Here is a 56,855-nt window from a genome sequence, read left to right as displayed (position 1 = left end):
TTTACTTCGCCGCCGCGCTCACGATGATTGATCTCAACCCTCATGCCCGTGACATCGGAAAGCAGCTTTTCCAATGCTTTCGTGTCCGCGTCCTTTTCCATGGGAGCGGCCTTGCCGGGCTTCACCTCGCCGCCACGGGCTTCGGCCTGTGCCAGCGCCTCGACCTGGCGCACGGACAGTCCTTCCTTGACGATACGCTCGGCAAGCCCGGTCGGATTTTCCATGGTGATCAGGCTGCGCGCATGGCCGGCCGACAGCGCCCCATCGACAATGAAATCCTGTACCGGTTGCGGCAGCTTGAGCAGTCGCAGCGTGTTGGCGACATGGCTGCGGCTTTTGCCGATGACCTGCGCCAGATCGTTCTGCGTATATTCGTGATTATCGATAAGCTGTTGATATCCAAGCGCTTCTTCGACCGCATTCAGGTCCGCGCGCTGCACATTTTCAATGATCGCAATCTCTAGCGCAACGCGATCGTCGACATCGCGCACGATGACGGGGATCGTATCGACACCGGCACGCTGCGATGCGCGCCAGCGGCGCTCACCCGCGATAAGCTCGAAATGATCGGGCTGTCCCGGCGCCGGGCGGACGACGATCGGCTGCACGACGCCATGTTCCTTGATCGACTGCGCCAGATCTTCCAGTTCCGCTTCCTGAAACATGCGGCGCGGGTTGCGCGGATTGCGCGTGACGAACTCGATCGGAATATTCCGTTCGATGGGAACAGGAGCCTTGCGCTCTTCGGCAGGACGATCGATTTCACCGATCAGGGCGGCCAATCCACGGCCAAGGCGCTTTTTTGAGGGATCGTCGTTCATCGTTCCGCTTGTTCCCGAATTGTTACGTCATCGAATCGATTATTCTGCCGGCTCACGCCGCCTTCAGGTGCCGCTCGCGCTGGATCACTTCCGATGCGAGTTGCAGATAGGCCTGACTCCCGGCGCATTTCAGGTCGTAGAGGATGGCCGGCTTTCCATGAGAAGGCGCTTCCGAGACCCGCACATTGCGCGGAATAACGGTACGATAGACCTTTTCGCCCATAAAAGCGCGCACATCGTCCACAACCTGGGATGCCAGATTATTACGGCTATCGAACATGGTCAGCACGATGCCCTGAATGCTCAGTTCCGCATTGATGGTGGAACGCACCTGGTCCACCGTCTGCAAAAGCTGGCTCAGCCCCTCAAGGGCGAAAAACTCGCATTGCAGCGGCACCAGAACGGAGTCGGCAGCAGCCATCGCATTGAGCGTCAACAGGTTCAAAGATGGCGGGCAGTCTACCAATATATAGGAAAACTGGTCGGCAACGCTGGAATCGAAGCGTAAGGCATCGCGCAGACGGCGCGTACGATCTGCCGATTGGGCGATTTCCATCTCGATCCCCAGAAGGTCGAGGGTCGAGGGCACGATATGAAGATTGGGGACATCGGTCTGCATGGCTGCCTGCGGCACGGATGCCGCCTGCGTCAGCACGTCGTAAGACGACAAGGGCCGGTTACGTCGGTCGATGCCGAGACCCGTGCTGGCATTGCCCTGTGGATCGAGATCGACAATCAACACGGTTTCGCCGATAGCGGCCAATGCAGTTGCCAGATTGATGGCCGTGGTCGTCTTGCCGACACCACCCTTCTGGTTTGCAATGGTTATGATCCTGGACATTTTGTTCATCACCGCCGCCTTGCTGCTGTCTGCCCGCCAAAATCCGGCATTCAATCGGCTTTGCGCCGCAGATTGCTGATTTCAAGTATGACCGAGGCCTGATCGATAGCACTTTGATGTTGTACCAGATCGAAATCCCAACCGACACGGCTTTCATCGATTTCGCGCTGATAATCCCGACCTTTTTGAAACAAGGCCCTCGCACCCTGGGTGAGCCAGGGTTCGGCAAGATCGAAAAGATCGCCGAGCGACGCCAGCGCACGCGCCGTAACCACATGCGGCGTCTCGATTTTCTTCCACATGGTCTCGATGCGCGCGGAATGGACCCGCGCCGGAACCCGCAAATGCCCGGCTGCGGTGCGCAGGAAAGCCGCTTTCTTGCCCGCGCTTTCAATCAGATCGATGGAGCCGCCCGGTTGCTCGGCCAGAAAACAGGCCGTCACGATACCCGGAAAGCCGCCACCGGAGCCAATATCCAGCCACTTCGTGGCCTCGCTTGCAAGCGGGAATATCTGGGCGCTGTCCAAAATGTGACGCGTCCAGACTTCATTCAGTGTCGACGGTGAAGCGAGATTGATCGCCTTCGACCATTTGCGGAACAGTTCCTCGAATGCGATCAGGCGTTCGGCTGTTTCACGTGAAACAGACGGGACGATCGCTTTCAGACTGTCAAAGCGTTTTTCGGGACTCACGCAGCACCCTTCCCTTCCGTGAGTTCCGATGCCGTCCGGTGGCGATAGCCAATTTTCCTGATCTGGGCGATCAAAAGCGCCAGCGCGGCCGGTGTCATACCGTCCACCCGCTGCGCCTCGGCTATGGTTTCCGGCTTGCGCTGCTTCAGCTTGTGCTTCAACTCGTTGGAAAGACCGGAAATGCCATCGATGTCCAATCCCCCCGGGATGAGCAGTTGCTCTTCTCGCTCCATCACCGCGATATCGCTCTTCTGCCGCTCCATATAGACCGCATATTGCGCTTCGATCTCCAGCGCTTCTCGCGTCACCGGCTCGATACTATCCAGTTCCGGCCAGATCGCCTTGAGACGGTTGAGATCGATCTCGGGATAAGACAACAGATCGTAAGCCGATCGGCGGACGCCATCCTGATTGAGGCGAAGATCGTGGTTTTTGGCCAGATTTGGTGTAATCGACAGAGATTGCGCAAGTGCTCGCGCATGATCAAGTGCGGCCTCTCGCTCCTCGAAGCGTTCCTTGCGCCCGCGCCCCAATATGCCAAGCCTGTCCGCCAGCGGCGTAAGACGCTGATCGGCATTATCGGCGCGCAACGACAGGCGGAACTCCGCGCGGGATGTAAACATGCGATATGGCTCGCTGACCCCGCGAGACGTCAGGTCGTCCACCATGACGCCAATATAGGCTTCCGTGCGCTGGATAACGACCGGCTCGTCACCGCCCGCGCGACGGGCGGCATTGATCCCGGCAATCAGTCCCTGCGCGGCCGCTTCTTCATACCCGGTAGTGCCATTGATCTGGCCGGCAAGAAACAGCCCGGAAACCTTGCGTGTTTCCAGACTGCGCTTCAATTCGCGCGGATCGATGAAATCATATTCTATCGCATAACCAGGCTGCAGCATCACCGCCTTTTCCAGACCCGGAATGGTTTTCAATATATCGAGCTGTACGTCTTCCGGCAGCGATGTCGAAATACCGTTCGGATAAACGGTGTCGTCGTCCAGCCCCTCCGGCTCCAGAAATATCTGATGTCCATCACGGTCACCAAACTTGACGATTTTATCTTCGACAGATGGGCAATAACGCGGGCCTATCCCCTCGATCGACCCGGAATACATCGCGGAACGATGCAGATTGGCACGGATAATGTCGTGCGTCTCCGGCGTCGTGCGGGTAATTCCGCAGTCGATTTGCGGCGTCGTGATCCGATCCGTCATCAGCGAAAACGGCACGGGCTCCGCGTCGGCGGACTGCATGTCGAGGCTTTGCCAGTCGATTGTGCGCCCGTCCAGCCGCGGGGGTGTACCGGTTTTCAACCGTCCAAGCGCGAAACCGAACGATGTCAAACGCTCGGAAAGCCCAAGCGCCGGTTTTTCACCCATACGACCAGCCGGAATCTTCTTTTCGCCAATATGGATAAGGCCGTTGAGGAAAGTCCCGGTGGTCAGTACCACAGCACCGCATTTCAAGGCGCGCCCATCGGAGAGAACGACACCGGTAATGCGACCGCTCTCTTCAATAATATCGAAAGCGCCGCCTTCGACCACGGACAGATTATCCTGCGCCGCGATCATTTTCTGCATGGCGAGCCGATAAAGCTTGCGGTCAGCCTGGGTACGCGGGCCGCGCACCGCCGGGCCTTTGCGTCGGTTCAAGAGGCGAAACTGAATTCCAGCCTCATCGGCAACCCGACCCATAAGCCCGTCGAGCGCATCGATCTCCCGAACAAGATGGCCCTTGCCGAGACCGCCAATCGCCGGATTGCAGGACATGACACCAATCGTATCGAACCGGTGTGTTACAAGCGCGGTTCTCGCACCTGCGCGAGCCGAAGCGGAAGCCGCCTCGCATCCGGCGTGGCCGCCGCCGATCACAATGACATCAAAGACTGTGGCTTCGGTCGAACTCATTTGGTTCATCCTGACGCAACTCGAATCCGTTTCTGAAAGGAGTTTCTTTGACACGAATGGCGCTAAAACAAAAGGCCAATTTGAGTGGCTGGTACGATTAAAACTGCACACAGTCGACTCACGAAACCGGATGCGAGTCAATTGCGCCTGCGAGATTCCACAGATGTTTCACGTGAAACATCCACTCAGCGTGACCGCTTCAATGTTTCACGTGAATCACTTCCCAATGCAGAATTGGGAGAAAATAACGTCGAGAATTTCCTCCACATCCACATCGCCGGTGATCCTCCCAAGATACTGCGATGCAAGCCGCATATTCTCGGCGCGCAATTCAAGCGGCAGATGTTCCCCCGCCAATGCCTTGTCCAACTCCATAATGGTAGAGCGCAAAAGACCGATATGGCGCTGGCGGGTTGGAACAGCATCTTCGATCTGACCGATCTCCGCTTCAGCAAAAGCCTGAAGTGCATGCAACAGTTCATCCAGTCCCTGTCCGGTCCTGGTCGAGATCCGATAGTCCCACTCCCCGACCGATGCAGGATCGAGATCGGTTTTCGTACCGATCCGCCAAAGGTTCGATGGCTGTTTATCCAGTGCTATATCCACCGGATCATTCATATCTTGCAGCAACAGGACCAGATCGGCATCGGCCATGCGGGCACGTGCCCGCTCTATGCCGATTTTCTCCACACTGCTGGTCGTCTCGCGCAGACCTGCCGTATCCGTGACATAAACCGGGATACCGCCAAGGTCGAGCTTCACCTCAAGAAGATCGCGTGTGGTTCCGGCTTCCTCGGAAATAATAGCCACTTCGCGACCGGCGAGGAAATTAAGCAAGCTCGACTTTCCGGCGTTTGGCGCGCCGACAATGACCACATGCAAACCGTCACGCAACATCGAGGCGCGTTTTCCGCTCGCAATATGGCTTTCTATTTGACGCTTGAGGGTTCGAAGCGACTGCCAGACCTGTTCCGATACGGAACCCGGAACGTCACTCTCATCGGCAAAGTCCAGTTCCGCCTCGATGAAGGCGCGAGCGCGAAGAAGCTGCTGACGCCATTCCGTATAAAGCGCGCGCTGGCTTCCCGATGCGACCTGTAGCGCAAGGCGCCTCTGGCCTTCCGTCTCGGCAGCGATCAAATCGGCAAGACCTTCCGCAATGGTGAGATCCATCTTGCCGTTCGAAAAGGCCCGCCGCGTGAACTCTCCCGCTTCGGCGATACGGCAACCCGATAGTTCGCCGAGTTCCGACAAAAGCTTTTCCACCACCGCCTTGCCGCCATGAAGGTGAAATTCAGCGCAATCCTCCCCCGTAAAGCTGTTGGGACCGGAAAAAAACAACACAAGGCCGCGATCGATCGCATCGCCATTTCGGCTGCGGAATATCCTATAGACCGCATAGCGCGGTTCTGTAACGAAACCAATCATCGTTTCGAGGGCGAATCGAACTTTCGGGCCGGAAATGCGCACCACGGCAACCCCCGAGGGGAGACGCCCGCTCGACAGGGCAAATATCGTATCTTGCTGGAAAGCGATCTCGCTCATTCGGTTTCCTGACCTATATATCTCGAATATGCCCGAAGAATTGCCTGATGAAGCATGAATCGCGCCGAGCTTTCGAATTCGACTTATGGAACAGCATCTATGTCAGTCCGAATTCAAACGTCAAATTCTATCCGCGAGGAAATGAAACCCCATGAGTGCCCTGGACCGTAATCGCCTTGCCGGAGAATCGAGCGCCTATCTGCGCCAGCACGCCGATAATCCCGTCCATTGGCAACCCTGGGGCAAGGAGGCGCTGGATGCCGCCGCGGAACTCAATCGCCCTGTCCTGCTCTCCGTCGGTTATGCGGCCTGCCACTGGTGTCATGTCATGGCGCATGAGTCATTCGAAGACGCGGAAGTGGCGGAGATCATGAACAGGCTCTTCGTCAATGTGAAGGTAGACCGCGAGGAGCGGCCCGATATCGACCAGATCTATATGGCATCGCTTTCGGCGATGGGGCAGCAGGGCGGCTGGCCGCTGACGATGTTCCTGCGGCCCGACGGAAAGCCTTTCTGGGGCGGCACCTATTTTCCGCGCCATAGCCGCTACAACATGCCGGGTTTTGTCGACATATTGCAGGCTGTGAACAATCTCTGGCACAAGGATAAAGAAAAAATTAACCATAATGCCGAGGCTGTGTTCAACCATCTGGAAGGCAGGCTGGCAGCGCAGAATAGGGCAGTCCAGAACGAACCGGACCGCTTCGACCAGATCGCCGCGCGCATCGGCAGCCTTGTCGATCCGGTGCGCGGCGGTATCGAAGGCGCGCCGAAATTCCCGAATGTGCCATTCATGGATACCCTGTGGCTGTCCTGGCTTTATGGCCGCAACGAGGCCCACCGCGACAGTTTCCTGCTATCCCTGAAGGCCATGTTGCAAGGTGGGATCTACGATCACCTCGGCGGCGGTTTATGCCGCTATTCGACCGATGCCGACTGGCTGGTGCCGCATTTTGAAAAAATGCTCTACGACAATGCGCAATTCATCCGCCACGCCAATTACGCCTTTGCCGAAACGGGAAACGAATTGTTCCGTATCCGAATCGAAGAGACGGTCGACTGGCTGGTGCGTGAAATGCAGCTTCCTGACGGAAGCTTCGCCTCCAGCCTGGATGCCGACAGCGAAGGCGAGGAAGGTCGCTTCTATGTCTGGAACGAGGATGAGATCGACACGGAGCTGGGCCCGGACAGCGCGGCGTTCAAGGACTATTACGGTGTCACGGCAGGCGGAAACTGGGAAGGCAGGAACATCCTCAATCGCCTTCACGCAATCGATGACGACCCGGCTCCACCCCCACGGATCGCAGCTGCAAGGCAGAAACTTCTGTCACGGCGCGAGATGCGAATCCGGCCCGGACGGGATGAAAAGGCGCTGACCGACTGGAACGGCCTCGCCATTCGCGCGCTTGCCGAAGCGGGCCGGAGCTTCGACCGCAAGGACTGGGTCGATCTTGCAAAGAATGCCTACCGCTCGATCATGAAGAGTTTCCGCGATGGCCGCATGGCTCATTCCCGGATGGAAAATTCGCTGCTCTACCCTGCCCTTTCCACCGATTATGCCGCGATGATCAATGCCGCCATAGCGCTTTACGAGGCAACGGGAGACCGTAGCTTCATCGATGATGCATGGATGTTCAAGCTGGCGCTCGATAATGACAACCGGGACGCTACCGGTAATTATCGGCTTTCAGCACTTGGCGCCGACGATGTCATCCTGCACGCTTATGGGGATTATGACGAAGCGATACCGAGCGCAACCAGCCAGATCGTCGAAGCGCTGACTCGTCTGTTTCTCGCAACCGGCGATATCGAGCTTCATCGAAGCAATGAAGAACTCATCGAACAGGCACTCGGCAGGGCGCTTGTCCAGCAATATGGCCAGATCGGCATATTGAACGCTGCGCGGTTCGCAGCCGAACCGCTTTCACTTGTTGTGGCGGACAAAGAGGCGGGCGACCTCGTTTCGATCGCGAATCGAAATCCCGATCCGCGGCGGGTGGACAAGTTCGTGCGGTTCGAACATGGAAAAGCGGTGGAATTGCCAGCCGGCGGGAGGGCGGAGCCGGAAAGCCCCTCTGCCTGGTTCTGCAAGGGCCATGTCTGCCTGCCGCCTGTCGAAAATGCCGAAGCCTTGCAATTGCTGCTCGGCATGACATCGTGAAACGAAAACGCCGCGACCGTTTCCGGCGCGGCGTTCTCGTTTATCGGTATAAACCGATAGGCATTTAGGTATTCATCGAATCGAAGAATTCGCCATTGCTTTTGGTCTGCTTGAGCTTGTCGATGAGGAATTCGATCGCATCGGTCGTGCCCATCGGCGCTAGAATACGGCGCAGGACGAAAATCTTCTGCAAATCGGCGCGTGGAACGAGCAGGTCTTCCTTGCGCGTACCGGACTTGAGAATGTCCATGGCCGGGAAGATGCGCTTGTCGGCGACCTTGCGGTCGAGCACGATTTCCGAGTTGCCGGTACCCTTGAATTCCTCGAAGATCACTTCGTCCATGCGGCTGCCGGTATCGATCAGCGCGGTGGCGATGATGGTGAGCGAACCGCCCTCTTCGATATTGCGCGCAGCACCGAAGAAACGCTTCGGGCGCTGCAATGCATTGGCGTCCACACCGCCGGTCAGAACCTTGCCGGATGACGGCACGACGGTGTTGTAGGCGCGGCCGAGACGGGTAATCGAGTCGAGCAGGATGACGACATCGCGGCCATGTTCAACCAGGCGCTTGGCCTTCTCGATCACCATTTCGGCGACCTGTACGTGACGCGCTGCGGGCTCGTCGAAGGTGGAGGAAATCACTTCACCCTTAACCGAACGCTGCATGTCGGTCACTTCTTCCGGACGTTCGTCGATCAGAAGGACGATCAGATAGCATTCGGGATGGTTTGCGGTGATCGAATGGGCAATGTTCTGCAACAGAACCGTCTTGCCGGTACGCGGCGGCGCGACGATCAGGCCGCGCTGGCCCTTGCCGAGCGGCGCCACCAGATCGATGACGCGCGGCGACAGATCCTTGGAGGTCGGAACTTCCAGTTCCATCTTGAAGCGCTCATTCGGATAGAGCGGCGTCAGATTGTCGAAATGAACCTTGTGACGGATCTTTTCGGGATCTTCGAAATTGATCGAATTGACCTTGAGCAGCGCGAAATAACGCTCGCCTTCCTTGGGGCCGCGGATCGGGCCTTCCACCGTGTCGCCGGTCTTGAGCGAAAAGCGGCGCAGTTGCGAGGGAGAAATATAGATATCGTCGGGGCCAGGCAGGTAATTTGCATCGGCCGAACGCAGGAACCCGAAGCCGTCCTGCAACACTTCAACGACGCCTTCGCCGATAATCTCGACATCCTGCGCAGCCAGCTTCTTGAGAATCGCGAACATAAGTTCCTGCTTGCGCATGGCGCTCGCATTTTCGACCTCAAGCGTTTCGGCGAAAGCCAGCAGCTCCACCGGGGTCTTGTTTTTCAGTTCTTGTAGTTTCATTTCCTGCATGGATGAGGAACTCTTTTTAAATATAAAGGGAAAATGCAGTTGTTCGGAAAGGTGGTCACCTGGATCGTGACCGGCATCGAAGGCCTGCTGTCAAGAAGGGAAGAGGCTTACTACATAGCGATTTGCAGCATGTAGAGCAAGTCTCATCTGGGGTCGGCGCCTGATTTCTGCAACAGAAAAATGGCGGAAACCCGGCGGATATGCTTCTTTTTCGGGCGTTGAAAGCGGCTTCATCCCGTTGAAACCGCTTTCAGGGGCCGGTAGGCCACCCTGTCCAGCCAATCCGGCGGCGAATCAGAACGGCTTCACGATCACCAGTATGACGATCAGGATCATCAGCACGGTCGGCACTTCATTGACGATGCGCCAGTGCCTGGCCGAGCGCATATTGCGGTCTTCGGCAAAAAGCCGCGTCGATTTCGACAGATAGCCATGCAGGCCGGACATCAGCACGACGAGCAGAAGCTTCGCGTGCAGCCAGCCGCCCTGAAAACCGTAGATTTCCCATGCCATCCACAGCCCGGCGATCCAGGTGACGATCATGGCCGGGTTGATGATGAAGCGCAAAAGGCGCTTTTCCATCACCTTGAAGGTTTCCGATGTCTCGGAGCCGGGCTTCGCGGCCGAGTGATAGACGAAAAGACGCGGCAGATAGAGCATTCCCGCCATCCAGGCGATTACGGCAATCACATGCAGCGACTTGACCCAGAGATAGGCATCGGCCGGATTCACGTGAAACAATGCCCACACGCCGAGCGCGACCGCAAGGAGAGCGACGATGGTTCGGATCGCAACCGCCGATCCGCGATTTTCCGGCGCCGTCTGGCTCATGACTGTCCTCCACGAATCCTGTCGATCATGCGCTGAACATTCTCTATCGGAGCTTGCGGCGTAATGCCATGGCCGAGATTGAAGATCAGCGGACCCTTTCCAAGCCGTTCGAGAATGGCGTCCACCCCTTCATCGAGGGCATTTCCGCCGGCGACGACGCGCAGCGGATCGAGATTGCCCTGAATGGCGCCATCTTCCTGAAGGGCGGCGGCAAAGGACAGCGGCACGGACCAGTCGAGGCCCAGCGCATCGACCCCGGTCTTTTCGCGATAGCCAGCATAAAGCATCCCCGCCCCTTTCGGGAAACCGATGATACGGGCTTCGGGATAGACCGCCCTCACCTTTTGCACGATGCGGGCAACGGGCTGGATGCAGAAACGTTCGAAGCAGTCCTCGTCGAGAACGCCCGACCAGGAATCGAAAATCTGGACCGCATCGGCACCGGCATCGAGCTGTTCGATGAGATATTCCGCCGAAACATCCGCCAGATCGTTCAAAAGCTTTTCGAACGCTTCCGGGAAGCGATAGGCGAAAAGACGGGCGGGCGCCTGATCCGGCGTGCCGTGGCCGGCGATCATATAGGTCGCGACGGTCCAGGGCGCGCCGCAGAAGCCGAGCAGCGTGGTTTCGTCGGGCAGTTGCTCGCGCACCAGCCGGACCGTCTCGTAGACCGGTTCCAGCCTTTTGGCGACACCTTCGGTTTCAAGCCAGAAAATCTCGTCCGCATCTATCGGCGTCATCAAAGGCCCTCTCCCTTCTTCAAAGCGAAGGTCGCGTCCAAGGGCGTGAGGGACGACAAGAATATCCGAAAACAGGATGGCTGCGTCAAAGCCAAAACGGCGGATCGGCTGAAGCGTCACTTCGACAGCCAGATCGGGCGAATAGCAGAGGTCGAGAAAGCTCCCGGCCTTTTTGCGTACTTCCCGATATTCGGGAAGGTAGCGTCCGGCCTGGCGCATCATCCAGACGGGCGGTGGAAAGACCGCTTCACCGTCGATCACTTTCAAGACTTTGCGCTTCATGTCTTTTCCATTCCGCCCTGTTTGTTGCCTTAACCGGTTCTGGCCTGAAACTTATCCAGTACGGTTCTCATAAAGAAGGGATGATTCAGGAATCTTTTGATTCTTAGAGTCTGTTGGAATCGGGGATTAAGCTCTGTCCTGTCTTTCCCCACAGTTCCCACGCAGCCACACCATCCTGTGCGATCGTTCACCGATAATCTGACCAAAAACAATGAAAACACAATTCCCTCTTTTAATATAAGAGGTTACGAATTGCCGCACTTCATGCATGTTTGTGGAAAAGCTGGGAATTATCGCGAGCTTGTCCGTTTTCATGAGTCTTGTCCACAGCTGTTGAGGACGTATTCGCACATCTTCGCCCACTGTGGATGACTTGCCAATTTTCCCACGGCCTGCCATGGCTTGTGGAAGAAGTTCGGCCTTTACGCACAGCCGTCAACAGGAGGGCAACAAAACTGTGACCAGAGTGCTTTCCTACTTTCATCTTCATCTGATTTCTGATGCGACGGGAGAGACTCTCCTGGCGGCGGGGCGCGCCGCGGCGGCGCAATATGCCAATGCGCGGGCCATCGAGCACATCTATCCGCTCATCCGTACCGAAAAGCAGTTGCGTAAGGTGCTTGAGGGCATCGATGCCGAGCCGGGCATCGTCCTTTATACGATCGTGGACCAGAAACTGGCGGCGATTGTCGATGAAAGCTGTGCCGAAATGGGTGTTCCGAGCGTTTCCGTGCTGGAGCCGGTGCTCAATACTTTCCAGTCCTATCTCGGCGCTCCCGCCCACCGCCGCGCCAGCGCGCAGCATGTGCTCAACGCCGATTATTTCCGGCGCATCGATGCGCTCAATTTCACCATGGAGCACGATGACGGGCAATTGCCCTATGACATAGAGGAAGCCGACGTCATTCTGGTCGGCATTTCGCGGACCTCCAAGACGCCGACGAGCATTTATCTGGCCAATCGCGGTGTGAAGGCCGCCAATGTTCCCATCGTGCTCGGGATTCCGCTGCCGGAAATCCTGTTCACGGCGCAGCGCCCGCTGATCGTCGGGCTGGTGGCGACCGCCGAGCGTATTTCGCAGATTCGCCAGAACCGGCCGCTCGGCAATGTGCCCTCGCTCGATACGGGACTTTACACGGACCGCATTTCCATTTCGGAAGAGCTGGCCTATGCGCGCAATATATGCAATCGGCACGGCTGGCCGATCATCGATGTGTCGCGCCGGTCGATCGAGGAAACTGCGGCCGCCATCATGGCGTTGCTCCGTGGACATAGCGAAAAGAGATAAACAAGGATTCCAGTCATGACGGACAAGCTCGTTCTCGCTTCGAAAAGCCCTTTCCGTTCGGCTTTGCTGAAAAACGCGGGCATCGGGTTTTCCACGGCCAGCGCGGAGATAGACGAACGCGCCGTGGAAGCCCCGCTTTATGAAACGGGCGCGACGCCGGAAGATGTCGCGCAGGTGCTGGCCGAAGCCAAGGCAATCGACGTCAGCGAAAGGAATCCCGGTGCGGTGGTGATCGGCTGCGACCAGACCCTGTCGCTCGGCGACGAGATTTTCCACAAGCCCGCCGACATGGAAGCGGCGCGCCGCCAGCTCCTGAAATTTTCCGGCAAGACCCATCAGTTGAACAGCGCCGTCGTGCTGGTCAGGGATGGCGTGCCCCTCTGGCGTCACGTTTCGATCGCCCGCATGACCATGCGCGATCTCGATCCGGGCTTTGTCGGGCGTTATCTCGGCCGCGTCGGCGACGCGGCCCTTTCCAGCGTCGGCGCCTATCAGGTCGAGGGGCCGGGCATCCAGCTTTTCGAAAAGATCGATGGCGATTATTTTACGATTGTCGGCCTGCCGCTCCTGCCGCTTCTGGCCGAACTGCGAAAGGAAAAACTGATCGATGGCTGACAGGAGCACGAAGACGAAAGCTTTCGTCACCGGCTTTCCCATCAAACATTCGCGCTCGCCGCTGATCCACGGCTTCTGGCTCGATGAGCTTGGCATCGACGGTTCGTACGAAGCAATGGAAGTGAAGCCGGAGGCGTTCGGCGCCTTCATCGCATCGCTGGCGGCAAACGGCTTTGCGGGCGGCAATGTCACCCTTCCCCACAAGGAAGCGGCTTTTACCGCGGCGGAAAGCCTCGACGAAGCCGCGAAAATCATCGGCGCGGTCAATACGCTCTGGTTCGAAAACGGCAGGCTTCACGGCGGCAATACGGATGCTTACGGTTTTGTCGCCAATCTCGATGTATCGGCTCCAGGCTGGGACAATGGCGACAGCGCCCTTGTTCTGGGCGCGGGTGGCGCAAGCCGCGCCATCGTGCACGCGCTTCTCTCGCGCGGTTTTGGTCGCGTTGCCGTCGTCAACCGCACGCTGAGCCGCGCCGAAGACCTCGTCGCCCATTTCGGGCCGCGTGTTACGGCCCATGGCTGGGACGCGGCGCAGAAGCTCGTTTCCGATGCGGCGCTGATCGTCAACACGACCTCGCTCGGCATGAGTGGCCATATAAGCGATCTTGGGGGAGAGGACGCGTTTCCGCTCGATCTCGGCCGGGCCTCAAAGGGCGCGGTCGCGACGGATATTGTCTATGTGCCGCTGGAAACGCCGTTTTTGAAAAAGGCCGGTGAAGCGGGGCTGGCGACAGTGGACGGACTCGGTATGTTATTGCATCAGGCCGTTCCCGGCTTCGAACGCTGGTTCGGCAAAAGGCCGCAAGTGACGAACGCCCTGCGTGAGCATATTCTGGCGGACATGGCGAAGGCTGGCGCTCTGGTATCTGAATCGAAAAGCGCCAGGCCGTAGTGAAAATGGCGACTTCTGGAACAGATACCATGATCGTACTCGGACTAACCGGCTCCATCGGGATGGGAAAAACCACGGCGGCAACCATGTTCGCCGAAGCCGGCGTGCCGGTTTATAGCGCCGACGATGCCGTTCACGCGCTTTATTCGGGCCGCGCCGCGCCGCTGATCGAGGCCGCTTTTCCGGGGACGGTGGAAAATGGCACGGTGGACCGGCAGAAACTTTCGGCGGCGGTTATCGGCAAGCCGGAGGCCCTGAAGAAGCTCGAAGCCATCGTTCATCCGCTGGTGCGCGAGGAAGAGGAAGCCTTCCGCCGCAAGGCAGGGCAGTCGGGCGTTGCCATCGCGCTCATTGATATTCCGCTCCTGTTCGAGACAGGCGCTGAAAAGCGCGTGGACAGGATCGTGGTGGTTTCGGCACCGGCCGAGGTGCAGCGCGCCCGCGTGCTGGCGCGTCCGGGCATGACGGAGGAAAAGCTCGACGCCATCCTCGCGCGCCAGACACCGGATGCCGAAAAGCGCGCCCGCGCCGATTTTATTATCGATACGAGCGGGAGTTTCGACGATCTGCGCCGCCAGATTGCGGAAGTCATCGCGAAATTGAGTGGAAAGCCCACCAGGGCAGCCGAATAGGCGCAATTGCCGTGCTATGATAACAGGGTGATTTTCGAGAGGTTCTTCCGGGGTGTTCTTCAATGCGTGAAATCGTTTTCGATACGGAAACCACCGGCCTTGAACGGCTGGAGGACCGCGTGATCGAAATCGGCGGCGTGGAACTGATCAACAAGTTTCCCACAGGCCGCACTTTTCATAAATTCATCAACCCGCAGGGCCGTCAGGTTCATGCCGAGGCGCTCGCCGTGCACGGCATCAGCAACGAGCAATTGCTGGACAAGCCGACCTTTGCTGAAATTCTCGATGAGTTTCTGGAATTTTTCGACGGCGCCAAGCTGGTCGCGCACAATGCCATGTTCGACCTCGGTTTCATCAATGCCGAACTGGCGCGGCTGAACCGGGCCGAGATCGCTTCGGAACGCATCGTGGACACGTTGGCGCTCGCGCGCCGCAAACACCCGATGGGGCCGAATTCCCTCGATGCCCTGTGCAAGCGCTACGGCATCGAAAATTCGCACCGCACATTGCACGGCGCGTTGCTCGATTCCGAGATTTTGGCCGAAGTCTATATCGAACTGATCGGCGGCAAGCAGACGGCGCTCGGTCTCAGCGTGGACGGTGCCTCGGGCGGCAGTACGGCTGGCGGCGGAGCGTCCATCGTTATTCCTCCGCGGCCGCAGCCGCTCCCTCCCCGCGTTTCGGAAGCCGAACGCGCCGCCCATGCGACGCTTATGGACGGACTGGGCGACAAGGCGATCTGGAAAAAGTATCTCTCTTAGAGCATGTCTCCCAAAAGTGGGAACCGCCTACGCGGGGAAATCAGTCCACTGGACTGATTTCTAGTCCCGCTTCGATGGGATAAAGACATGCGTAAAAACAAAAGCTTAAAGCGTGTTGCCTGAATACCATTGAACGCAACACGCTTTAGAGCGGTTCCCGTTTATCCGACGCAAAACCGCTTCGCACTTTTGCTGGATATGCTCCCGGAACAAAAAAGCCCGGCTCAGCCGGGCTTTCCTGCATCATGAAGCCTGCAATCAGCTCTTGACGGCGGCCTTGGCCTGTTCTTCGGCCATGCGGCTCTGGAACATCTGCGCAAAATCGATCGGGTCGATCATCAGCGGCGGATAGCCGCCGTTGCGCGTCGCGTCGGCGACGATCTGGCGCGCGAACGGGAACAGGAGACGCGGGCATTCGATGAACAGAAGCGGCAGCATATGCTCCTGCGGGATGCCCTGAATGCGGAACACGCCGCCATAGACGAGTTCGGTGTTGAAGAGTACGTCCTTGCCGTCGACGGCCTTGGCTTCCAGCGTCAGGACGACGTCGAAATCCGTTTCGGAAAGCGGATTGGTGTTCACATTGACATTGATGTTGATGGAAGGCGCTTTTTCGCGCGGGCGCAGCGACAGCGGCGCGCCCGGGCTTTCGAAGGACAGGTCCTTGACATATTGCGCCAGAATGTTGAGGGACGGCTCGGCCGTCGCGCCATTGCCGTTCTTTACTTCGCCCGCGGCCTTATCGCTCATTATCGGTATGCCTTCTTCCGGTGATTCAACTTCGTGTCTCCCGAAAGCCGCTGCCCATGGCGGCCCGCTCCCGGAAGTCGGAATGTTTGGCTAGCATGTGAGCGGTCACGAGGCAAGAAAGGCTTTCAATGTTAGCATTCAGCGATCTTCGTGGCCGTCTTTCCGTGACGGGTTTTCGTCGGACCGGGTGGAATAATCGTCCGGATCGAGGTCGATGACATGGTCCTGCTGCGGCTGCCGATAATGGCCGTAGCCTTCGGAATAGCGTGTCGAGGTGGCGACCACCATGCGGCCGCGCACAAATTTTTCCCATACCGCATCGCGGATGAAGGGAATGAACAGCAGGATGCCGACGGCGCTGGTCACGAAGCCCGGCACGATCAGCATGATCGCCGCCAGGACGAGCATGGCGCCATGCACCATTTCGCGATCCGGCACGCGGCCCGCCGCCGCTTCGGTGCGGATGCGCTGGAGAAGCCCGATGCCCTGCACGCGCAGAAGATAGAAGCCCATGACGGCGCTCAGGATCACGAGGCCCAAAGTCGCGAGAACGCCGATCTTGCTGCCGATGATAACGAAACCGGCAATTTCGACGAATGGCATCGCCAGCATGATGAAAGGGGCGAAAGAGGAGGACACGGAGGTTACGACCTTTATTGTTGGGTTCGTGTTTCAGTTCCGATCGGACTCTTATGGAGTCTGGCCGGGAAATGCAGCTTTTTCAGGTTCCAAACGAAATCGAAACTGTCTGTCATGCAATATCAAATAGGTACGCGTGATCGGGATTTGAATGATGACGTAAGCCGATCTATATGTATGGAATACAAAACAGGGATAGGGAAGGCGAAACGCCTCATCCTCCAATCAGCGGCAGGCGGCATGGAATTTTTTGATTTTGGCACGATTTTCTTCTTCATCGCAGCGGTGATCATCTTTCTCCAGCTGAGGAATGTTCTTGGCCGTCGCACCGGAAACGAAAAGCCGCCCTTCGACCCCTATACATCGGCCCGCAGCGCCGACGCCGCGCCATCCGGCGCCGAGACGGACAATGTGATTTCCCTGCCGCGCCGTGCGGGTGAAAAGGATTTCACGGCCATCGACAAGATTGCCCCGGCCGGTTCGCCGGTCAATGATGGTTTGCGCGCGATTCAATCCGCCGATCCGGCTTTCGATCCCGCCCGTTTCGTGGATGGCGTCAAGATCGCCTATGAAATGATCGTGATGTCCTTCGCCGACGGTGACCGCAAGGTTCTGAAGAACCTGCTTTCCAGGGATGTGTTCGACGGTTTCGTTTCTGCCATCGACGAACGCGAGGCCCGTGGCGAAAGTGTGCGTTCCTCTTTTGTCGGCATCGACAAGGCGGAAATCACCAGCGCGGAAATGAAGGGTTCCGACGCGCATGTCACGGTCAATATCGTCAGCCAGATGATCTCCTCCACCTTCGACAAGGACGGCAAGCTGATCGATGGCGACCCGGACAATGTGCTTGAGATCAAGGATCTGTGGACATTCTCCCGCGATACGCGCGCGCGCGATCCGAACTGGAAGCTTGTCGCGACCGAAGCGGAAGATTAAGAGAGCCTTGTGAATCGGGCCGCTGACCCACCTCAGCGGCCTTTTTGTTTGTGTATAGCTAGACGGATGCGGCAGTGAACGACTTGGCGAGGATTTTGCGCCCGGTGGCTTTTTCCGATTGTCCGGGCTGGAGCCGGGACGATCAGTCCGCCGCTTTCGCCGCTTTTCGCCGTTCCGCCGACCATGCTGAACACGGGCGCTATAAAAGCGGAAGCCTCGGCATCGGTTTCGAGGCGCTGTCGCCCGTCTTTGCCGCCGCGCGCAGGCTCGACCGGCCCGGCCCGGCGGAAGCGCGCGCCTTCTTCGAACGGCATTTCGTTCCCTGCCGGATCGTTCCCGATGCGGGGCGCGGTTTCGTGACCGCCTTTTACGAGCCCGAAATCGAGGCCTCGCTCGTACCGGACGATCGTTTCAAGGTGCCGTTCCTGCGCCAGCCGGACGATCTGGTGAAAGTGACGGAGGAAAACCGCCCGGCGGACCTGGACCCGTCCTTTGCCTTTGCGCGTCAGGGCGCGGACGGTCTCGCGGAATATGACGACCGCCGCATGATCGAGCGGGGAAGCCTTTCGGGGCGCGGGCTGGAAATCGCCTTCGTCGCCGACCGGGTCGATGCGTTTTTCGCCCATGTGCAGGGCGCGGCGCGCCTGAAACTCGTCGATGGCGGAACCACGCGCATCACCTATGCGGCCAAGACCGGGCATCCTTTTACCGGCATCGGCGGCATTCTGGTTGCCAATGGCGAAATTCCGGCTTCCGGCATTTCCATGCAGACGATCCGTCGCTGGCTGGCCGAACACCCCGACCGGGCGGACGATCTTATCTGGCGGAACCGTTCCTATATCTTCTTCCGCGAGGCGCCGGTGGATGACCCCGAATTGGGTCCGGTTGCCGCCGCAAAAGTTCCGCTCACCGCCGGGCGCTCGCTTGCAGTGGACAGGCTGCTTCATACTTTCGGGACGCCGATCCATGTCAGCGCGCCGACGGTGACGGTGTTCGACGGCAAGCCCTTTGCCCGTCTGATGATCGCACAGGATACGGGAACGGCAATCGTCGGCCCGGCGCGCGGCGATCTCTTTGCCGGTTCCGGCGACGTTGCGGGCGAGATCGCGGGCGGCGTCAGGGAAGAAGCGGATTTCCATGCGCTGGTTCCGCGTACGCTGGTGGAGGGCTGACCGGGATGGCGCGCGAGACCGACAGGCCTGAAAAGGATTATCTGCGACCCGAAGACCGTATTCTGTGGGAAACGGTGGCGAAAACCGCGAAGCCGCTCGCCAGGCGCAAGGCGAAGCCCGACGAGCTTCCCGACTTCAAATCGTTGATGGCGGAAGAGGAAAAGCAGCCTGCTCAGTCCAGGGTCCAGCCTGCGGCAGAGGAGCGCAAGCCGAAAAAGGGCCTGTCGTCGCTCGGCGAAATGCAGATCCAGCCGCTCGACAGGCCGACCCATCGCAAGATCGCCAAGGGACGCGTCGATATCGAGGCGCGTATCGATCTTCACGGATTGACCCAGAACGAGGCGCACGGCCTGCTCTACGGTTTTCTGGTCAGCGCCCATGCGCGCGGACTGCGCCATGTGATGGTGATCACCGGCAAGGGACGCTCTTTCGGCAGCGAGGGGGTTTTGCGCCAGGCCGTGCCGCACTGGTTTTCCACGCCGCTGTTCCGGCTGCTGGTCAGCGCCTATGAGGATGCGGCGCGGCATCATGGCGGTCACGGTGCGCTCTATGTGCGGCTTCGCCGTCACACGCAGACCGTATTGCCCGGGGGGAGCGGACAGCGATGACACCGTTTGGAAAACGCCTGCGCGAATTGCGCGAGGAGCGCGGCGTGACGCAGAAGGACATGGCGGCGGCGCTCCGCGTTTCGCCGGCCTATCTGTCGGCGCTGGAACATGGGCGACGCGGACAGCCCACCTGGGACCTGCTCCAGCGTATCATCACCTATTTCAACATCATCTGGGACGAGGCGGAAGAATTGCAGAATCTTGCCGCCGTGTCGCATCCCCGCGTGGTGATCGACACGTCGGGCCTGTCGCCGCAGGCAACCGAACTGGCCAATCTTCTGGCGCGCAATATCCGCATCATCGACCGCGAGACGATCAGGCATCTGAGCGAAGAGATCGAGGCGGCGCGAAAACGCCGCCGGGGCATCAGGCCGGTCTAACCGCTGTGATCAGAACAGGGCCTTCAATTCGTCCAGCTTGGAATTGACCAGCCAGCCGTAATAATTCTCCTGCGGGAACGCCGGGTCCTGTCCGGCGGCCTTGCGCCGGGCGTTTTCACTGGCGAGCGCGCGGGCGCGGGCTTCCGCTCCGCCGGTATTGTAGAGCGTCGCCGTAATGCCCGGATTTCTGGAAATGTCGAAATCGGCGATCCGGCGATAGGCATTGATCGACTGTTTCAGCGTCGCCGCGATATAGGGCAGCGTCAGGTCCGGGTCCATGATCGTCTTGTAGACGGCATTGCCGTCTTCGGCGTCGAGCTTCGGCAGGCCGGAAACGCGGTTCACCATGTCCGACATCTGAAGCGCGGTCAGCGGATTGATCTGGCCGAGGCCGAAAGTCTGGCCCGCATAGAAAGGCTGGAAGAAAACGGCGCTGAAACGGTTGTTCGGATAGGCTTTGCCGCCGACCGAACGCCCACGGAAACTTCTGTTCCACACATTCTCGCGGCAGGTCCACAGCGAATAGCTGTCCTTGAACTTCAGGCAGCCGGAAAATTCGGGCCGCTTGATGAACTGGCCGATGCTTTCGCCATTATAGCCGAAGCTCACACCCTGGCTCACATAGGACATGGCCTTGACGTAATAGGTCTGCAGCCGGTCATAGACATCCACATTATAGGTGTGCTCGCCGACGATCGCGCCAGCCATATGGATCGGATCGATGCCATAGGCGGCGGCGGTCGAGCGTATCTTGGAGCGCAGCGAGGCGTCTTTCTTCAAAAGACCGTAGATCTTCTGGTATTTCTTTTCGAAGGTCGTGCTCAGTTCCCGCGTGCGCTTGGCGGATGCGCCGGGAATGGGCGGCTGTTCGGCGCTGCGATTGCCGGGAGGCACGACCGTTGCCGCATAGGCGCCCTGACTGGCGACAATGAAGGCGAGGCAAAGGCCAGCAATGCGGTTCAGTGATCTGGTCATTGTGCGGAAGCAGCCCCAACATGGTGAATTTCGCCGGAAAATAGAAAACCCCCCGATGCAAGTCGAGGGGTTTCTTTCCGCGATCATGAATGTGACCGGAGCCGTGGCTTTCCGGTCACTTTTATATTTACAGAATGAAGCGCGACAGATCGGTGTTCTTGGCAAGACCGCCGATCTTCTCCTTCACGTAAGCCGCGTCGATGGTGAAGACCGCGCCGGTTTTGTCCGGGGCCGTGAAGGAGATTTCGTCGAGAACCCGCTCCATCACCGTCTGCAAGCGGCGTGCACCGATATTTTCGACCGAGGCATTCAGATCGACGGCAATATCGGCGAGTGCGTCGATGGCGTCGTCGGAGAAGGTGAGCTTCACCTCTTCCGTCTCCATCAGGGCGATATACTGCTTGATCAGGCTCGCCTCGGTTTCCGTCAGGATGCGGCGGAAATCCTCGCGTGTCAGCGCGGAAAGCTCCACGCGGATCGGCAGGCGGCCTTGCAGTTCCGGCAGGAGGTCGGACGGCTTCGAAACGTGGAAAGCGCCGGATGCGATGAACAATATGTGGTCGGTCTTCACCGGCCCGTATTTGGTCGCAACCGTGGTGCCTTCGACGAGCGGCAGGAGATCGCGCTGCACGCCTTCGCGCGAGACGCCCGCACCCATGCCGCCTTCCCGCGACGCGATCTTGTCGATCTCGTCGATGAACACGATGCCTTCGTCCTCGGTGACGCGCATGGCCTCCTGCACGATCTGGTCCTGGTCGAGGAGCTTGTCGGACTCGTCATTGATCAGGATCGCATAGGAATCCTTGACCGTGGTCTTGCGCGTCTTGGTGCGCCCGCCCATGGCCTTGCCCAGCATGTCCGACAGATTCATGACGCCGATATTGGCGCCCGGCATACCCGGAATCTCGAAGCTCGGGCCGGAGCCGGTATCGGCGACCTCGATTTCGATTTCCTTGTCGTCCAGCTCGTTGCCGCGCAGCTTCTTGCGGAAACTGTCGCGGGTGGCGGGGCTTGCAGTCTTGCCGACCAGCGCGTCGAGCACGCGTTCCTCGGCATTGAGATGCGCCTTGGCCTTCACGTCGTCGCGACGCTTTTCGCGCACCAGCGCGATGGCGACTTCGACCAGGTCGCGGACGATCTGCTCGACATCGCGCCCGACATAACCCACTTCGGTGAACTTGGTGGCCTCCACCTTGACGAAAGGCGCACCGGCGAGCTTTGCGAGACGGCGTGAGATTTCCGTCTTGCCGACGCCGGTCGGCCCGATCATCAGGATGTTCTTCGGCATGACCTCTTCACGCATCTGCCCTTCGAGCTGCTGGCGGCGCCAGCGATTGCGCAAGGCGATGGCCACGGCGCGCTTGGCGTCGTTCTGGCCGATGATGAAGCGGTCGAGTTCCGAAACGATTTCGCGGGGGGAAAAATTACTCATGATGATAACCCGGTTCTGTATGGAAAAGGCTTGCGAATGAGGGCCGCGCGTTGGGGCGCTGCCGCAAGTCTCATTCCGCGTCCAGGCTTTCCACGATGATATTGTGGTTGGTGTAGATGCAGATATCGGCTGCGATCCCCATCGCCTTGCGGGCAATGTCCTCGGCCGTCATGTCGGTATCGACCAGCGCGCGCGCTGCGGCCAGCGCATAATTGCCGCCCGAACCGATGGCCATCACGCCCTGCTCAGGCTCCAGCACGTCGCCCGTGCCGGTCAGCGCCAGCGTGACCTTGCTGTCGGCCACCAGCATCATGGCTTCCAGCTTGCGCAGGTAACGGTCGGTGCGCCAGTCCTTGGCCAGTTCCACCGAGGCGCGCATGAGCTGGTCGGGATATTGTTCGAGCTTGGCTTCGAGGCGCTCCAGAAGGGTGAAGGCGTCGGCGGTCGCGCCGGCAAAACCGGCAATGACGTTGCCCTTGCCAATGCGGCGAACCTTTCGCGCATTGCCCTTCATGACGGTGTTGCCCAGCGATACCTGCCCGTCACCGGCAATGACAACCTTGCCGCCCTTGCGGACGGTGACGATCGTTGTGCCGTAAATCGTTGTGGGATTGTGGTCGATCATGGATGCTCCTTTGGCGATCCGCGTCATCCCGGACGGCGAAGACGCAGATCCCTTTCTATGCGGTTATACGCATTTCGAATTGATTATTTAAGAATGCATTGCCGAATTGCAAATGCCAAACCGGCAAAAGCATTTGGCAAAGCGGGCAAGCTGTTCTAGAACGCCTGCAATATCGTAGTGAGGAAGGCTTATGACTGCTGAAAGCACCCGTAAGGCAAGTATCGAACGCTCCACGAAAGAGACGAGCATTGCCGTTTCCGTCGATCTGGATGGCGTCGGCAAGTTCGACATCACCACCGGCGTCGGCTTTTTCGATCACATGCTTGAGCAGCTTTCGCGACATTCGCTCATCAATATGCGCGTGATGGCCAAGGGCGATCTGCATATCGACGATCACCATACGGTCGAGGACACCGGCATCGCGCTGGGACAGGCGGTGGCAAAAGCCTTGGGCGAACGCCGTGGCATCGTGCGCTATGCCTCGATGGATCTCGCCATGGACGACACGCTGACGGGCGCTGCCGTCGATGTGTCGGGCCGCGCCTTTCTGGTCTGGAACGTCAATTTCACCACGCCCAAGATCGGCACGTTCGACACGGAACTGGTGCGCGAATTCTTCCAGGCTTTCGCCATGAATGCGGGCATCACGCTGCATATCAACAATCATTATGGCGCCAACAACCACCATATTGCGGAATCGATCTTCAAGGCCGTGGCGCGGGTTCTGCGCACGGCGCTCGAAACCGACCCGCGCCAGAAGGACGCCATTCCCTCCACCAAGGGCTCGCTGAAAGGGTAAGCCATGGCGCAATTCGTCGTTCTTGAACCGGACAATACTCAAGGCTTTGAGAAAACCGTGTTCGTGCGCGACGGATTCCATGTGCTGGGGCTTCTCGTGCCGTTCATCTGGCTGCTGGTCCAGCGTCTGTGGTTCGAAGCCTTCGCCGTCATGGGCGTCACGATCCTGCTCGGTCTCGTCGCGACCCGCTTGGGCATTGCCGATGCGGTGCCTCTCCTCTCCCTGATCGTGTCGCTCTTCGTGGCGCTCGAAGGGGCGCAATGGAAGATCGCCAAATTGAGACGGCAGGGTTTTGTCGAAAGCGCTGCCATCGACGCGGGCAATCTGGACGAGGCTGAAATCCGTTATTTCACGGAAAAAGCCGCTTCGGTGGAAGGCGTTGCCGAAATCCCTGCGCCGAAACCGTCCTTGCCCCGCGAAACCCCGCGTCCCACCTATTCCTCTACTGGCTCCACCATCGGATTCGTGGGCCATCGCGGAGAAAACTGAAAATGCGTGTTGCAATCATCGATTACGGTTCCGGCAATCTTCGCTCAGCCACCAAGGCTTTCGAGCGCGCTGCCCATGAGAGCGGCGTGAAAGCTGAAATCGACCTGACCGCCGATGCCGACCGCGTCGCGTCGGCTGACAGTATCGTGCTGCCCGGTGTGGGCGCCTATGCGGATTGCCGCCGCGGCCTTGACGCCGTTCCCGGCATGGTGGAAGCGCTGGAAGATGCGGTTTTGAAAAAGGCCCGCCCCTTCCTCGGCATCTGTGTCGGCATGCAACTCATGTCGGAACGCGGGCTGGAAAAGGAAGTCACGGAGGGGCTTGGCTGGATTGCGGGCGATGTGCGCGAAATGACGCCATCCGATCCGGCGCTCAAAATTCCGCAGATTGGCTGGAACAGGATTCACGTGAAACAATCCCATCTGGCACATCCGATCTTTGACGGAATCGACACCGGCGAGAACGGCTTGCATGCCTATTTCGTGCATTCCTATATGTTCGATGCGAAAAACCCGAATGAAGTGCTTGCCGTGACCGATTATGGCGGCGACGTCACCGCGACGGTCGGTCGCGACAATATGGTCGGCACGCAGTTCCACCCGGAAAAGAGCCAGCTACTCGGCCTTTCGCTTATTGCCAATTTCCTGAAATGGAAGCCCTGAAAGACATGATTCTTTTCCCCGCCATCGATTTGAAAGACGGTCAATGTGTGCGCCTGAAGCTTGGCGACATGGATCAGGCCACCGTCTATAACGCCGATCCAGCCGCGCAGGCCAAGGCTTTTGAGGATCAGGGTTTTGAGTGGTTGCATGTGGTCGATCTCAACGGTGCTTTCGCCGGCGAGAGTGTCAATGGCCAGGCTGTCGAATCCATCCTGAAAGCCACGAAAAATCCGGTGCAGCTTGGTGGCGGTATCCGCACGCTGGCCCATATCGAAAGCTGGCTTTCGAAGGGCTTGCGCCGTGTCATTCTCGGCACCGTTGCCGTGCGCGACCCGGCGCTGGTGATCGAGGCCTGCAAGGAATTTCCGGGACAGGTCGCTGTCGGCATCGACGCCAAGGGCGGCTATGTGGCCGTCGAAGGCTGGGCGGAAGCATCCGAACTCGGCGTTGTCGAGCTTGCCAAAAAATTCGAAGGCGCTGGCGTTGCGGCCATCATCTATACCGATATTGACCGTGATGGCGTTCTGGCTGGTATCAACTGGGATTCGACGCTGGCGCTGGCCGAAGCCGTTTCCATTCCGGTGATCGCATCGGGCGGCCTCGCCTCGATGGATGACATTCGCCGCCTCGCTGCGCCCGATGCGGCGAAGCTCGAAGGCGCGATTTCGGGTCGTGCGCTTTATGATGGGCGTATCGATCCGACTGAGGCGCTGGCCGTTTTGAGGGCATCGGCATGACTTTGAAAGCACGCGTAATTCCCTGCCTCGATGTGAAAGACGGCAGGGTTGTTAAAGGCGTAAACTTTGTCGACCTGATCGATGCGGGCGATCCGGTGGAAGCCGCCCGAGCCTATGATGCGGCGGGCGCGGACGAACTGTGCTTCCTCGACATCACGGCGTCTTCGGACAATCGCGAGACAATTTTCGATGTCGTGGCCCGTACAGCTGAACAATGCTTCATGCCGCTCACCGTTGGCGGCGGCGTGCGTCAGGTTTCCGATATTCGCAAGCTGCTTCTGGCCGGGGCCGACAAAGTGTCGATCAATACGGCAGCGGTGAAGAACCCTGAATTTGTCGCGGAAGCCGCCGACAAGTTCGGCAATCAGTGCATCGTGGTTGCCATCGACGCCAAGAAGGTTTCGGCGCCAAGCGAAGCCGACCGCTGGGAAATCTTCACCCATGGCGGTCGCCAGACGACCGGCATCAATGCGGTGGAATTCGCGCAGAAAGTGGTGAGCCTTGGCGCAGGCGAAATCCTGCTGACTTCGATGGATCGTGACGGCACCAAGGCCGGTTACGATGTCGCGCTGACGCGGGCCGTGGCCGACAGCGTGCGCGCTCCGGTGATTGCGTCCGGCGGCGTCGGCAATCTCGATCATATGGTGGCGGGCATTCGCGACGGTCACGCGACGGCGGTGCTTGCCGCTTCGATTTTCCACTTTGGCACCTATACGATCGGCGAGGCAAAACGCTATATGGCCGAAGCTGGCATTCCGATGCGGCTCGATCCGGTGCGCTGACAATACATAGGAAATACCACGATGAGCGAGTTTACGCTTTCCGACCTTGAACGCATTGTGACCGAGCGCGCCTGCGTGACGGACGGATCGTCCTATACGGCAAGCCTTGTCGCCAAGGGCCAGACCAAGGCATCGCAGAAGCTGGGCGAGGAAGCGGTGGAAACCGTGATTGCCGCCGTATCCGGCGACCGCGCAGGCGTGATTTCAGAAAGTGCCGATCTGCTTTATCACCTTCTGGTGGTCTGGAAGATCGCTGGCGTTCCGCTGGAGGAGGTTCTTGCAGAATTGCGCCGCCGCACGACGCAGACAGGCCTTGAGGAAAAAGCGGGGCGCTCAAAGGGCTGAATATTCATGTGGGAAAAAGTCGATCAGCTAACGCCGTCGCGTTACTCGCCCTATCGCTTCTTTTCGGCGCAGGAATGGGCCGGATTTCGTGCGGACACGCCCCTCACCCTGACCTATGAGGAAGTCAAGCGGCTGCGCTCGCTGGGCGATCCGATCGATCTTGACGAAGTGCGGCGCATCTATCTGTCGCTGTCCCGACTGCTTTATGCCCACGTCGAGGCAAGCCAGCTCCTGTTCCGCCAGCGCCAGCAATTCCTCAATATGGAAGAGCGCTTCAAGACGCCCTTTATCATCGGCATTGCCGGTTCGGTGGCGGTCGGAAAATCCACCACGGCGCGTATCCTGAAAGAGCTTCTGGCGCGCTGGCCTTCAAGCCCCAAGGTCGATCTGGTGACGACGGACGGCTTTCTCTATCCCAATGCCGTCCTGCGCGAGCAGAACATGATGGAGCGCAAGGGCTTTCCCGAAAGCTACGATGTCGGCGCGGTCCTGCGTTTTCTGTCGGCGATCAAGGCCGGGATGGGCCATGTGCGCGCGCCGCTTTATTCGCATCTGAGCTATGACATAATGCCCGGCGAATACCAGATCGTCGACAAGCCGGATATTCTGATCTTCGAGGGCATCAATGTGCTTCAGGTGCGCGATCTGCCCGAAGACGGAAAGATGGTGCCCTTCGTCTCCGATTTCTTCGATTTTTCGATCTATATCGACGCGGATGCGGAGCTGGTGCACAAATGGTATATTGACCGCTTCATGCGTTTGCGCGAGACGGCATTCGTCAATCCGCAATCCTTCTTCCATCGCTATTCGCAGCTTTCGGAGGATGCGGCGCGCTCCATCGGTGAAGGCCTGTGGAACAATATCAACATGAAGAACCTGCGCGAGAATATCCTGCCCACGCGTCCGCGTGCCGATCTGATCCTGCGCAAGGGCAGCGATCATCTGATCGAGGAAGTGGCGCTTCGCAAAATCTGATAGAGATTTTGCAGGTTGGAATCCACCATGCCCTCCCCGATTATTAACAGGTTGATTTTCGACGTCTCAAACGAGTAGTATGATTATGCAATTCAAATATTTTCATTTAAAATTGTGTAGAAAATTCTTGAACTGCTTAACTTAATTATATTTATGAAGGTAAAATAATGAAAAGCATATTCATTACAGCAATAATAGCATTTGTATCATCAACAAGCGCGTACGCTGATGGTACAATTTGCCCAAGTAAGGGCTATGTAGCTGATAATTTACAGATTAACTATATTAAACAAAATTGGGGTGGAAGTGATCAACTTCGTATTGGTGTTGTAACGTCCAACGGACATCAATCTGAAATGTTTTCATCTTATTATACAAACACAGATGCAGGGAAGGCGACATTGTCTCTCGTTTTATCCGCCTACCAATCACAAGTGCCGGTATCACTATACTGTGACAGTAATAATAATTTTGGCTCAATTATATTTGGCATTGTGAATTAATAATTATTGATTTCAATGTATTACGGTAAACCTAACCACACGGCGGATTGAGGCCATCAGCAGTCGCAATGATGGCCTCATAACCCTTGGTAAGGCGTCGGCATCGTCCAAGCTAGACGGCCTTCGCTCGACAACCCATCCGTGCGCGCGACCGCGAAACCCCTTGCGCCGCGAGGCGCTTGAGAATTTCAATAGTTGGCCTTCATGCAGAGCGTCTTCTAGTGTTTCTCCGACATAACGCCGATCGGCGAACAGATGGGCGAGTGTTAGAGCATGTCTCCCGAAAGTGGGAATCGGTTTCGGGATAAAGATATGCGTAAAAACTAATGGATAGGGCGGCTCCAATGACTCCAATTTAAATGAAACAGCTCTGGAGCGCCAATCTGATCCAATCAGATCGGCGCTCTAATATGAAATATATTATTAAATGGATGTAATTATGAAAAGCATAAAAGATACTATTATTGTAATTTTAGCGGCTCCTTCTTTATTTGTTCTTCCAACGGGGAGTTCCTTTGCAAACGGTGACGCTCCTGCAAGGATTACTCGCAGCGGTTATAATCTTAACTTTGCTTCCGACAGGGCTGATCAGCCATATTTGCCCTTGGAGAACGCAAACAGGGAACTTACGGACTTTGGGCGCGGCTCAGAATATCCAGTCAATCTATCGCGACATCATATTATTCCACTTAATACACTAGTTGCGTTTTATAATAAAATTGTGAGTAATGGTGAACTGGAGCAATTTAAATTTTTTTTTAATAGTTTTGCGGTAAAACTTTCTAGTTTTGCGGCGAATGTGAACCCAAATGATCGCTGCAATTCTGCCAGCATTGCAAATGGCAATCAAGCGGCGAATGTTTCTTTCGCGATAGCCGGTGGCGATGCACGAAATGACAATACTGCAGCTCGAGTTGAAGGTTTTGATTCTTTCCAGGAATGGTATTCATGGATGCCCTTTAATCTGTTTGTTGGGCCCTCATCAGACTTTCGTGTCGACGATCCTGGCGAAGGTTTTGAGATCAATTCTAATGTAATTGTCGGTCAGGATGCATATAATCGTTTATCTGAAATTTATAACAGAATGAATGAATACTTAGATTCAGCCCCAGGAATGGCCAGGAACTCACTACACACTATAGCGAATAGGATGGTTATACTCATGAAAAAGACGTCTGTTTACCCGTTGGTTGCGTCTCAATGGACAGAGGTCGCGGACGCCAAGGGTCACCCGATGTATAAAATCAAAACACCCAAGGCCGGAGTTGATGCTGATTTGCCTACAGTGAACAATGAGGCCGTGTGTCCAGAGGCAAAACGTATGGGTATTGAGATACAGAGTTTTTATTCGTATTTTCCGAGGGATGAATTGTAGGCGGCTAGGCACTGTCTGCATTTATGGATTCCCAATTTGTTGGAATTCTGATTCAAGGTAGTTGAAGGAGATGAAGATATGCGTCGACTTTGCACCGTTCCCGGCGTCGGACCCGTAACCGCCGGCGCGATCCTCGCATTTGCTCCAGATCTTCGCGCATTTAAGAGCGGTCGGAATTTTGCTGCCTGGCTTGGCCTTGTGCCCAGGCAGCACTCCACGGGGCATTGCCAAGTTGTTTGATGGCGGCATTTTGGTTATTGATGCCCCATGAAATTACCAAGCGCTTTTCCCCGGTTGAAGGGTTTTCGATTTCCGCGTGAGATTGTGGCAATGCCCATCCTCATCTGTTCAGTCGAAGGAAACCTTGCCCCTGCCCTTCTTGATGTCGGCGCGGCCTGACTTGGCCTTCAGCCGCCGCTCGACGGAACCTTTGGTGGGTCTGGTTTTCTTGCGCGGCGGCGGTGGTGGTTCCGCTGCCTTGGCGATCAGCGCGATCAGCCTTGCGCGCGCATCCTCGCGGTTGCGTTCCTGGGTGCGGAAGCGATTGGCCTCGATGAGTACATCGCCGTCCTTGGTGCCGCGCTGACCGGCAAGCTTGAACAGGCGGGTTAGAATATCTTCCGGCAGGCCGGAGCGGGCTGCGCGAAAACGCAATTGCACCGCGGTCGAAACCTTGTTGACGTTCTGCCCGCCGGGACCGGAGGCGCGAATGAAGCTTTCCTCCAGATCCTCCTCGCGGATCGTCAGGCGTCTGGTGATGCGGATGATGTTCCGGTTCTCTTCCATGGCATGGAGAGATATACCGCTTTGCGTCTCTTATACAAAAGAAAAACCCGGCCTTTCAGCCGGGCTCTTCCCTCCTCTTCAGGATCGGTCCCGATTATTCGGCAGCGACGCGAACGGCCGGTGCGGCATCCTTCACTTCGTGATCGACATGGCTTTCGAACTTGCCGAAATTCGTCACGAACATATCGACAAGCTTCTTGGCCTGCACGTCATAGGCGGCCTTGTCGGCCCAGGTCGAACGCGGATCGAGAATGGACTTGTCCACGCCCGGTACATCGACCGGAACGGCGAAGCCGAAATTCGGGTCGGTGCGGAATTCCGCATTGTTCAGCGAACCATCGAGGGCTGCGGCCAGAAGCGCGCGGGTTGCCTTGATCGGCATGCGCTTGCCGACGCCATAGGCGCCGCCGGTCCAGCCGGTGTTGACCAGCCAGCAATCCACCTTGTGTTCGGCGATCAGCTTGCGCAGCAGATTGCCGTATTCCGACGGATGGCGTGGCATGAACGGAGCGCCGAAGCAGGTCGAGAAAGTGGCTTCCGGCTCGGTGACGCCCTTTTCGGTGCCTGCAACCTTGGCCGTGTAGCCGGACAGGAAGTGGTACATGGCCTGCGCAGGCGTCAGCTTGGCGATCGGAGGCATCACGCCGAAAGCGTCGGCGGTGAGCATGATGATGTTCTTCGGCTGGCCGCCGGTGCCGGTCTTCGAGGCGTTCGGAATGAAGTCCAGCGGATAGGCGCAACGGGTGTTTTCGGTCAGCGAACCGTCGTCGAAGTCCGGCTGGCGGTTTTCGTCGAGAACGACGTTTTCAAGCACGGTGCCGAAACGCTGCGTCGTGGCGTAGATTTCCGGTTCTGCTTCCGCCGAAAGGCGGATGGTCTTGGCATAGCAGCCGCCTTCGAAATTGAAGACGCCATGTTCGCCCCAGCCATGTTCGTCGTCACCGATCAGCGTGCGGCTCGGATCGGCCGAAAGCGTGGTCTTGCCGGTGCCGGACAGGCCGAAGAACACGGCGGTGTCGCCGTTCGGGCCTTCGTTGGCCGAGCAGTGCATCGGCATCACGCCCTTGGCAGGCAGGATGTAGTTGAGCGCGGTGAAGACCGACTTCTTGATTTCACCGGCATAGGACGTGCCGCCGATCAGAACGATGCGGCGGGCGAGATCGACCGCGATCACGGTTTCGCTGCGCACGCCATGGCGTTCCGGGTCGGCCTTGAAGGATGGCAGGTCGATAATCGTCATTTCCGGCACGTAGGAAGCAAGGTCTTCCTGAGCCGGACGGATCAGCAGGTTGCGGATGAACAGCGAATGCCAGGCATATTCGGTGATGACGCGGGCATTGATCTTGTTGTCGGCATCGGCGCCGCCGATGAGATCCTGAACGAAAAGATCCTTGGCCTTGGCATGTTCGATGAAGTCGGCATGAAGAAGATCGAAGGCTTCCGGCGTCATCGGCTTGTTGTTGTCCCACCAGACATTGTCTTCGGTGGTGGCGTCGCGCACGACGAATTTGTCTTTCGGCGAACGGCCCGTATGCTGGCCGGTGCGGGCAACGACCGCGCCCTGTGCCGTCAGTTCGGCCTCGCCGCGACGGATCGTCTCTTCATAGAGCCGTGCCGGTCCCAGATTGTAAAAGACTGCGGAGAGTTCCTTCAGTCCAGAAGTCGCAATCGAAGCGGCCGTGTTGTGAATGCCGGTCTCTTTCATGGTGTCTCCGCATGTCCGTTTGACAGATTGATAGCTCTCTTTTCCAGCCCTTCCGATTGGGCGCGAAACAGAGGATGGCAGTCAGAAACAGATTAATCGTGACAATTCAAACATTTAATCGATTTAAAAATTTTAAAATTTTTTTAAATCGGTTAACCTGAGCGTTACGAGCCGGGGCAATGGGGGATTTTCGGCGGGGAGCGCGTTAACCAGGCCGCGATTCGTCAAGAAGCGTTTTGCGGCTTCCTGGGAAGCCGCCACATTTTGTACCTAATTTGTACTGCACAAGCGGGCTCATTATACTAATATCGAAGCGCAATCAGGCGCTCGGTCGGTAATTCGCCGGTATTCCGGCGGCTGAAAGACGCCCCAGCCGGATATTCCGGGTGGCTAGCTGAAGGAGAACGGTTCGCATGAAGGAAGCCTCGGCAACGCAGACAATTGCGCTGGTCGACGACGACCGCAACATCCTGACCTCCGTGTCCATCGCGCTGGAATCGGAAGGCTACCGGGTGGAAACCTATACCGATGGCGCATCCGCGCTGGACGGCCTGACGGCGCGTCCGCCCAATCTTGCGATCTTCGATATCAAGATGCCGCGCATGGATGGGATGGAGCTTCTCCGCCGCCTGCGTCAGAAGTCGGACCTTCCCGTCATCTTTCTGACCTCCAAGGACGACGAGATCGACGAGCTTTTCGGCCTCAAGATGGGCGCGGACGATTTCATCACCAAGCCGTTCTCGCAGCGCCTGCTGGTCGAGCGCGTCAAGGCGGTCCTGCGTCGCGTTGCGGCGCGTGACGGCACGGCCAAGCCGACCGGACAGCAGGCAAAATCGCTTGAGCGGGGCCAGCTCGTCATGGATCAGGAACGCCACACCTGCACCTGGAAGGGCGAGCCGGTCACGCTCACCGTCACCGAATTCCTGATCCTGCATTCGCTGGCGCAGCGTCCGGGTGTGGTGAAAAGCCGTGACGCACTGATGGATGCGGCCTATGATGAGCAGGTCTATGTGGATGACCGCACCATCGACAGCCATATCAAGCGCCTTCGCAAGAAGTTCAAAGCGGTTGACGACGATTTCGAGATGATCGAAACGCTTTATGGCGTCGGTTATCGCTTCCGCGAGGCCTGACAGATAATTACATATCGCCAGTCCTTGGGGTCTGGCGATAGTTTAACGAGAGCAGACTGAGCGACATGGTCGCAGAAACCCGGAACGACGGCCTGGTCGGCCAGAAATCGGATATGCGGGAACGCAGGGCGCGACGGCAACGCTCGGTGTTTCTGCGCCGTTTCCTGTCGCCCCTTCGCAAATTCCTTGGCCAGCACCTGTTTTCCAGCCTGACGCGCCGCATCCTGTTTCTCAATCTGGCGGCGCTGGCGGTGCTTGTCTCCGGCATTCTTTACATGAACCAGTTTCGCGAGGGGCTGATCGACGCGAAGATCGAAAGCCTGCTCACGCAGGGCAAGATCATCGCGGGCGCGATTTCCGCATCGGCAACCGTCGATACGAATTCGCTGATGATCGATCCGGAAAAACTGCTCGAACTACAGGCCGGGCAGAGCCTGACCCCCTCGCCCGATTCGCTTGACAACTGGGAATTTCCGATCAACCCGGAAAAGGTCTCGCCGTTGCTGCGGCGGCTGATTTCGCCGACGAGCACGAGGGCGCGCATCTACGATCGCTATGCGAACCTGCTGCTCGATTCGCGCGCGCTCTATTCGCCGAGCTTTCCTTCCGCCGGTCCGGTTCTGCGTTACGATCTGCCGCCGATAGAAGAAGAGACCCCGGGCATATGGGAACGGATCGGCGGATGGATATCGCGCCTGATCTACGGTGGCGGCCTGCCCGTCTATCAGGAACAGCCCGGCGGCAACGGCCTCGCCTACCCGGAAATCGTCAAGGCGCTGGCAGGCTCGCCGCAGACCGCGCAGCGGCGCAATGAAAAGGGTGAACTGGTCGTGTCGGTTGCCGTTCCCGTCCAGCGCTCCCGCGCCATTCTCGGCGCTCTCCTGCTTTCGACCGAGGGCGATGACATCGACAAGATCGTGCAGGCCGAGCGCATGGCGGTTTTCCGTGTTTTCGGCGTCGTGTCGGTCGTCATGGTGATCCTGTCGCTCTTCCTTGCATCGACGATTGCAAGCCCGCTGCGCAAGCTTTCCGCAGCCGCCGACCGCGTTCGCCATGGTGTGAAGAGCCGCGTGGAGATACCGGATTTCTCCGAGCGTCAGGATGAGGTGGGCCATTTGTCCACGTCCATCCGTGAAATGACCGATTCGCTCTATACCCGTATCGAAGCCATCGAAAGCTTCGCCGCCGATGTCAGTCACGAACTGAAAAATCCCCTCACCTCGCTGCGCAGCGCCGTGGAAACCCTGCCGCTCGCCAAGACGGAAGAATCGCGCAAGCGGCTCCTCGACGTCATCCAGCACGACGTGCGGCGTCTCGACCGTCTGATTACCGATATTTCCGATGCCTCGCGTCTCGATGCCGAACTTGCGCGCGAACATATCGAGCATGTCGACATGAAGACGCTTCTGACCAATCTTGTGACTGCCGCCCGCGAAGTGCGCCGCAACAAGGAAGGCACGGAAATCGTGTTCGATACCGGCAGGCCGCCTGCCGGCAAGAAGGGCTTTTATGTCGCCGGGCACGATCTGCGACTTGGACAGGTGGTCAGCAACCTGATCGAAAACGCCCGTTCCTTCGTGCCCGACGATACCGGACGCATCGTGGTGACGCTGGCGGGCGAAGGCAGCCGCCTGCGCGTGCTCGTCGAGGATAACGGTCCCGGCATTCCCATCGAGAATATCGAGCGCATCTTCGAGCGTTTCTATACGGATCGTCCGGCTTCGGAAGCTTTCGGGCAGAATTCCGGCCTCGGCCTTTCGATCAGCCGCCAGATCATCGAGGCGCATGGCGGAACGCTGACCGCCGAAAACATCGTCGATCCGGAAAAGCCCGACCGGTTCAGGGGCGCGCGCTTCATCGTCGATCTGCCGGCGGCTTGACGCCCAAGTAGGCATGACGCCCAAACAGGAAAGAGCGGCAGCATGACGCCGGAAGAGGAAAAAAGCGGTCTCCACGCCACGACGCTCCAGCTTCGGGGTCGCGGTATCATGATCATGGGCCGCTCGGGCGCCGGAAAGACCGAACTTGCCATGACGCTTGTGGAACGGGCCGGACTGAGGGGGGAGGAAGCCTTGCTGGTTGCCGACGACCGCACCCTGCTCCATGCCGAAGGAGGCAGGCTCATCGCCAGCGTTCCGGCAGCGCTTGCGGGGGGGGTGGAGATTCGCGGCGCCGGGCTTTTCAGGGTGGCTTTCGCGGCCTCCGCGCCGCTCGACCTTGTCGTGCACCTTGTGGAAAGCGAGATGGCGGAACGCTACCCCGGCGGTGGAAAGTGGGAATTCGAAGGCATTTCCCTGCCCCGGCTTCTTTTGCCGGCTTTGTCGTCGAACGGCGATTCAAACGCGCTTTCGCGGGCCATCGAGGCGACCTTGTTCTACGAAAAATGGCCCTCGGAGGACGGTTGAAACCGTCTTCGTTACGAATCGGTTAGGATCTCGCCACGCTGCGGCATTTTGCTTTTTTCATGGCAGCGTGGGAATTTTTCACTTGCCATCAAGATTTGCGCTGCCAAGATGCACAACTCGCCGGTCCTTTTCCGGCGTGGTTTCAGTGCCATCCGACACTCTGGCGGGGTGATGCGGCGGGCACGCGACGGGAGCTTTTATAGTATGATCGGACTCGTGCTTGTCACGCACGGAAGACTGGCCGAAGAGTTTTTGCATGCTGTCGAGCATGTGGTAGGGCCGCAAGACAATTTCGAGACCGTGTGCATCGGTGCCGAAGACGATATGGAGCAGCGTCGGCGCGATATTGTGGATGCGGTCGGCCGCGCCGACAATGGCAGCGGCGTCATCATCCTGACCGACATGTTCGGCGGCACGCCGTCCAATCTCGCTATTTCCGTGATGGAGGAAGGCAAGGTCGAGGTCATCGCGGGCGTCAACCTGCCGATGCTGATCAAGCTGTCGAGCGTCCGCATCGGGGACGATATCAAGGCGGCGCTGCGCGAAGCACAGGATGCGGGACGCAAATATATCAACGTGGCGAGCCAGGTCCTCACAGGAAAGTAATTCATGCAGTCCAGTGTGCCCGTCACCGGTGAATATGAACCCGACAGTGCTGTTTCGCGATCCTTCGAGATCGTCAACAAGCGCGGCCTTCATGCCCGCGCTTCGGCCAAATTCGTGCAGCTTGTCGATGGCTATAATGCGCATGTCCGCGTGAGCAAGGACGGCATGACGGTTGGCGGCACGTCGATCATGGGGCTGATGATGCTGGCTGCATCGCCGGGTTGTTGCATCGAGGTCAGCGCCTCGGGCGAACAGGCGAGCGCCGTGCTCGACGCGTTGCAGATGCTTATTGCGGAAAAGTTCGGCGAAGAGTGTTGACCCAGACGGGATCAACTCGATATGCACGTATAAAGATTTGTTTATGTGGTGTTGTGCTTCCGCTTGCGATCTGCTAGTCAGACAGCATTTCTGCAATGCAATTCCGGGGCAATTCCGGGTGTGACCTGTTGCCCTTGCTGGAATTGCTCTTGATTGGAGCACGCGATGACCGCAAGCCAAGATTTTGTCGTCAAGGACCTCGGATTGGCCGATTGGGGCCGCAAGGAACTCGATATCGCTGAAACCGAAATGCCGGGCCTGATGGCTGCGCGCGAGGAATTCGGCAAGACCCAGCCGCTTAAAGGCGCGCGCATTTCCGGGTCGCTGCACATGACGATCCAGACCGCGGTGCTGATCGAGACGCTTCAGGCGCTCGGCGCCCAGGTCCGCTGGGCTTCCTGCAACATCTTCTCGACGCAGGACCATGCCGCCGCCGCCATTGCCGCGACCGGCACGCCGGTTTTCGCCATAAAGGGCGAGACGCTGGAGGAATACTGGTCCTATACCGACAGGATCTTCCAGTGGCCGGACGGCGAACCGTCCAACATGATCCTCGACGACGGTGGCGACGCCACGATGTATATCCTGATCGGCGCGCGCGCCGAAGCGGGTGAGGACGTGCTGTCGAACCCCGGCTCGGAAGAAGAGCAGGTTCTTTTCGCGCAGATCAGGAAGCGCATGGCTGCGACGCCGGGCTTCTTCACGAAACAGCGCGCCGCCATCAAGGGCGTGACGGAAGAAACCACCACCGGCGTCAACCGTCTCTATCAGTTGCAGAAGAAGGGTCTCCTGCCCTTCCCGGCCATCAACGTCAATGACAGCGTGACCAAGTCGAAATTCGACAACAAATATGGCTGCAAGGAATCGCTCGTGGACGGCATCCGCCGCGGCACCGACGTGATGATGGCCGGCAAGGTCGCCGTCGTCTGCGGTTATGGCGATGTCGGCAAAGGCTCCGCGCAGTCGCTGTCGGGCGCCGGCGCCCGCGTCAAGGTCACCGAAGTCGATCCGATCTGCGCGCTTCAGGCCGCCATGGATGGTTTCGAGGTCGTCACGCTCGACGATGCCGCTTCGACGGCTGACATTGTCGTCACCACGACCGGCAACAAGGACGTCATCACCATCGACCACATGCGCAAGATGAAAGACATGTGCATCGTCGGCAATATCGGTCACTTCGACAACGAGATTCAGGTCGCGAGCCTGCGTAATCTGAAATGGACCAATGTGAAGCCGCAGGTCGATCTGATCGAGTTCCCGGACGGCAAGCGCATCATCCTTCTTTCGGAAGGCCGCCTGCTCAACCTCGGCAATGCGACAGGTCATCCAAGCTTCGTCATGTCGGCTTCCTTCACCAATCAGGTGCTGGGCCAGATCGAGCTTTTCACGCGCACCGATGCTTACAAGAACGAAGTCTATGTGCTGCCCAAGCATCTCGACGAGAAGGTCGCGCGCCTGCATCTCGACAAGCTCGGCGCCAAGCTGACTGTGCTTTCCGAGGAACAGGCCGCCTATATCGGCGTCACTCCACAGGGACCGTACAAGTCGGAACACTACAGGTATTAACCATAGGTTAATCATTCCACTACATGTTGAGGCCGGACAGTTGACAACCTGTCCGGTCTTTCTTTTTGCGCGCGAGATGCTTCACGTGGATTCGCCGGAAGGGTATTGTGTAAGCGAATCAAGGTGTTTGAGCGGGTGTTTGCGTGACGCGTTTTTTGCCGGTTAGGCGGGAAGCGGCAGGCCGATTCATCCCCTAAGTACCTGAAAATGCGTTGACTATCGTGCACTGTGGCGGCGTGCGTATGTCAGGAGTTGTAATACGGTCAGGCCGCTTTTGGCGGCATCGGGCCGGGTGGCGGAGAAAAGGAAACCATGCCAGAGTTCGGCGCAACAGGGAATTTGCGGGGCGTTTCCGCAATCTGTACTGGCAGACGATGGCGTCCTGCTGCCCTTGTTGCAAAGCCGTTCGCCCGGCTTGCCCTGAAAAAAGCCGTCATGAAGGCCTCCGTGTCTCTTGCAACGCTTTTCGCAGCCATGCCCGCCTTCGCACAGGGCGCGGAAACGACGCGCATCGACCTGCCTTTCGGCGCCGGGAGCGTCGGCGCTTTTGAGATCATCCAGTTTTCCATGTTCCTCGGCGTCATGGGAGCCGCCCTCCTTTCGGCCGGATGGCTGATCCGCGAACGCTCGCGCGTTGCCGCAGAAAACAAGGAATTGCGCTCGAAATTCGCCGATCTCAATCTGCTCGCCCAGCGCAATGAGGCCCTTCTCAACCTCAAGGACCAGCGCATCGTGGTCTGGGACGGCCATGGCACGCGGGCGGAGGTCGTGGGCCTGCTGCCGGACGATAGTGCCGCGCCGCAGGACCGCTCGGCATTTCTGGCATTCGGCCGCTGGCTGCGTCCACAATCGGTGACGGCGCTGGAACGCGCCGTCGCGATGCTGCGCGAGCAGGCGCGCGCCTTCGATCTGACCGTCGAAACCGTCAACGGGACCCTCCTCGACGTGCGCGGGCGCACATCGGGCGGTTTTGCCGTGGCGCGCTTTTTGAGCCTACAGGGCGTACAGGCGGAACGCGCGGCGCTTGAAGCGCAGAACCGCGAGCTTTCCGAACGTGTCGAGCTTTTTCGTTGCCTCCTCGACCGGATCGACCAGCCGGTCTGGACACGCGATACGGGCGGGCGCGTCGAATGGGTCAATGCGGCCTACGCCCAGGCCGTGGATATGGCCGATGCCAGCCAGGTCGTGTCCGAAGGGCGCGAACTTTTCGGCGCGCAGGCGCGCCAGCGCCTGGAACGCGACCGTTTCTCCGAACCTGTTCTCCAGGAACAACTGACGGCTGTGGTGCACGGCGATCGTCGCCTGTTCGACGTCACCGATGTCAGCGCGGAAACGGGTTCCGTCGGTCTCGGTTTCGATCTGACCGAAGTGCAGGCCGTGCGCGAGGAATTGAACCGTACGCTGAAAAGCCATGCCGAAACGCTGGACCAGCTTTCGACGGCCGTCGCGATCTTCGACCCCGAAATGAAGCTGCAATTCTTCAATCAGGCTTTCGCAAAACTCTGGTCGCTCGATACCGCATGGCTGGAATCGCAGCCGAGCAACACGCTGGTCTTCGATCGCCTGCGCTCGGAAGGAAAGCTTCCCGAGCAGCCGGAATGGCGCAAATGGAAGGATTCCGTGCTTTCGGCCTATCGTGCGGTCGAGCCGCAGGAACATATGTGGCACCTGCCCGATGCCCGGACCATGCGCGTGGTCGCCAATCCGCACCCGCAGGGCGGCGTGACCTGGTTCTTCGAGAACATGACCGAAAAATTCGAACTCGAAGGCCGCTACAACACGCTCATCAAGGTGCAGGGCGAAACGCTCGACCATCTGGCCGAGGCCGTGGCGGTGTTCGGTTCGGACGGGCGCATCCGCCTGTCCAATCCGTCCTTTGCCGATCTCTGGGCGCTGCCGATGCCGCTCATCGTCGAAGGCACCCATATTTCCTCGATTGCGAAAATCTGCGGCGAGCGCGGCGGCGACGGCCTGTGGGACGATTTCGTCTCGACAGTGACCGGCTTCCTCGACAAGCGCGACGGACGCATGGGGCAGGTGGAACTGGACGACGGCACCATTCTCTCCTTCGCGGTCGTGCCATTGCCGAAGGGCCAGACCATGCTGACCTTCATCGATGTCACCGACACGGTGCGCGTGGAGCGCGCGCTGAAGGAAAAGAACGAGGCGCTGGAACTGGCGGACCAGATCAAGAACGATTTCGTTCAGCATGTTTCCTATGAGCTGCGCTCGCCGCTGACCAACATCATCGGCTTTACGGAATTGTTGCAGACACCGGCCTTCGGGTCGCTCAACGAGCGACAGATCGAATATCTGGACCATATCTCTACGTCGTCATCGGTCCTGCTCACCATCGTCAACGACATTCTGGACCTCGCCACGGTCGATGCGGGCATCATGGAACTGGAGGTCGGCGAAGTTTCTGTCGCCGACGCGATTTCGGCTGCCGCCGCACGGGTGGGCGAGCGGATGCGCGACCACAATATCGGGCTTGATATCGATATCGCCGACGATGCGGTTACGTTCAAGGCCGATGCCAACCGTGTCCGGCAGGTACTGTTCAACCTGCTTTCCAATGCCACCAATTACGCGCCCGAGGGGTCCAGTATCCGTTTGCAGGCGATGCGCGAGGGATCGGAACTGGTCTTCGCGGTTCACGACGACGGTCCGGGTATGCCGGGCGAGGTGCTCGATACGGTCTTCAAGCGCTTCCAGTCCTATCCGAATGGCGGGCGCAGGCGCGGCGCGGGTCTGGGGCTTGCCATCGTCAAGAGCTTCGTCGAACTGCATGGCGGTTCGGTCGATATCGATACGGGTTCCGGGCGCGGAACAACGGTCATCTGCCGCTTTCCATCGGAAACACGCAGCTTCCGCGTCGCCGCCGAATAAGGTAAAGGGTGCCCATGAGCGCCTCACAATCCAGCACCAGCTATTTCCTGCCCGACGAAGCCGCGACGCAGCGCTTCGGCGAGGATTTTGCCCTCGCCCTGCAAAAGGGCGACCTCGTCACGCTTTCCGGCGATCTGGGAGCCGGGAAATCGTCGCTCGCCCGCGCGGTCATACGGACCATTGCCGACGATGCGGGACTGGAGGTTCCAAGCCCCACTTTCACGCTGGTGCAAAGCTATGAGGCATTGCGCATTCCGGTCGCCCATGCCGATCTCTACCGGATTTCATCCGGCGAAGAACTGGACGAACTGGGACTGGCGGAATTTCTGGACGACGGCATCGTTCTGGCCGAATGGCCGGAGCGGGGCGAGGGCTTTCTGCCCGAACCGTCCTTTGCCGTAACGCTCAGCCACGAGGGGGCGGGGCGTCGCATCGTTCTGTCCGGTCCTTCGGCTGCAATCGGGCGGTTGGAGCACAGTCGGGCGATCCGCGCATTTCTGGACAGGCATGACCGCAAGGATGCGGCGCGCCGCTATTTGCAGGGCGATGCGTCCCCGCGCAAATACGAGACGATCCATAGTCGCGCCCATGGCGTCGAAATCCTGATGAATGCGCCGCAAATGCCCTATGACCCGCCGCTGCGGAACGGCAAATCCTATCGGCAGATCGCGCATCTGGCGGAGAATATTCTGGCCTTTGCGGCGATTGACGGTCTTCTTGCGTGGCATGGGTTCCGTGTTCCGCAGATGCGCGCTGCCGATCTCGATTCCGGCTTTCTTGTCCTTGAAAATCTTGGAACCGAGGGCGTGCGCGCCGCTTCCGGCGAACCTGTCGCGGAACGTTACGAGGCGGCAGGACGCTTTCTGGCCCATCTTCATGGCGTCGTCTGGCCGAACCATGTGCATCTCGACGGCTACCCGGATCATGTCATTGCCCCGTTTGACCGCGATGCGATGATGATCGAGGTGAGCCTCGTTGGCCAGTGGTATGCGCCGCGCATGATGGGCAGGCCGTTGACCGATGCGGAAAGACAGGCTTACGAAGCCGCCTGGGACCGCGTGATCGCCGATATTGCCGATGTGGAAAAAAGCCTGCTCCTGCGCGATTATCACTCGCCGAACCTGTTCTGGTTTGCCGGCGCCGATAATGAGGGTCGGGACAGGATCGGCATCATCGATTTTCAGGACGCGATGATCGGCCCTTCGGCCTATGACGTCGCGTCGCTGGCCCTCGATGCGCGCGTGACGATTTCGCCGGCGCTGGAACAGGCTGTGGTCGCCGCCTATTGCGACGAGCGCCGCCGCCTTGGGCACGATTTCGACGAAGCCCTGTTCCGCAAGGCCTATGCGGCCATGGGCGCGCAGCGCAACGCCAAGCTGCTTGGGCTTTTCGTGCGACTGGACGAACGCGACGGCAAGCCGGCTTATCTCAAGCATCTGCCGCGCATACACGACTATCTCGGTCGTGTGCTGCAACACCCGGTCATGGCGCCGGTGGCGGCATGGTTCCGCGAAATGGGGCTGACAGAGGAAGGGAAGGCGCGCAATGAAAATGCCTGAAACGGCAATGGTCCTTGCCGCCGGTCTCGGCAAGAGGATGCGCCCGATCACCGAAACTGTCCCGAAGCCGCTGGTCAGGGTGGCGGGCAAGCCATTGATCGACTGGGGGCTTGATGCCGCCGCGCGCGCGGGTATCGGCAAGGCTGTCGTCAATGTACATTACTTAGCCGACCAACTGGAGCGGCATCTTCGTCATCGCAACGATCTGGAGATCGTGATTTCAGATGAGCGCGAAACGCTTCTGGATTCCGCCGGGGGCATTGTGAAGGCGCTGCCCGAACTCGGAGCGCAACCGTTTTTCATCCTGAATGCCGACACGTTCTGGGTCGGCGACGAGGAATCCCCCAATCCGGTCCGGCTTGCCGAGGTCTGGGACGGTGACCGGATGGATATTCTTCTCATGACGGCGCGTCTCGATCAGGCAACCGGCTATGAAGGCAGAGGCGATTTCGTTGCCGATGGGGACGGGCGTCTGCGCCGGGCCCGTGACGTTTCCGGCGAACCGGTGATCTACGCCGGAGCGGGGATCATTCATCCTCGTATCTTTGAAGGAGCGGAGCCGGGCATTTCCTCGCTCAACCGCTATTTCGACGAAGCGATTGTAGCAGGCCGCCTTTATGGTATGCCAATGACAGGGCACTGGCTGACCGTTGGAACGCCGGACGCGATCGGCGAGGCAGAGGCAGCACTTACCGCATTTGCATGAGGAGGCAGAACGCATGAGCGCACACAGACCCAGAGATGGGAAACAGCGCCTGTTTTCCATTCCTCCGGGCACGCCTTTTCTGCCTGTTTTCGCAAATGCGCTTTTGAAGGGGCGGCTCGTTGAAGGTTTCCCCGGCAATCCATCCGACCCGCTGGCACTGGCCAATGCCACCATCTACGTGCCGACGCGCCGTGCCGCGCGCGCGCTGCGGTCCATTCTCGTGGATATGAATCCGGCTAAAAGCGCTATTTTGCCGACAATAAAGCCGCTCGGCGACGTGGACGAAGACGCCGCATTCTTCAATGCGGGATCGAACGCGGTCTTCGATGTCAATCCGCCGATAGGCGCGGCCGAGCGGCTTCTGCTTCTGGCGCGGCTCATCCGCCCGTGGCGGGAATCGCTGCCCGCCCATGTGCGCGCCTTGTTCGGCGTGGACGATGTTTCCGTTCCCGCGACGACTGCCGATGCGATCTGGCTGGCTCGCGATCTCGCCGGACTGATGGATCAGGTCGAAACCGATGGCGCCAGATGGAGCGAGCTGCAAGGCATCGCCCCGGAAGATCTTGCCGACTGGTGGCAGGTGACGCTCGGTTTCCTGAATATCGTTACCGAACTCTGGCCGGATATTCTGGCGGAGCGAAAGCTTTCCAATCCCGCCGCGCACCGCAACGATCTCATATGGAGCGAAGCAAGGCGCCTGCGGGACAACCCGCCTTCCGGGCCTGTCATCGTCGCCGGTTCCACCGGCTCCATACCGGCGACGGCGAAACTGATCTCGGCCATTGCGGCCCTGCCGAACGGCGCGGTGGTGCTGCCGGGCCTTGACCGCGATCTGGACGATGCGGCCTGGCAGATGCTGGCGTCGGCCACCGACAATCCCTCGACCTTCGGTCATCCGCAGTTCGGCCTGCGCAAGCTTCTCGATGCAATGCGGGTGCTGCGCGAGGATGTCGAACATATCGAGGCCATGCCCACTGCAAAACGCCTGCGCGAAAGGGTGGTGAGCGAAGCGCTTCGCCCGGCGGAAACGACCGATGCGTGGGGGGAACTCGATATAAAGGCGGAGAATCTGCACGCCGCCGCGCAAGAGATCGACCTGATCGAAACGGCCAATGAGCGGGAAGAAGCGCTGGCTGTTGCGCTTGCCCTGCGCGATGCCATCGGTGAAGAGGGCAGGACGGCGGCGCTTGTGACGGCCGATCGCAATCTGGCGCGGCGCGTGGTGGGCGAGCTTGCCCGTTTCGGCATCGATGCCGACGATTCCGGCGGCAGGCATCTGCGCGATGTCGAAACCGCCACGCTTTTGCGGCTTCTGGTCGAAACCGTGTTCGATCCCGGCGATCCGGTCGCGCTGCTGGCGCTGGTCAAGCATCCGCTCTTGCGGCTCGAAGCGCCGCGCATCGAACGCCGTCTTGCTGCCGAAACGCTGGAACTGATCGCCTTTCGCGGCGGTACGGGCAGGGCGTCTGTGCTCGATCTGCCCGTATTCTTCGACCGGCGGCTGGAGGAAAGCGCTGGCCAGCACTGGAAACCGGCATGGCACGAGACGGTCACGCCGGAGATGATTGCCGACGCCCGCGGTCTTTGCGAAAGCCTGACGAAAGCCGTTGAGCCGCTCGCTCCCTTCGTCATGGCGGGACGCAGGACGGAGATCGGCGAGATTGCGCGCGCAACGGTGGAAGCGCTGGAAAATCTGGCGCGCAACGAAAAGGCGAGTGTCGCGCATTTCTATTCGGGCGAACGTGGCGAACAGCTCGCGGCTTTCCTGCGCGGACTGGTGTCGAGCGATGCGGGTCTCGACTTCGAAGCTGCCGAATGGCCCGCCATTCTCGACGCGTTGATGGCGGGCGAGACGGTCAAGCCGCATCCGGGCGGTCATCCGCGCCTCTTCATATGGGGCGCGCTTGAAGCGCGCCTGCAGACCATGGATACGGTGGTGATCGGTGGCCTGAATGAGGGGGTCTGGCCCGCCCGCACCCGCAACGACCCGTTCATGTCGCGACCGATGAAGTCGATGATCGCGCTCGATCCACCGGAGCGCCGCACGGGCCTTGCCGCCCATGACTTCCAGATGGCGCTCGGCATGGACCATGTCGTGCTGACGCGTTCGCAGCGCTCCGACAATGCGCCGACCGTGCCGTCACGCTGGCTGCAGCGGCTTGAAACCGTGCTCGGTGCGGAAGTGACCGCCGGTATGCGCAAGCGCGGCGCGCGCTTCGTCCACTGGTCGCGCGAGATCGACCGGGCGGAGGACGTTCCTTTCGTCAAAAGGCCGCAGCCCGCGCCGCCCGTCGCCGCCCGGCCCCGACATTTTTCGGTGACGGAAATCGAGACGCTGCGGCGCGACCCTTATGCGATCTTCGCCAAAAAGATACTGAAACTGCGCCCGCTGGAGCCGTTGATCCGCGATCCCGCGGCAGCCGAACGCGGGACGCTGTTCCACGATATTCTTGGCCATTTCACGGAGCAAGCCATCGATCCTCTGGCGCCCGACGCGGCGGAACGGCTGATGGAACTTGGCCGCCTGCTCTTTGCCGATATGGATTTGCCGGTGGAGATCGAGGCGGTCTGGTGGCCGCGTTTCACCGCGCTCATTCCGCAGTTTCTCGCATGGGAGCGCGAGCGCGCCTATAATGTGCAGACCCGCTTTGCCGAGATTTCATCCGACAAACGCGAGATCGACGGACTGGGCATTACGCTTTCAGGCCGTGCCGACCGCATCGATCTTTTGCGCGACGGCACGGCGGAAGTCATCGATTACAAGACGGGTTCCACGCCGTCGCCGCGCCAGGCGCATGTGCTTCTGTCGCCGCAGCTCGCGCTGGAAGCAGCGCTTCTGGTGCGCGGCGCGTTTCGTGAACCGGGACCCGTTCGGGCATCCGATCTCACCTATGTGCGTCTGAAAGCGGGCGGCGAGGTAAAGCCGGAATCGATCCTCAAGATCGGGCGACCGCCCTCGGAAAAAACCGCTCCGGCGCTGGGAGAAGAAGCATGGCAGCGGCTGTCGCAACTGCTGGCGGAGTATCAGAAGCCGGACAAGGGATATTTGTCGCGTGCGCTTCCCTTTCGTGAAACGGACCTGACCGGCGATTACGACCATCTGGCGCGGGTGCTGGAATGGTCTGCCGGTGGCGACGCCGGCGGGGAGGGGGAAGCATGAAGAAAGTTCCATTCATCCCCGACGAAACGCTGCGCGCACAGGCCAGGGCCGCCGATCCGGCGGCTTCCGTCTGGGTGTCGGCCAATGCCGGTTCCGGCAAGACCCACGTCCTGACCGAACGCGTCATCCGCCTGCTGCTTGAAGGCACCGATCCATCGAAAATCCTCTGCCTCACCTATACGAAGGCGGCGGCGGCGGTCATGCAGAATCGTGTCTTTGCGCGTCTGTCGGAATGGGCGGTGTCGCCGGATGCCGAACTCGTCGGGCATTTGAAGAAACTGGAAGGCCGCAGACCGGACGAAGCGCGTCTTGCGGTGGCGCGGCGCCTGTTCGCGCGGGCGCTCGAAACGCCGGGCGGGTTGAAAATCCAGACCATCCACGCGTTCTGCGAAGCCATCCTGCACCAGTTTCCGCTGGAGGCGAATATTGCCGGTCATTTCGAGATGATGGACGACCTGATGCAGGTTGCCCTTGTCGGCGAGGCCCGCCGCCAATTGCTCGAAACCGCCCATGGCGGCGGCGACATGGAACTCGCGGCCGCCTTTGCCGATGTCCTGCAGGCATCCGGCGAAATGGGCCTGCAATCGCTTCTGGACGAGGCGGTGGGCCGCCGCAACGGTTTGCAGCAATATATCGGCGAACTGGGCACAGTGGAACAGCGCCGCGAGGCCTTGCACCGGGCTTTCCGCTTCGATCCCGAAACCGGCGAGGACGATCTTGTCGCCGAACTCTGGCCGGTGCCGGAATTTTCCGACGATGCACTCGACCTCATCATGTCCATCCAGAAGGGTGCGTCGCGTGCGCAGGATTTTGCGCTACAGCTCCGGCGTTTCGAAAAGGTGACGAGCCAGCGCGACCGGGAAGCCGTGCTGCGGGCCGCTTTCCTCAAAAGCACAGGCGAGCCGAAATCCGGTTCCTATGTCGGCTCGGCGGCGGTGAAAAAGCTTCTGCCCGATTTCGAGGAAGATTTCGATGCGGCGGCGGCGCGTGTCGAACAGGGTCTCGACCGGCTGAAGGAGTTGCGTCTGGTGCGGCTCAATCTGGCCGCGCTCACGCTGATCGACAATCTGCTGCAACGCTATCATGACCTGAAACGCCAGCGCGGCCTGCTCGATTTCGAGGACCTCATCACGCGCACCGTGGCGCTGCTCGCCCGCAACGGGGCGGGGCAGTGGGTGCAGTACAAGCTCGACCGCGGCATAGACCATATCCTGGTCGATGAAGCGCAGGATACCAGTCCCGATCAGTGGCAGGTGATCCGTATGCTTTCGGAGGAATTTTTCTCCGGTCTCGGCCAGCGTGATATCAGCCGGACGCTGTTCGCCGTCGGCGACGAAAAACAGTCGATTTATTCCTTTCAGGGCGCGGTGCCGGAGGATTTTGCCGCACAGGGACGCTCGGTCAGCCTGCGTGCGGAAGATGCGGAACTGAAATTCGAGCGCGTCAGCCTCAACTTCTCGTTCCGGTCCGCGCCCGATGTCTTGCAGGCGGTGGATGAGGTCTTTGCAAGGCCGGAAGCCCATCGCGGCCTTGCGGGTGCGACGGTTCATGAAGCCATCCGTTCCGACGCGCCGGGCGAGGTGGAAATCTGGGATATGCTGACGCCGGAAGTGGTGGAAGAACCCGACGACTGGCGTGAGCCGGTCGATCATCTGGCCGCTCCTGCCGTGCGGCTTGCCGACCAGATCGCAACCACCATCCGCCACTGGCTGGATCGCGGCGAAACCATTCCGGGGCAGAACAGGCGGATCGTGCCGCGCGACATCATGGTGCTGGTGCGTAAGCGCGATCAGTTCATGCCCGCTCTTTCACGGGCGCTGAAAAACCTGTCCGTTCCGGTGGCGGGTGCCGATCGCTTGCAGCTTACCAGCCATATCGCCATTCAGGACCTGATGGCGCTGGGGCGTTTCGTGTTGCAGCCCTCGGACGATCTTTCGTTGGCATCGGTGCTGAAAAGCCCGCTGTTCGGATGGGACGACGACCGGCTGTTCGATCTCGCTCATCCCAGAAGCGCCGGGCAGACACTGTTCGAGCGGCTTTACCAGCAGTCCAGAGGTGACGCTGCGCTGGCCGAAGTGCACAAGACCCTGAGCCGCTGGCGCGGCATGGCCGACACCATGCCGGTATTCGAATTCTATGCACGGATATTGAGCGCGGACGGGGCGCGGCGCAAACTTCTGGCCCGGCTCGGCCCGGAAGCTGGCGATATCATCGACGAATTCCAGAACTATGCGCTGTCCGCCGAGCGCGTCGGTCTGCCGGGCTTGCAGGCCTTCCTCGAAACGCTGGAAGCGGCATCGCCGCAAATCAAGCGCGAGCTCGATCAGGGGCGCAACGAAGTGCGCATCATGACCGTGCACGCCGCCAAGGGGTTGGAAGGAGCGGTGGTGTTCCTGGTCGATCCGGGCAGCGCCGTGTGGACCGGCAGTCGTGCGCCAAAGCTCATCCCGTATGATTTCTCGCATGACGGTTCGTCGGTGAAGGGCTATCTCTGGCAGCCGAATGCGGGATACCAGACGGGCTTTACGGCGGCGCAGATCGAGATGCTGAAGACCCGTGCCGAGGAAGAATATCGCCGCCTGCTTTATGTCGGCATGACCCGGGCGGAAGATCGCCTCATCATCTGCGGCTATCGCGGCGCGCGGGAAAGCGGCGAGACGTGGCATCGTCTGGTCGAGGATGCTCTGGCTGCAAAGGCCGAAACCTTTGTTCATCCGGTTCTGGGTGTCGCTGCAAGGCGATACCGAAACACGCCGCGAGGGCTGGTGGACGTCGTCGAGGAGGAAGGGAGCGAGGATCATGCTTTCCCGCCGCTTCCGCCCGAATATCTACAGCCGATGAAGCCCGAAGCGGGGCTGCCGCGCCCGCTTGCGCCCTCGGGCGCTTCCGCCCTGATCGAGGCGGACGAAGCGCCGCCGCTCGACGCGTTTTCGCCGGTTCTGGGGCCGGGCGACGGAGCGCCGGCCTTTGCCCTGCGGCGCGGCACGGCGATCCATATGCTGCTGCAACATCTGCCTGACGTGCCAGACGGCGCGCGCGAATCGCTCGCAGGCGATTATCTCGCCCGTATCGCCGCCGACTGGCCCGAGGCCGAGCGCCATGGCGCCTGGCGGAGCGTGCGCGCCATTCTCGCCGATCCCACCTTCGCGCCTGTCTTTGCCGAAGGTTCGCGCGGGGAGGTGGCCATCATGGGTACGATCGAGCTTGGCGGGCGGGATCACGCCGTATCGGGCCAGATCGATCGCATCAGCGTCGGTGAAAACCGCGTGCTGATCGTGGACTACAAGACCAACCGGCCTCCGCCGAAGACAGTCGAGGCCGTGCCTTTCGCCTATCGGGCGCAGCTTGCGCTCTATCGCGAATTGCTGGCTCCGCTCTATCCCGGACGCAGCGTGGAGACCGCGCTTCTGTTCACCGAAGGTCCGTTTTTGATGCCCCTGCCGGATACCGTTCTGAATGAAGCGCTACAGTCTCTGAAAAACTCTCAAGGAAAGGTGAGCAACCAGAACTTGACGGATGGCGGCGGACACGCCACATGATATAGCGAAGAAAGAGCGGATCGTGTTGTGAGTCTGCAAAGATATCTGCCGTTCTGGTGAGAAAAGAGGATAGCCCCATGGCAACCGTTAAGGTCGATAACAGCAATTTTCAGTCGGACGTTCTTCAGTCGAGCGAGCCGGTCGTGGTGGATTTCTGGGCTGAATGGTGCGGTCCCTGCAAGATGATCGCTCCGGCTCTGGACGAGATCGCCACTGAAATGGCCGGTCAGATCAAGATCGCCAAGGTCAATATCGACGAAAACCCGGAACTGGCAGCCCAGTTCGGCGTACGTTCGATCCCGACGCTTCTGATGTTCAAGGACGGTGAACTCGCCGCCAATATGGTCGGCGCCGCTCCGAAGAGCCGTCTCGCCGACTGGATCAAGGCTTCGGCTGCATAAAGAACAGCACCATAAAAATGCAAAACCCGGCCTTCGAGCCGGGTTTTTGCTTATTGGGGTGGTGTGCCGTTATCCCGCAGCACTTCGCCTGCCAGATAAAGCGAGCCGCCGATCAATATGCGTGGCGGCGCTTCGTCCGAAGGCCATGTGTCACGCAGAAGTTTCAGCGCATTGGCCACCGAATGCACCGGCTCCGCCGAAAGATTGGCTTTCTGTGCCGCGACGGCCAGTTCGTCATTGGGAATGCCAGCATCGCTGGACGGGATCGGCACGGTGAATACATGCCGCGCCATCCCTGAAAAAGCTTCGAAATAGCCGACAGGGTCCTTGGTGTTGATCATGCCGGTGATGAGAAACAGCGGGCGCGCATTGCGCTCTTCCAGATCGCCGAAAGCCTCGGCAATGACAGCGCCCGCACCGGGATTATGTCCGCCATCGAGCCAGATTTCAGATGCGGCCGGAGCAAGTTCCATGAGCGCGCCATGGGTCAGCCGCTGCATCCGTGCCGGCCAGTCGGCCACCATCAGCGCCTTTTCGACAGCCTTGTCGGTCAGGCTGAAGCCGGCCATCTGCACAGCCTCGATTGCCGCAGCGGCATTGGCGATCTGGTGACGTCCGGGCAGGCGCGGCAATGGCAGGTCGATCAGACCGTCCTCGTTCTGGAACACCATGCGGCCATGTTCCTCGAAGGCGAGAAAATCCTGCCCATAGACCGACACCGGGCAACCGAGCCGGTCAGCGGTGGAAACCAGCACTTCGCGCGCCGCATCGACGGGCTGGAAGCCCACGACGACCGGACAGCCCTTCTTGATGATACCGGCCTTCTCGGCGGCGATCAGCTCGACGCGGTCGCCGAGATGGGCCTGATGATCGATCGAAATCGGCATGATGAGCGAGACGGCGGGTTCGGCAATCACGTTGGTGGCGTCGAAACGCCCGCCGAGGCCGACTTCCATGATGACGACATCGGCCGGCTGTTCGGAAAACAGCACGAAGGCGACCGCCGTCAGTATTTCGAAAACCGTGATATGCTGGCCGCCATTGACCGCTTCGACGCGTTCGATGGCATCGGCCAGGACATCGTCGTCGATCAGTTTGCCGCCGCCCGGCGCCGCCAGGCGATAGCGCTCGTGCCAGCGAACGAGATGCGGCGAGGTATGGACGTGAACGTCGAATCCGCCCGCTTCCAGAAGCGCACGACAAAAAGCCGTCGCCGATCCCTTGCCGTTGGTCCCGGCGATATGGATCACCGGGGGCAGTTTCAGATGCGGATTGCCGAGTTTTTCCAGAAGGCTGCGGATGCGGTCCAGCGAAAGGTCGAAACCCTTGGGATGCAACTGCATAAGCCGCTCGATTGCGGCGGCGGCTTTTTCTGTCACGATCAGGCTGCCTTGCTGTCCGCTTCCGTCGGCCTGCTATCCGGAATATCGCTGTCGGCGGGCTGCCCGGTCATGATCTTGAGCAGGCGTGCAATCGTGCTCTTCAGTTCAAGGCGCGAGACGACCATGTCGACCATGCCGTGTTCCATGAGGTAATCGGCGCTCTGGAAGCCCTCGGGGAGCTTTTCGCGGATGGTCTGCTCGATGACGCGCGGTCCGGCAAAACCGATGAGCGCGCCCGGCTCAGCGATGTGAATGTCGCCCAGCATGGCATAGGAAGCCGTCACGCCGCCGGTGGTCGGGTTGGTCAGCACGACGATATAGGGCAGGCCCGCTTCCTTGAGCATTTCAACCGCTACCGTGGTGCGCGGAAGCTGCATCAGGGACAGGATGCCCTCCTGCATACGCGCGCCGCCGGACGCAGCGAACAGAACCAGCGGACGCTTGAGCTCGATGGCCTTTTCAAAGCCCTGAATGATCGCCTCGCCCGCGCCCATGCCGAGCGAACCGCCCATGAAGCCGAAATCCTGCACGGTTGCGACGATCGGCAGGCCTTCGATCGTGCCGAGACCGTTGACGATGGCGTCGTCCATGCCGGTGCGGGCACGGTAATCCTTGAGGCGGTCGATATATTTCTTCTCGTCGCGGAATTTCAGCGGATCGACCGGAACCTTGGGGGCTTCAAGCGTGGTGTATTCGCCATTGTCGAAGAAGAAGCGCAGCCGGTCCTTCGCCTTGATGCGCATGTGATGGCCCGATGACGGGATCACGAACTGGTTGCTCTCGAGATCCTTGTGAAACACCATTTCACCGGTCGACGGATCCTTGATCCAGAGATTTTCCGGCATTTCACGGCGGCCGAGCATCGAATTGATCTTCGGACGGACGTAGTTGGTGATCCAGTTCATGACGTTTGGTTCCGTTTCTTGTTCTTCGGCGACGACTTCTCAGCCGCTTAAATGGACGATTTATTGGGCGGCTTCAAGGCGTGTGGCGCGCACGCTCTCGGCAAGAGCGTGGACAAGCCGGGTCGCGGCGGCGGCCGGATCGCCCTTCAACTTGCCGTTTTCGTCCAGTTCACCGGCAATCGCATTGACGATCGCCGTGCCGACGACCACGCCATCGGCATGGGTGGCGATAGCTGCAGCCTGCTCCGGCGTCTTGACGCCGAAACCGACGCAGATCGGCAGATCGGTGCTTTTCTTGATGTGGCGCACAGCCTCGCCGACCTTCGCCGTATCGGCAATGGCCGAACCGGTAATGCCGTTCATCGAGACGTAATAGACGAAGCCCGACGAATTGTGCAGCACCTTCGGCAGGCGCTTGTCGTCGGTGGTCGGCGTGGTCAGGCGAATGAAATTGATGCCCGCTTTCATCGCGGGGATGCAAAGTTCCGCATCCATTTCCGATGGCAGATCGACCACGATCAGCCCATCGACGCCGGACGCCCTGGCATCGGCCAGGAAACGTTCGACACCATAGATGTAGATCGGATTGTAATAGCCCATCAGCACGATGGGGGTCGTGTCGTCTTCCTTGCGGAATTCCGCAGCCATGCCGAGTGTCTTTGCCAGGGTCTGGCCGGCATTGAGGGCACGCAGGCCCGCAGCCTGAATGGCCGGGCCGTCTGCCATCGGATCGGAAAAGGGCATACCGAGTTCGATCACGTCGGCGCCAGCTTTCGGCAGGGCCTTCATCACCTTCAGCGAGGTTTCGAAATCCGGATCGCCGCCCATGAAATAGGTGACGAGCGCAGGCCGGCCCTCGGCCTTCAGTTCGGCGAATTTGGTGTTGATGCGAGTAGTCATACCGTGCCCCGTGGCAAAGTGCGCGCCAGATAGTCGGCAACGGGCTTACCCGCCATCGCCGTTTCCATCCATGCGCGCCGTTCAAAGTCTATGATTCCCAGTTCCCACACACAGGCCATCAACAGGGATTGTGCGGGTATGAATTCCACCTCGTCGCCAAGCTCGGACCGCCAGAGAATTTCCGTGGCGATGCCGCCCTCCAGCCACCAGTGCAGGAGCAGCCAGAGGCTTTCCTCTCCCTGATGCAGAATGGAGAAACCGGCGCCCATATGCGGCAGGGCATCGAGCTTGCCCGCCGCTGTCTCGATCTGCCTGCGGGCGATGCCGACGGCAGCCTCCGCAACCGGATTTGCCGGATCGGCTTCGATGATGTTGAGCTTGATCGTCGCCGGACCACATGCCGTCAGGCCATCGAACCATGCGGCACGAGGCTTGTAGACGGAAATATCGGCGACGCCATTGCCCATATCAGATATCCATGCCGAGCAGCTTGCCGACCGTGTGCACGTCCTTGTCGCCACGGCCGGACAGGTTGACGATCATGATCTGGTCCTTGCCCATGGTCGGGGCCATCTTCACGGCCTGTGCGATGGCATGGGCGGATTCGAGCGCCGGAATGATGCCTTCGACACGGGTGCAAAGCTGGAACGCGTCCAGCGCTTCCGTGTCGAGGATCGGCACATAGTCGACGCGGCCCGAATCCTTCAGCCAGGAATGTTCAGGCCCGACGCCCGGATAGTCGAGACCGGCGGAAACCGAATGGCCTTCGAGAATCTGGCCGTCATCGTTCTGAAGGAGATAGGTGCGGTTGCCATGCAGGACGCCGGGGCGACCCGCGCTCATCGAGGCACAATGCTCTTCGCCTTCAAGGCCGCGCCCGCCTGCTTCGACGCCCACGATCTTCACCGAGGCATCGTCGAGGAATGGATGGAACAGGCCGATGGCATTGGAGCCGCCGCCGACAGCCGCCACGATCACGTCCGGCAGACGACCTTCCTGTTCGAGCATCTGCTGGCGCGCTTCCTTGCCGATGACCGACTGGAAGTCGCGAACGAGTTCGGGATAGGGATGCGGACCGGCTGCGGTGCCGATCAGGTAATAGGTGTCCTCGACATTCGTCACCCAGTCGCGCAGCGCTTCGTTCATCGCGTCCTTGAGCGTGCCGTTGCCGGCGGAAACCGGCTTCACTTCCGCGCCGAGAAGCTTCATGCGGAACACGTTCGGTTTCTGGCGCTCCACGTCCGTCGCGCCCATGTAGACAACGCAGGGCAGGCCGAAACGGGCGGCGACGGTGGCAGACGCCACGCCATGCTGGCCCGCGCCGGTTTCGGCGATGATGCGGGTCTTGCCCATGCGCCTGGCAAGCAGGATCTGGCCGAGGCAGTTGTTGATCTTGTGGCTGCCGGTATGGTTCAGGTCTTCGCGCTTGAAGTAGATTTTCGCGCCGCCCAAATGCTTGGTCAGGCCTTCGGCATAATAGAGCTTGGAAGGACGTCCGGCATAATAGGTCGAAAGCGCGTTCAGTTCGGCCTTGAATTCAGGATCGTTTTTCGCCGTTTCGTAGGCTTCCTGCAATTCGAGGATCAGAGGCATCAGCGTTTCGGCGACAAAGCGTCCGCCGAAAATGCCGAACATGCCCTCTTCATCGGGGCCTGTCTTGTAGGAATTGGGTGCAACCGGCTTGTTCAACGCTTCTGCTCCGTCAGTTCAGGCTGTAGCCGCTCATTCCGGGCGTCCGCTACGGTCTGGAAAAAATTCTCGATAAGGCGCACATCCTTTTCGCCGGGCGCGCGCTCCACCCCCGACGATATATCGATGCCGGGCGCGCCCGTCTTCTCAAGCGCTTCGGCGATATTGTCCGCATTCAGCCCACCGGAAAGCATGTATTCGATGTCCGCGTCAAGCGCAGCCAGCACTTCCCAGTCGAAGGACACGCCGTTGCCGCCCGGAAGCTCGGACCCCTTGGGGGGCTTGGCATCGAACAGGAAGTGGTCGGCAATGCCCCTGTAGGGCGCGATGGCTTCAAGGTCGGCGGCGTCGCGAACCGAAAAGGCCTTCATGACCGGGAGGCCGTAACGCTCTTTCACGAAACGCACCCGATCCGGTGTTTCCTCGCCATGGAGCTGCAATATATCGGGCCTGACGACCGCGACGATTTCATCGAGCGCTTCATTGTCGGCATCGACGGTGACCGCGACGGCCAGCGCCCGGCCTTTCGCTGCGGCGCGCAGGTCCGCTGCCGCCTGCGGTGTGATATGGCGGGGGCTTTTGGGGAAGAAGATGAAGCCGATATGCGTCGCGCCGCCGTCAAGCGCGGCGGCGACGGCGCCAGGCGTCTTCAATCCGCATATTTTAATATCAAGAACCATAGGCTTCCCGTCGCACAAATCCGGGGGCTACTCAAGTTATTCCGTTCGTTCCGGAACTATTCGCAGACCGGATGACCGTCAAAACCCTGTGCGATCAGGAAATCATACGCTTCCATGACCTCGAGGGGAACCGCCTGCGCGATCTGGTAGCCTTTTGCGGGATATTCGAGGATACGCTCGATATCGCCGGTCATCTCGTTGATGAGCAGTTCGATCGGGTGTTCCGGGGTTGGCTGGTCCTCGAAGGAGGTGAGTGGTGCGGTAACGCGCGCCCGGGCTTCCGGCCATTGCCGTGGCACGCTGGCATGGACGCGGCGCTGCGTCTGCGGCTTGGTGACGAAAATGGCGCTGATGGCGCCCGGCGCAAGCTGCTCGCGCGAGAAGCGGATGTTTTCGCCGATATTGGTCGCATTGGGTTCCACGATGATGGCGTCATTCGGCACACCGCGCCTGATCGCGACTTCCGCAAAGGCTTCCGCTTCGCTTGTCTTATAGAGCTTTTCCGTCCAGTGACCGCTCTTGCCGGTAAAGATCAGCCAGGGTGCGAGCCCTTCCAGGTAGAGATCCGCCGCCCGTTCGGCCACGCGAGGGTCGTAACTGCCAAGCCCGACAATAACGTCGGCGCCTTCAAGCGGATCGTAGATGCAGTGGTAATCCCACAAAACCTTCGCGGCGGTCAGTACGGATGATTTCATGTGAAGTCTATTGCCTGCAATGCGCTGCCATTGCACTTCAGCCAAGCCTTGCAGCGCTCGGTATCCGGGCAAAGCTCATGGCAGAGTTTCCAGAATTTCGGCCCGTGGTTCATCTCGATGAGATGGGCCACCTCATGGGCGACGAGATAGTTTATCACAGGAGGCGGAGCCATGCCGATGCGCCAGGAAAAGGAAAGGACACCGTCGGATGTGCACGATCCCCAGCGGCTTTTCGTATCCTTGAAACGCACGGCCCTGGCCTTGCGCCCGACTGTTGCCGTGTGCCGAGCGACAAGCGTCTCGATC

General features: G+C 59.4%; 54 protein-coding genes and 1 pseudogene (2 of these 55 cut by a window edge). 32 read left to right on the top strand and 23 right to left on the bottom strand.

Annotated elements, in window-relative coordinates; genetic code table 11:
• From FHS76_RS01605 to mnmE, 5 genes are all read right to left on the bottom strand, one after another.
• Window positions 1-821 carry the 5' portion of a ParB/RepB/Spo0J family partition protein gene (locus FHS76_RS01605; RefSeq protein ID WP_183647070.1) on the bottom strand. Its footprint begins 58 nt before the window's first position, so 821 of the gene's 879 nt are visible here — the first part of the coding sequence; it begins with the start codon at window positions 819-821; its stop codon lies beyond the left edge, outside the window.
• Window positions 822-873: 52 nt separating this feature from the next.
• A complete protein-coding gene (locus FHS76_RS01600; protein WP_183647067.1) occupies window positions 874-1,671 on the bottom strand; it encodes a ParA family protein in 798 nt (265 codons plus the stop codon).
• 41 nt (window positions 1,672-1,712) lie between these two features.
• Window positions 1,713-2,354, bottom strand: a complete 642-nt coding sequence (gene rsmG / locus FHS76_RS01595) for a 16S rRNA (guanine(527)-N(7))-methyltransferase RsmG (protein ID WP_183647064.1) — start codon at window positions 2,352-2,354, stop codon at window positions 1,713-1,715.
• Window positions 2,351-4,261: a tRNA uridine-5-carboxymethylaminomethyl(34) synthesis enzyme MnmG gene (gene mnmG, locus FHS76_RS01590; RefSeq protein ID WP_183647061.1), complete on the bottom strand. Its 1,911-nt coding sequence runs from the start codon at window positions 4,259-4,261 to the stop codon at window positions 2,351-2,353. The genes rsmG and mnmG overlap by 4 nt, the downstream gene beginning before the upstream one ends.
• A gap of 216 nt (window positions 4,262-4,477) precedes the next feature.
• Window positions 4,478-5,806 (bottom strand): tRNA uridine-5-carboxymethylaminomethyl(34) synthesis GTPase MnmE, encoded by a 1,329-nt coding sequence (gene mnmE / locus FHS76_RS01585; RefSeq protein ID WP_183647058.1) that lies wholly within the window; start codon window positions 5,804-5,806, stop codon window positions 4,478-4,480.
• A gap of 151 nt (window positions 5,807-5,957) precedes the next feature.
• Between mnmE and FHS76_RS01580 the strand changes: the two genes are divergently transcribed.
• Window positions 5,958-7,967 (top strand): thioredoxin domain-containing protein, encoded by a 2,010-nt coding sequence (locus FHS76_RS01580; RefSeq protein ID WP_183647055.1) that lies wholly within the window; start codon window positions 5,958-5,960, stop codon window positions 7,965-7,967.
• 64 nt (window positions 7,968-8,031) lie between these two features.
• On the opposite strand, the gene rho is transcribed toward FHS76_RS01580, so the two are convergent.
• From rho to hemE, 3 genes are all read right to left on the bottom strand, one after another.
• Entirely contained in the window at window positions 8,032-9,297 is a 1,266-nt protein-coding gene (gene rho / locus FHS76_RS01575; RefSeq protein WP_006468044.1) for a transcription termination factor Rho, read from the bottom strand.
• 294 nt (window positions 9,298-9,591) lie between these two features.
• Window positions 9,592-10,128, bottom strand: a complete 537-nt coding sequence (gene hemJ, locus FHS76_RS01570) for a protoporphyrinogen oxidase HemJ (protein ID WP_183647051.1) — start codon at window positions 10,126-10,128, stop codon at window positions 9,592-9,594.
• Window positions 10,125-11,150, bottom strand: coding sequence for a uroporphyrinogen decarboxylase (hemE, locus tag FHS76_RS01565; protein WP_183647048.1), 1,026 nt, complete (start codon window positions 11,148-11,150; stop codon window positions 10,125-10,127). Before hemE ends, hemJ begins: the two co-directional genes overlap by 4 nt.
• Window positions 11,151-11,607: 457 nt before the next feature.
• On the opposite strand from hemE, the gene FHS76_RS01560 reads away from it, so the two are divergent.
• The 5 genes from FHS76_RS01560 (at window position 11,608) to dnaQ (ending at window position 15,341) form a co-directional block, all read left to right on the top strand.
• Window positions 11,608-12,438 (top strand): pyruvate, water dikinase regulatory protein, encoded by an 831-nt coding sequence (locus tag FHS76_RS01560; RefSeq protein ID WP_183647045.1) that lies wholly within the window; start codon window positions 11,608-11,610, stop codon window positions 12,436-12,438.
• 15 nt (window positions 12,439-12,453) lie between these two features.
• Window positions 12,454-13,053, top strand: a complete 600-nt coding sequence (locus FHS76_RS01555; protein WP_183647042.1) for a Maf-like protein — start codon at window positions 12,454-12,456, stop codon at window positions 13,051-13,053.
• Window positions 13,046-13,948 (top strand): shikimate dehydrogenase, encoded by a 903-nt coding sequence (locus tag FHS76_RS01550; RefSeq protein ID WP_183647039.1) that lies wholly within the window; start codon window positions 13,046-13,048, stop codon window positions 13,946-13,948. Before FHS76_RS01555 ends, FHS76_RS01550 begins: the two co-directional genes overlap by 8 nt.
• Window positions 13,949-13,977: 29 nt before the next feature.
• Complete coding sequence (gene coaE / locus FHS76_RS01545; RefSeq protein WP_183647036.1) at window positions 13,978-14,580, top strand: dephospho-CoA kinase; 603 nt, start codon at window positions 13,978-13,980, stop codon at window positions 14,578-14,580.
• Between the two features lie 62 nt (window positions 14,581-14,642).
• On the top strand, window positions 14,643-15,341 hold the full coding sequence (gene dnaQ, locus FHS76_RS01540; RefSeq protein WP_183647032.1) for a DNA polymerase III subunit epsilon: 699 nt from the start codon (window positions 14,643-14,645) through the stop codon (window positions 15,339-15,341).
• Between the two features lie 258 nt (window positions 15,342-15,599).
• Here dnaQ and secB read toward each other — a convergent pair whose 3' ends face one another.
• Window positions 15,600-16,091, bottom strand: coding sequence for a protein-export chaperone SecB (gene secB / locus FHS76_RS01535; RefSeq protein ID WP_183647029.1), 492 nt, complete (start codon window positions 16,089-16,091; stop codon window positions 15,600-15,602).
• A 138-nt stretch (window positions 16,092-16,229) separates the two neighbouring features.
• Window positions 16,230-16,730: an FxsA family protein gene (locus FHS76_RS01530; RefSeq protein WP_183647026.1), complete on the bottom strand. Its 501-nt coding sequence runs from the start codon at window positions 16,728-16,730 to the stop codon at window positions 16,230-16,232.
• Window positions 16,731-16,970: 240 nt separating this feature from the next.
• Here FHS76_RS01530 and FHS76_RS01525 point away from each other — a divergent pair, with 240 nt between their 5' ends.
• The 4 genes from FHS76_RS01525 (at window position 16,971) to FHS76_RS01510 (ending at window position 19,826) form a co-directional block, all read left to right on the top strand.
• On the top strand, window positions 16,971-17,666 hold the full coding sequence (locus tag FHS76_RS01525; protein WP_183647023.1) for a Tim44/TimA family putative adaptor protein: 696 nt from the start codon (window positions 16,971-16,973) through the stop codon (window positions 17,664-17,666).
• A gap of 74 nt (window positions 17,667-17,740) precedes the next feature.
• Complete coding sequence (gene mltA, locus FHS76_RS01520) at window positions 17,741-18,838, top strand: murein transglycosylase A (RefSeq protein WP_183647020.1); 1,098 nt, start codon at window positions 17,741-17,743, stop codon at window positions 18,836-18,838.
• A 5-nt stretch (window positions 18,839-18,843) separates the two neighbouring features.
• Window positions 18,844-19,446 (top strand): Smr/MutS family protein, encoded by a 603-nt coding sequence (locus tag FHS76_RS01515; RefSeq protein WP_183647017.1) that lies wholly within the window; start codon window positions 18,844-18,846, stop codon window positions 19,444-19,446.
• Entirely contained in the window at window positions 19,443-19,826 is a 384-nt protein-coding gene (locus FHS76_RS01510) for a helix-turn-helix domain-containing protein (protein WP_183647014.1), read from the top strand. The genes FHS76_RS01515 and FHS76_RS01510 overlap by 4 nt, the downstream gene beginning before the upstream one ends.
• Window positions 19,827-19,835: 9 nt before the next feature.
• On the opposite strand, the gene FHS76_RS01505 is transcribed toward FHS76_RS01510, so the two are convergent.
• The 3 genes from FHS76_RS01505 to hslV form a co-directional block, all read right to left on the bottom strand.
• On the bottom strand, window positions 19,836-20,801 hold the full coding sequence (locus tag FHS76_RS01505) for a DUF1402 family protein (protein ID WP_183647011.1): 966 nt from the start codon (window positions 20,799-20,801) through the stop codon (window positions 19,836-19,838).
• Window positions 20,802-20,928: 127 nt separating this feature from the next.
• Window positions 20,929-22,233 carry an ATP-dependent protease ATPase subunit HslU gene (hslU, locus tag FHS76_RS01500; RefSeq protein ID WP_183647007.1) on the bottom strand — a complete coding sequence of 435 codons (1,305 nt, stop codon included), beginning with the start codon at window positions 22,231-22,233 and terminating at the stop codon, window positions 20,929-20,931.
• Window positions 22,234-22,303: 70 nt separating this feature from the next.
• Window positions 22,304-22,858 (bottom strand): ATP-dependent protease subunit HslV, encoded by a 555-nt coding sequence (hslV, locus tag FHS76_RS01495; protein ID WP_183647004.1) that lies wholly within the window; start codon window positions 22,856-22,858, stop codon window positions 22,304-22,306.
• Window positions 22,859-23,048: 190 nt separating this feature from the next.
• On the opposite strand from hslV, the gene hisB reads away from it, so the two are divergent.
• The 10 genes and pseudogenes from hisB to FHS76_RS01445 all read left to right on the top strand — a co-directional run.
• Window positions 23,049-23,657, top strand: a complete 609-nt coding sequence (gene hisB, locus FHS76_RS01490) for an imidazoleglycerol-phosphate dehydratase HisB (RefSeq protein WP_183647001.1) — start codon at window positions 23,049-23,051, stop codon at window positions 23,655-23,657.
• 3 nt (window positions 23,658-23,660) lie between these two features.
• Complete coding sequence (locus FHS76_RS01485) at window positions 23,661-24,146, top strand: DUF2628 domain-containing protein (RefSeq protein ID WP_183646998.1); 486 nt, start codon at window positions 23,661-23,663, stop codon at window positions 24,144-24,146.
• Between the two features lie 2 nt (window positions 24,147-24,148).
• Window positions 24,149-24,808: an imidazole glycerol phosphate synthase subunit HisH gene (hisH, locus tag FHS76_RS01480; protein ID WP_183646995.1), complete on the top strand. Its 660-nt coding sequence runs from the start codon at window positions 24,149-24,151 to the stop codon at window positions 24,806-24,808.
• A gap of 5 nt (window positions 24,809-24,813) precedes the next feature.
• On the top strand, window positions 24,814-25,545 hold the full coding sequence (gene hisA, locus FHS76_RS01475) for a 1-(5-phosphoribosyl)-5-[(5-phosphoribosylamino)methylideneamino]imidazole-4-carboxamide isomerase (RefSeq protein WP_183646992.1): 732 nt from the start codon (window positions 24,814-24,816) through the stop codon (window positions 25,543-25,545).
• Entirely contained in the window at window positions 25,542-26,327 is a 786-nt protein-coding gene (gene hisF / locus FHS76_RS01470) for an imidazole glycerol phosphate synthase subunit HisF (protein ID WP_183646989.1), read from the top strand. Before hisA ends, hisF begins: the two co-directional genes overlap by 4 nt.
• Before the next feature lie 21 nt (window positions 26,328-26,348).
• The gene (locus tag FHS76_RS01465) at window positions 26,349-26,672 is read left to right on the top strand and encodes a phosphoribosyl-ATP diphosphatase (RefSeq protein WP_183646986.1); all 324 of its coding nucleotides are present in this window, start codon (window positions 26,349-26,351) and stop codon (window positions 26,670-26,672) included.
• 6 nt (window positions 26,673-26,678) lie between these two features.
• Window positions 26,679-27,647 carry a type I pantothenate kinase gene (coaA, locus tag FHS76_RS01460; RefSeq protein WP_183646984.1) on the top strand — a complete coding sequence of 323 codons (969 nt, stop codon included), beginning with the start codon at window positions 26,679-26,681 and terminating at the stop codon, window positions 27,645-27,647.
• 167 nt (window positions 27,648-27,814) lie between these two features.
• The gene (locus FHS76_RS01455; protein ID WP_183646981.1) at window positions 27,815-28,150 is read left to right on the top strand and encodes a hypothetical protein; all 336 of its coding nucleotides are present in this window, start codon (window positions 27,815-27,817) and stop codon (window positions 28,148-28,150) included.
• A gap of 439 nt (window positions 28,151-28,589) precedes the next feature.
• Entirely contained in the window at window positions 28,590-29,525 is a 936-nt protein-coding gene (locus FHS76_RS01450) for a hypothetical protein (RefSeq protein WP_183646978.1), read from the top strand.
• Between the two features lie 69 nt (window positions 29,526-29,594).
• Window positions 29,595-29,747, top strand: a pseudogene (locus FHS76_RS01445) (transposase); the annotation flags it as partial.
• A gap of 126 nt (window positions 29,748-29,873) precedes the next feature.
• On the opposite strand, the gene arfB reads toward FHS76_RS01445, so the two are convergent.
• Both arfB and FHS76_RS01435 read right to left on the bottom strand, forming a co-directional pair.
• Window positions 29,874-30,311: an alternative ribosome rescue aminoacyl-tRNA hydrolase ArfB gene (arfB, locus tag FHS76_RS01440; protein ID WP_183646975.1), complete on the bottom strand. Its 438-nt coding sequence runs from the start codon at window positions 30,309-30,311 to the stop codon at window positions 29,874-29,876.
• A 94-nt stretch (window positions 30,312-30,405) separates the two neighbouring features.
• The gene (locus tag FHS76_RS01435) at window positions 30,406-32,016 is read right to left on the bottom strand and encodes a phosphoenolpyruvate carboxykinase (protein ID WP_183646972.1); all 1,611 of its coding nucleotides are present in this window, start codon (window positions 32,014-32,016) and stop codon (window positions 30,406-30,408) included.
• A gap of 413 nt (window positions 32,017-32,429) precedes the next feature.
• Between FHS76_RS01435 and FHS76_RS01430 the strand changes: the two genes are divergently transcribed.
• The 12 genes from FHS76_RS01430 (at window position 32,430) to trxA (ending at window position 50,298) form a co-directional block, all read left to right on the top strand.
• Window positions 32,430-33,149 carry a response regulator transcription factor gene (locus FHS76_RS01430; RefSeq protein WP_139974707.1) on the top strand — a complete coding sequence of 240 codons (720 nt, stop codon included), beginning with the start codon at window positions 32,430-32,432 and terminating at the stop codon, window positions 33,147-33,149.
• Window positions 33,150-33,214: 65 nt separating this feature from the next.
• Window positions 33,215-35,029 carry a stimulus-sensing domain-containing protein gene (locus FHS76_RS01425; RefSeq protein WP_183646969.1) on the top strand — a complete coding sequence of 605 codons (1,815 nt, stop codon included), beginning with the start codon at window positions 33,215-33,217 and terminating at the stop codon, window positions 35,027-35,029.
• 42 nt (window positions 35,030-35,071) lie between these two features.
• A complete protein-coding gene (locus FHS76_RS01420) occupies window positions 35,072-35,554 on the top strand; it encodes an HPr kinase/phosphorylase (protein ID WP_183646966.1) in 483 nt (160 codons plus the stop codon).
• A 204-nt stretch (window positions 35,555-35,758) separates the two neighbouring features.
• The gene (locus FHS76_RS01415) at window positions 35,759-36,160 is read left to right on the top strand and encodes a PTS sugar transporter subunit IIA (protein WP_183646963.1); all 402 of its coding nucleotides are present in this window, start codon (window positions 35,759-35,761) and stop codon (window positions 36,158-36,160) included.
• Window positions 36,161-36,163: 3 nt separating this feature from the next.
• Window positions 36,164-36,478: an HPr family phosphocarrier protein gene (locus tag FHS76_RS01410; protein WP_183646960.1), complete on the top strand. Its 315-nt coding sequence runs from the start codon at window positions 36,164-36,166 to the stop codon at window positions 36,476-36,478.
• A gap of 165 nt (window positions 36,479-36,643) precedes the next feature.
• Window positions 36,644-38,044, top strand: coding sequence for an adenosylhomocysteinase (ahcY, locus tag FHS76_RS01405; RefSeq protein ID WP_183646957.1), 1,401 nt, complete (start codon window positions 36,644-36,646; stop codon window positions 38,042-38,044).
• Window positions 38,045-38,356: 312 nt separating this feature from the next.
• On the top strand, window positions 38,357-40,933 hold the full coding sequence (locus FHS76_RS01400; protein ID WP_183646954.1) for a PAS-domain containing protein: 2,577 nt from the start codon (window positions 38,357-38,359) through the stop codon (window positions 40,931-40,933).
• 14 nt (window positions 40,934-40,947) lie between these two features.
• Window positions 40,948-42,492, top strand: a complete 1,545-nt coding sequence (gene tsaE, locus FHS76_RS01395; protein ID WP_183646951.1) for a tRNA (adenosine(37)-N6)-threonylcarbamoyltransferase complex ATPase subunit type 1 TsaE — start codon at window positions 40,948-40,950, stop codon at window positions 42,490-42,492.
• The gene (locus FHS76_RS01390; RefSeq protein WP_183646948.1) at window positions 42,479-43,198 is read left to right on the top strand and encodes a nucleotidyltransferase family protein; all 720 of its coding nucleotides are present in this window, start codon (window positions 42,479-42,481) and stop codon (window positions 43,196-43,198) included. Before tsaE ends, FHS76_RS01390 begins: the two co-directional genes overlap by 14 nt.
• 13 nt (window positions 43,199-43,211) lie before the next feature.
• Window positions 43,212-46,358 carry a double-strand break repair protein AddB gene (addB, locus tag FHS76_RS01385; protein WP_183646945.1) on the top strand — a complete coding sequence of 1,049 codons (3,147 nt, stop codon included), beginning with the start codon at window positions 43,212-43,214 and terminating at the stop codon, window positions 46,356-46,358.
• On the top strand, window positions 46,355-49,897 hold the full coding sequence (addA, locus tag FHS76_RS01380) for a double-strand break repair helicase AddA (RefSeq protein ID WP_183646942.1): 3,543 nt from the start codon (window positions 46,355-46,357) through the stop codon (window positions 49,895-49,897). The genes addB and addA overlap by 4 nt, the downstream gene beginning before the upstream one ends.
• A 77-nt stretch (window positions 49,898-49,974) precedes the next feature.
• On the top strand, window positions 49,975-50,298 hold the full coding sequence (trxA, locus tag FHS76_RS01375; protein WP_075041819.1) for a thioredoxin: 324 nt from the start codon (window positions 49,975-49,977) through the stop codon (window positions 50,296-50,298).
• A gap of 50 nt (window positions 50,299-50,348) precedes the next feature.
• Here trxA and FHS76_RS01370 read toward each other — a convergent pair whose 3' ends face one another.
• The 8 genes in view from FHS76_RS01370 to FHS76_RS01335 are tightly spaced (at most 60 nt apart) and all read right to left on the bottom strand, a layout consistent with a single transcriptional unit that may run on beyond the window.
• Window positions 50,349-51,641 carry a bifunctional folylpolyglutamate synthase/dihydrofolate synthase gene (locus FHS76_RS01370; RefSeq protein WP_183647471.1) on the bottom strand — a complete coding sequence of 431 codons (1,293 nt, stop codon included), beginning with the start codon at window positions 51,639-51,641 and terminating at the stop codon, window positions 50,349-50,351.
• 38 nt (window positions 51,642-51,679) lie between these two features.
• Window positions 51,680-52,585, bottom strand: a complete 906-nt coding sequence (gene accD, locus FHS76_RS01365; protein WP_183646939.1) for an acetyl-CoA carboxylase, carboxyltransferase subunit beta — start codon at window positions 52,583-52,585, stop codon at window positions 51,680-51,682.
• Window positions 52,586-52,645: 60 nt separating this feature from the next.
• Window positions 52,646-53,485 carry a tryptophan synthase subunit alpha gene (gene trpA / locus FHS76_RS01360; protein ID WP_183646936.1) on the bottom strand — a complete coding sequence of 280 codons (840 nt, stop codon included), beginning with the start codon at window positions 53,483-53,485 and terminating at the stop codon, window positions 52,646-52,648.
• Complete coding sequence (locus FHS76_RS01355; protein WP_183646933.1) at window positions 53,482-53,952, bottom strand: hypothetical protein; 471 nt, start codon at window positions 53,950-53,952, stop codon at window positions 53,482-53,484. Before FHS76_RS01355 ends, trpA begins: the two co-directional genes overlap by 4 nt.
• Before the next feature lies 1 nt (window position 53,953).
• Window positions 53,954-55,174, bottom strand: a complete 1,221-nt coding sequence (gene trpB / locus FHS76_RS01350; RefSeq protein WP_183646930.1) for a tryptophan synthase subunit beta — start codon at window positions 55,172-55,174, stop codon at window positions 53,954-53,956.
• Window positions 55,171-55,854, bottom strand: coding sequence for a phosphoribosylanthranilate isomerase (locus tag FHS76_RS01345; protein WP_183646927.1), 684 nt, complete (start codon window positions 55,852-55,854; stop codon window positions 55,171-55,173). Before FHS76_RS01345 ends, trpB begins: the two co-directional genes overlap by 4 nt.
• Window positions 55,855-55,910: 56 nt before the next feature.
• Window positions 55,911-56,549, bottom strand: coding sequence for a YdcF family protein (locus FHS76_RS01340; protein ID WP_183646924.1), 639 nt, complete (start codon window positions 56,547-56,549; stop codon window positions 55,911-55,913).
• On the bottom strand, window positions 56,546-56,855 hold the end of the coding sequence (locus tag FHS76_RS01335) for a M48 family metallopeptidase (RefSeq protein ID WP_183646922.1). It continues 452 nt past the right edge of the window; 310 of the gene's 762 nt are visible here — the last part of the coding sequence; the start codon falls outside the window, past its right edge; its stop codon occupies window positions 56,546-56,548. The genes FHS76_RS01340 and FHS76_RS01335 overlap by 4 nt, the downstream gene beginning before the upstream one ends.

Origin of the sequence: Brucella daejeonensis, from assembly GCF_014199265.1 — a bacterium.
GTDB classification, from domain to species: domain Bacteria; phylum Pseudomonadota; class Alphaproteobacteria; order Rhizobiales; family Rhizobiaceae; genus Brucella; species Brucella daejeonensis.
The sequence above is the reverse complement of the archived record's forward strand: the minus strand, read 5'-3'. Positions and strand labels throughout refer to the sequence as shown.

Bases quoted from the DNA above. Each gene is read 5' to 3' on its own strand.
- FHS76_RS01430 (WP_139974707.1), top strand. From the start codon at position 32,430: ATGAAGGAAGCCTCGGCAACGCAGACAATTGCGCTGGTCGACGACGAC.
- FHS76_RS01580 (WP_183647055.1), top strand. From the start codon at position 5,958: ATGAGTGCCCTGGACCGTAATCGCCTTGCCGGAGAATCGAGCGCCTAT.
- hslU (WP_183647007.1), bottom strand. From the start codon at position 22,233: ATGAGTAATTTTTCCCCCCGCGAAATCGTTTCGGAACTCGACCGCTTC.
- FHS76_RS01425 (WP_183646969.1), top strand. From the start codon at position 33,215: ATGGTCGCAGAAACCCGGAACGACGGCCTGGTCGGCCAGAAATCGGAT.
- trpA (WP_183646936.1), bottom strand. From the start codon at position 53,485: ATGACTACTCGCATCAACACCAAATTCGCCGAACTGAAGGCCGAGGGC.
- FHS76_RS01400 (WP_183646954.1), top strand. From the start codon at position 38,357: ATGCCAGAGTTCGGCGCAACAGGGAATTTGCGGGGCGTTTCCGCAATC.
- FHS76_RS01435 (WP_183646972.1), bottom strand. From the start codon at position 32,016: ATGAAAGAGACCGGCATTCACAACACGGCCGCTTCGATTGCGACTTCT.
- hisA (WP_183646992.1), top strand. From the start codon at position 24,814: ATGATTCTTTTCCCCGCCATCGATTTGAAAGACGGTCAATGTGTGCGC.
- hemJ (WP_183647051.1), bottom strand. From the start codon at position 10,128: ATGAGCCAGACGGCGCCGGAAAATCGCGGATCGGCGGTTGCGATCCGA.
- coaA (WP_183646984.1), top strand. From the start codon at position 26,679: ATGTGGGAAAAAGTCGATCAGCTAACGCCGTCGCGTTACTCGCCCTAT.
- dnaQ (WP_183647032.1), top strand. From the start codon at position 14,643: ATGCGTGAAATCGTTTTCGATACGGAAACCACCGGCCTTGAACGGCTG.
- FHS76_RS01465 (WP_183646986.1), top strand. From the start codon at position 26,349: ATGAGCGAGTTTACGCTTTCCGACCTTGAACGCATTGTGACCGAGCGC.
- FHS76_RS01485 (WP_183646998.1), top strand. From the start codon at position 23,661: ATGGCGCAATTCGTCGTTCTTGAACCGGACAATACTCAAGGCTTTGAG.
- FHS76_RS01515 (WP_183647017.1), top strand. From the start codon at position 18,844: ATGGCGCGCGAGACCGACAGGCCTGAAAAGGATTATCTGCGACCCGAA.
- rho (WP_006468044.1), bottom strand. From the start codon at position 9,297: ATGCAGGAAATGAAACTACAAGAACTGAAAAACAAGACCCCGGTGGAG.
- FHS76_RS01415 (WP_183646963.1), top strand. From the start codon at position 35,759: ATGATCGGACTCGTGCTTGTCACGCACGGAAGACTGGCCGAAGAGTTT.
- hisB (WP_183647001.1), top strand. From the start codon at position 23,049: ATGACTGCTGAAAGCACCCGTAAGGCAAGTATCGAACGCTCCACGAAA.
- FHS76_RS01525 (WP_183647023.1), top strand. From the start codon at position 16,971: ATGGAATTTTTTGATTTTGGCACGATTTTCTTCTTCATCGCAGCGGTG.
- FHS76_RS01505 (WP_183647011.1), bottom strand. From the start codon at position 20,801: ATGACCAGATCACTGAACCGCATTGCTGGCCTTTGCCTCGCCTTCATT.
- hslV (WP_183647004.1), bottom strand. From the start codon at position 22,858: ATGATCGACCACAATCCCACAACGATTTACGGCACAACGATCGTCACC.
- FHS76_RS01450 (WP_183646978.1), top strand. From the start codon at position 28,590: ATGAAAAGCATAAAAGATACTATTATTGTAATTTTAGCGGCTCCTTCT.
- accD (WP_183646939.1), bottom strand. From the start codon at position 52,585: ATGAACTGGATCACCAACTACGTCCGTCCGAAGATCAATTCGATGCTC.
- ahcY (WP_183646957.1), top strand. From the start codon at position 36,644: ATGACCGCAAGCCAAGATTTTGTCGTCAAGGACCTCGGATTGGCCGAT.
- FHS76_RS01355 (WP_183646933.1), bottom strand. From the start codon at position 53,952: ATGGGCAATGGCGTCGCCGATATTTCCGTCTACAAGCCTCGTGCCGCA.
- hisH (WP_183646995.1), top strand. From the start codon at position 24,149: ATGCGTGTTGCAATCATCGATTACGGTTCCGGCAATCTTCGCTCAGCC.
- FHS76_RS01370 (WP_183647471.1), bottom strand. From the start codon at position 51,641: ATGCAGTTGCATCCCAAGGGTTTCGACCTTTCGCTGGACCGCATCCGC.
- secB (WP_183647029.1), bottom strand. From the start codon at position 16,091: ATGAGCGATAAGGCCGCGGGCGAAGTAAAGAACGGCAATGGCGCGACG.
- mnmE (WP_183647058.1), bottom strand. From the start codon at position 5,806: ATGAGCGAGATCGCTTTCCAGCAAGATACGATATTTGCCCTGTCGAGC.
- FHS76_RS01410 (WP_183646960.1), top strand. From the start codon at position 36,164: ATGCAGTCCAGTGTGCCCGTCACCGGTGAATATGAACCCGACAGTGCT.
- hemE (WP_183647048.1), bottom strand. From the start codon at position 11,150: ATGAAGCGCAAAGTCTTGAAAGTGATCGACGGTGAAGCGGTCTTTCCA.
- arfB (WP_183646975.1), bottom strand. From the start codon at position 30,311: ATGGAAGAGAACCGGAACATCATCCGCATCACCAGACGCCTGACGATC.
- coaE (WP_183647036.1), top strand. From the start codon at position 13,978: ATGATCGTACTCGGACTAACCGGCTCCATCGGGATGGGAAAAACCACG.
- addB (WP_183646945.1), top strand. From the start codon at position 43,212: ATGAGCGCACACAGACCCAGAGATGGGAAACAGCGCCTGTTTTCCATT.
- tsaE (WP_183646951.1), top strand. From the start codon at position 40,948: ATGAGCGCCTCACAATCCAGCACCAGCTATTTCCTGCCCGACGAAGCC.
- FHS76_RS01390 (WP_183646948.1), top strand. From the start codon at position 42,479: ATGAAAATGCCTGAAACGGCAATGGTCCTTGCCGCCGGTCTCGGCAAG.
- hisF (WP_183646989.1), top strand. From the start codon at position 25,542: ATGACTTTGAAAGCACGCGTAATTCCCTGCCTCGATGTGAAAGACGGC.
- addA (WP_183646942.1), top strand. From the start codon at position 46,355: ATGAAGAAAGTTCCATTCATCCCCGACGAAACGCTGCGCGCACAGGCC.
- FHS76_RS01340 (WP_183646924.1), bottom strand. From the start codon at position 56,549: ATGAAATCATCCGTACTGACCGCCGCGAAGGTTTTGTGGGATTACCAC.
- FHS76_RS01550 (WP_183647039.1), top strand. From the start codon at position 13,046: ATGGCTGACAGGAGCACGAAGACGAAAGCTTTCGTCACCGGCTTTCCC.
- trxA (WP_075041819.1), top strand. From the start codon at position 49,975: ATGGCAACCGTTAAGGTCGATAACAGCAATTTTCAGTCGGACGTTCTT.
- FHS76_RS01420 (WP_183646966.1), top strand. From the start codon at position 35,072: ATGACGCCGGAAGAGGAAAAAAGCGGTCTCCACGCCACGACGCTCCAG.
- FHS76_RS01600 (WP_183647067.1), bottom strand. From the start codon at position 1,671: ATGAACAAAATGTCCAGGATCATAACCATTGCAAACCAGAAGGGTGGT.
- FHS76_RS01510 (WP_183647014.1), top strand. From the start codon at position 19,443: ATGACACCGTTTGGAAAACGCCTGCGCGAATTGCGCGAGGAGCGCGGC.
- FHS76_RS01555 (WP_183647042.1), top strand. From the start codon at position 12,454: ATGACGGACAAGCTCGTTCTCGCTTCGAAAAGCCCTTTCCGTTCGGCT.
- mnmG (WP_183647061.1), bottom strand. From the start codon at position 4,261: ATGAGTTCGACCGAAGCCACAGTCTTTGATGTCATTGTGATCGGCGGC.
- FHS76_RS01455 (WP_183646981.1), top strand. From the start codon at position 27,815: ATGAAAAGCATATTCATTACAGCAATAATAGCATTTGTATCATCAACA.
- FHS76_RS01345 (WP_183646927.1), bottom strand. From the start codon at position 55,854: ATGGTTCTTGATATTAAAATATGCGGATTGAAGACGCCTGGCGCCGTC.